This window comes from Rothia uropygioeca, assembly GCF_004136585.1.
Classification (GTDB): domain Bacteria; phylum Actinomycetota; class Actinomycetes; order Actinomycetales; family Micrococcaceae; genus Rothia.
Genome location: NZ_NOIR01000002.1, coordinates 57672 through 115342 on the forward strand (window position 1 = coordinate 57672; position 57671 = coordinate 115342).

General features: G+C 62.0%; 49 protein-coding genes (2 of these 49 cut by a window edge). 23 read left to right on the forward strand and 26 right to left on the reverse strand.

Features of this window, described 5'->3' with window-relative positions:
• Positions 1–2071 carry the 3' portion of a DNA polymerase III subunit alpha gene (gene dnaE / locus EWR20_RS04610; RefSeq protein WP_129359482.1) on the forward strand. Its footprint begins 1403 nt before the window's first position, so only the last 2071 of its 3474 coding nucleotides appear in the window; its start codon lies beyond the left edge, outside the window; the stop codon is at positions 2069–2071.
• Between the two features lie 99 nt (positions 2072–2170).
• Here the strand turns inward: dnaE and EWR20_RS04615 are convergent, their stop codons facing one another.
• The 3 genes from EWR20_RS04615 to EWR20_RS04625 form a co-directional block, all read right to left on the reverse strand.
• Positions 2171–2527 carry a GNAT family N-acetyltransferase gene (locus tag EWR20_RS04615; protein WP_202864776.1) on the reverse strand — a complete coding sequence of 119 codons (357 nt, stop codon included), beginning with the start codon at positions 2525–2527 and terminating at the stop codon, positions 2171–2173.
• Positions 2528–2570: 43 nt separating this feature from the next.
• Positions 2571–3692, reverse strand: a complete 1122-nt coding sequence (locus EWR20_RS04620) for a pirin family protein (RefSeq protein ID WP_129359483.1) — start codon at positions 3690–3692, stop codon at positions 2571–2573.
• A gap of 140 nt (positions 3693–3832) precedes the next feature.
• On the reverse strand, positions 3833–5575 hold the full coding sequence (locus tag EWR20_RS04625; RefSeq protein ID WP_129359484.1) for a cytochrome c biogenesis protein DipZ: 1743 nt from the start codon (positions 5573–5575) through the stop codon (positions 3833–3835).
• A gap of 304 nt (positions 5576–5879) precedes the next feature.
• Here EWR20_RS04625 and thrS point away from each other — a divergent pair, with 304 nt between their 5' ends.
• The 5 genes from thrS (at position 5880) to bioD (ending at position 13856) form a co-directional block, all read left to right on the forward strand.
• Complete coding sequence (thrS, locus tag EWR20_RS04630) at positions 5880–7940, forward strand: threonine--tRNA ligase (protein WP_394342273.1); 2061 nt, start codon at positions 5880–5882, stop codon at positions 7938–7940.
• A 549-nt stretch (positions 7941–8489) separates the two neighbouring features.
• The gene (locus EWR20_RS04635) at positions 8490–9218 is read left to right on the forward strand and encodes a TenA family protein (RefSeq protein WP_238147587.1); all 729 of its coding nucleotides are present in this window, start codon (positions 8490–8492) and stop codon (positions 9216–9218) included.
• A gap of 254 nt (positions 9219–9472) precedes the next feature.
• Positions 9473–10816, forward strand: coding sequence for an adenosylmethionine--8-amino-7-oxononanoate transaminase (bioA, locus tag EWR20_RS04640; RefSeq protein ID WP_129359486.1), 1344 nt, complete (start codon positions 9473–9475; stop codon positions 10814–10816).
• Complete coding sequence (locus EWR20_RS04645) at positions 10813–13110, forward strand: aminotransferase class I/II-fold pyridoxal phosphate-dependent enzyme (RefSeq protein WP_129359487.1); 2298 nt, start codon at positions 10813–10815, stop codon at positions 13108–13110. Before bioA ends, EWR20_RS04645 begins: the two co-directional genes overlap by 4 nt.
• Entirely contained in the window at positions 13107–13856 is a 750-nt protein-coding gene (gene bioD / locus EWR20_RS04650) for an ATP-dependent dethiobiotin synthetase BioD (RefSeq protein WP_165000954.1), read from the forward strand. The genes EWR20_RS04645 and bioD overlap by 4 nt, the downstream gene beginning before the upstream one ends.
• A gap of 25 nt (positions 13857–13881) precedes the next feature.
• On the opposite strand, the gene EWR20_RS04655 is transcribed toward bioD, so the two are convergent.
• A complete protein-coding gene (locus EWR20_RS04655) occupies positions 13882–14385 on the reverse strand; it encodes an FBP domain-containing protein (RefSeq protein WP_129359489.1) in 504 nt (167 codons plus the stop codon).
• A 106-nt stretch (positions 14386–14491) separates the two neighbouring features.
• Between EWR20_RS04655 and EWR20_RS04660 the strand changes: the two genes are divergently transcribed.
• Positions 14492–15070 (forward strand): HIT family protein, encoded by a 579-nt coding sequence (locus tag EWR20_RS04660; RefSeq protein WP_129359490.1) that lies wholly within the window; start codon positions 14492–14494, stop codon positions 15068–15070.
• A 3-nt stretch (positions 15071–15073) separates the two neighbouring features.
• Here the strand turns inward: EWR20_RS04660 and EWR20_RS04665 are convergent, their stop codons facing one another.
• Together EWR20_RS04665 and EWR20_RS04670 are read right to left on the reverse strand one after the other, a co-directional pair.
• Positions 15074–15688 carry an LOG family protein gene (locus EWR20_RS04665; protein ID WP_238147588.1) on the reverse strand — a complete coding sequence of 205 codons (615 nt, stop codon included), beginning with the start codon at positions 15686–15688 and terminating at the stop codon, positions 15074–15076.
• A gap of 95 nt (positions 15689–15783) precedes the next feature.
• Positions 15784–16791 carry a hypothetical protein gene (locus EWR20_RS04670; RefSeq protein ID WP_129359491.1) on the reverse strand — a complete coding sequence of 336 codons (1008 nt, stop codon included), beginning with the start codon at positions 16789–16791 and terminating at the stop codon, positions 15784–15786.
• 50 nt (positions 16792–16841) lie between these two features.
• Here EWR20_RS04670 and EWR20_RS04675 point away from each other — a divergent pair, with 50 nt between their 5' ends.
• The 10 genes from EWR20_RS04675 (at position 16842) to EWR20_RS04720 (ending at position 28575) form a co-directional block, all read left to right on the forward strand.
• Positions 16842–18137 carry a MurT ligase domain-containing protein gene (locus EWR20_RS04675; protein WP_394342275.1) on the forward strand — a complete coding sequence of 432 codons (1296 nt, stop codon included), beginning with the start codon at positions 16842–16844 and terminating at the stop codon, positions 18135–18137.
• The gene (locus EWR20_RS04680) at positions 18134–18853 is read left to right on the forward strand and encodes a type 1 glutamine amidotransferase (protein ID WP_129359493.1); all 720 of its coding nucleotides are present in this window, start codon (positions 18134–18136) and stop codon (positions 18851–18853) included. The genes EWR20_RS04675 and EWR20_RS04680 overlap by 4 nt, the downstream gene beginning before the upstream one ends.
• A 219-nt stretch (positions 18854–19072) precedes the next feature.
• The gene (locus tag EWR20_RS04685; protein WP_129359494.1) at positions 19073–19834 is read left to right on the forward strand and encodes a YebC/PmpR family DNA-binding transcriptional regulator; all 762 of its coding nucleotides are present in this window, start codon (positions 19073–19075) and stop codon (positions 19832–19834) included.
• A gap of 19 nt (positions 19835–19853) precedes the next feature.
• Positions 19854–20525 carry a crossover junction endodeoxyribonuclease RuvC gene (gene ruvC, locus EWR20_RS04690; RefSeq protein ID WP_129359495.1) on the forward strand — a complete coding sequence of 224 codons (672 nt, stop codon included), beginning with the start codon at positions 19854–19856 and terminating at the stop codon, positions 20523–20525.
• Positions 20526–20614: 89 nt separating this feature from the next.
• The gene (gene ruvA / locus EWR20_RS04695; protein ID WP_129359496.1) at positions 20615–21262 is read left to right on the forward strand and encodes a Holliday junction branch migration protein RuvA; all 648 of its coding nucleotides are present in this window, start codon (positions 20615–20617) and stop codon (positions 21260–21262) included.
• Positions 21263–21280: 18 nt separating this feature from the next.
• Positions 21281–22339 carry a Holliday junction branch migration DNA helicase RuvB gene (gene ruvB, locus EWR20_RS04700; RefSeq protein ID WP_129359497.1) on the forward strand — a complete coding sequence of 353 codons (1059 nt, stop codon included), beginning with the start codon at positions 21281–21283 and terminating at the stop codon, positions 22337–22339.
• Positions 22340–22455: 116 nt separating this feature from the next.
• A complete protein-coding gene (gene yajC / locus EWR20_RS04705) occupies positions 22456–23055 on the forward strand; it encodes a preprotein translocase subunit YajC (protein ID WP_129359498.1) in 600 nt (199 codons plus the stop codon).
• A 67-nt stretch (positions 23056–23122) separates the two neighbouring features.
• Positions 23123–24880: a protein translocase subunit SecD gene (secD, locus tag EWR20_RS04710; protein ID WP_129359499.1), complete on the forward strand. Its 1758-nt coding sequence runs from the start codon at positions 23123–23125 to the stop codon at positions 24878–24880.
• Positions 24873–26039 carry a protein translocase subunit SecF gene (gene secF, locus EWR20_RS04715; RefSeq protein WP_129359500.1) on the forward strand — a complete coding sequence of 389 codons (1167 nt, stop codon included), beginning with the start codon at positions 24873–24875 and terminating at the stop codon, positions 26037–26039. The genes secD and secF overlap by 8 nt, the downstream gene beginning before the upstream one ends.
• Before the next feature lie 148 nt (positions 26040–26187).
• On the forward strand, positions 26188–28575 hold the full coding sequence (locus EWR20_RS04720) for a RelA/SpoT family protein (RefSeq protein ID WP_129359501.1): 2388 nt from the start codon (positions 26188–26190) through the stop codon (positions 28573–28575).
• A gap of 18 nt (positions 28576–28593) precedes the next feature.
• Here EWR20_RS04720 and EWR20_RS04725 read toward each other — a convergent pair whose 3' ends face one another.
• Complete coding sequence (locus EWR20_RS04725; protein WP_129359502.1) at positions 28594–29238, reverse strand: hypothetical protein; 645 nt, start codon at positions 29236–29238, stop codon at positions 28594–28596.
• Between the two features lie 106 nt (positions 29239–29344).
• The gene (locus tag EWR20_RS04730; protein WP_238147589.1) at positions 29345–30676 is read right to left on the reverse strand and encodes a DUF349 domain-containing protein; all 1332 of its coding nucleotides are present in this window, start codon (positions 30674–30676) and stop codon (positions 29345–29347) included.
• 269 nt (positions 30677–30945) lie between these two features.
• Between EWR20_RS04730 and hisS the strand changes: the two genes are divergently transcribed.
• The 4 genes from hisS to EWR20_RS04750 all read left to right on the forward strand — a co-directional run bounded on the left by hisS (position 30946) and on the right by EWR20_RS04750 (position 36481).
• Complete coding sequence (gene hisS, locus EWR20_RS04735) at positions 30946–32292, forward strand: histidine--tRNA ligase (protein WP_129359504.1); 1347 nt, start codon at positions 30946–30948, stop codon at positions 32290–32292.
• A 114-nt stretch (positions 32293–32406) separates the two neighbouring features.
• Positions 32407–34182, forward strand: a complete 1776-nt coding sequence (gene aspS, locus EWR20_RS04740) for an aspartate--tRNA ligase (protein WP_129359505.1) — start codon at positions 32407–32409, stop codon at positions 34180–34182.
• Between the two features lie 278 nt (positions 34183–34460).
• Positions 34461–35177, forward strand: coding sequence for an ABC transporter ATP-binding protein (locus EWR20_RS04745; protein WP_129359506.1), 717 nt, complete (start codon positions 34461–34463; stop codon positions 35175–35177).
• Positions 35174–36481 carry an FtsX-like permease family protein gene (locus EWR20_RS04750; RefSeq protein WP_165000955.1) on the forward strand — a complete coding sequence of 436 codons (1308 nt, stop codon included), beginning with the start codon at positions 35174–35176 and terminating at the stop codon, positions 36479–36481. Before EWR20_RS04745 ends, EWR20_RS04750 begins: the two co-directional genes overlap by 4 nt.
• 157 nt (positions 36482–36638) lie before the next feature.
• On the opposite strand, the gene EWR20_RS04755 is transcribed toward EWR20_RS04750, so the two are convergent.
• The 14 genes from EWR20_RS04755 to EWR20_RS04820 form a co-directional block, all read right to left on the reverse strand.
• Positions 36639–37001, reverse strand: coding sequence for a hypothetical protein (locus EWR20_RS04755; RefSeq protein WP_129359508.1), 363 nt, complete (start codon positions 36999–37001; stop codon positions 36639–36641).
• A gap of 150 nt (positions 37002–37151) precedes the next feature.
• Positions 37152–37355 carry a hypothetical protein gene (locus tag EWR20_RS04760; RefSeq protein WP_129359509.1) on the reverse strand — a complete coding sequence of 68 codons (204 nt, stop codon included), beginning with the start codon at positions 37353–37355 and terminating at the stop codon, positions 37152–37154.
• Positions 37356–37937: 582 nt separating this feature from the next.
• Positions 37938–38498, reverse strand: coding sequence for a cysteine hydrolase family protein (locus EWR20_RS04765; RefSeq protein ID WP_129359510.1), 561 nt, complete (start codon positions 38496–38498; stop codon positions 37938–37940).
• Positions 38499–38627: 129 nt separating this feature from the next.
• The gene (locus tag EWR20_RS04770) at positions 38628–39485 is read right to left on the reverse strand and encodes an arylamine N-acetyltransferase family protein (RefSeq protein WP_165000957.1); all 858 of its coding nucleotides are present in this window, start codon (positions 39483–39485) and stop codon (positions 38628–38630) included.
• A 332-nt stretch (positions 39486–39817) separates the two neighbouring features.
• A complete protein-coding gene (locus EWR20_RS04775) occupies positions 39818–40276 on the reverse strand; it encodes a peroxiredoxin (RefSeq protein WP_129359512.1) in 459 nt (152 codons plus the stop codon).
• A gap of 76 nt (positions 40277–40352) precedes the next feature.
• The gene (gene allB / locus EWR20_RS04780; protein WP_129360111.1) at positions 40353–41720 is read right to left on the reverse strand and encodes an allantoinase AllB; all 1368 of its coding nucleotides are present in this window, start codon (positions 41718–41720) and stop codon (positions 40353–40355) included.
• Positions 41721–42139: 419 nt separating this feature from the next.
• Positions 42140–43315, reverse strand: coding sequence for a glycerate kinase (locus tag EWR20_RS04785; protein WP_129359513.1), 1176 nt, complete (start codon positions 43313–43315; stop codon positions 42140–42142).
• 91 nt (positions 43316–43406) lie between these two features.
• Complete coding sequence (gene gcl / locus EWR20_RS04790) at positions 43407–45182, reverse strand: glyoxylate carboligase (RefSeq protein ID WP_129359514.1); 1776 nt, start codon at positions 45180–45182, stop codon at positions 43407–43409.
• A gap of 51 nt (positions 45183–45233) precedes the next feature.
• Entirely contained in the window at positions 45234–46169 is a 936-nt protein-coding gene (locus EWR20_RS04795; RefSeq protein ID WP_255411257.1) for a 2-hydroxy-3-oxopropionate reductase, read from the reverse strand.
• Positions 46166–46951 (reverse strand): hydroxypyruvate isomerase family protein, encoded by a 786-nt coding sequence (locus EWR20_RS04800; RefSeq protein WP_129359516.1) that lies wholly within the window; start codon positions 46949–46951, stop codon positions 46166–46168. The genes EWR20_RS04795 and EWR20_RS04800 overlap by 4 nt, the downstream gene beginning before the upstream one ends.
• 263 nt (positions 46952–47214) lie before the next feature.
• On the reverse strand, positions 47215–48057 hold the full coding sequence (locus EWR20_RS04805; RefSeq protein WP_129359517.1) for a bifunctional allantoicase/(S)-ureidoglycine aminohydrolase: 843 nt from the start codon (positions 48055–48057) through the stop codon (positions 47215–47217).
• Entirely contained in the window at positions 48054–49415 is a 1362-nt protein-coding gene (locus EWR20_RS04810; protein WP_129360112.1) for a DUF6986 family protein, read from the reverse strand. The genes EWR20_RS04805 and EWR20_RS04810 overlap by 4 nt, the downstream gene beginning before the upstream one ends.
• 14 nt (positions 49416–49429) lie before the next feature.
• Positions 49430–51037, reverse strand: a complete 1608-nt coding sequence (gene aceB, locus EWR20_RS04815) for a malate synthase A (protein WP_129359518.1) — start codon at positions 51035–51037, stop codon at positions 49430–49432.
• A 52-nt stretch (positions 51038–51089) separates the two neighbouring features.
• On the reverse strand, positions 51090–52484 hold the full coding sequence (locus EWR20_RS04820) for an NAD-dependent malic enzyme (protein ID WP_129359519.1): 1395 nt from the start codon (positions 52482–52484) through the stop codon (positions 51090–51092).
• Positions 52485–52749: 265 nt separating this feature from the next.
• Between EWR20_RS04820 and EWR20_RS04825 the strand changes: the two genes are divergently transcribed.
• On the forward strand, positions 52750–53511 hold the full coding sequence (locus EWR20_RS04825) for an IclR family transcriptional regulator (protein ID WP_129359520.1): 762 nt from the start codon (positions 52750–52752) through the stop codon (positions 53509–53511).
• 128 nt (positions 53512–53639) lie between these two features.
• Here EWR20_RS04825 and EWR20_RS04830 read toward each other — a convergent pair whose 3' ends face one another.
• The 4 genes from EWR20_RS04830 to uraD form a co-directional block, all read right to left on the reverse strand.
• Complete coding sequence (locus tag EWR20_RS04830; protein WP_129359521.1) at positions 53640–55193, reverse strand: nucleobase:cation symporter-2 family protein; 1554 nt, start codon at positions 55191–55193, stop codon at positions 53640–53642.
• A gap of 94 nt (positions 55194–55287) precedes the next feature.
• Positions 55288–56172, reverse strand: a complete 885-nt coding sequence (gene pucL, locus EWR20_RS04835) for a factor-independent urate hydroxylase (RefSeq protein ID WP_193553879.1) — start codon at positions 56170–56172, stop codon at positions 55288–55290.
• Positions 56173–56245: 73 nt separating this feature from the next.
• Positions 56246–56572, reverse strand: coding sequence for a hydroxyisourate hydrolase (gene uraH, locus EWR20_RS04840; RefSeq protein WP_129359523.1), 327 nt, complete (start codon positions 56570–56572; stop codon positions 56246–56248).
• Entirely contained in the window at positions 56569–57063 is a 495-nt protein-coding gene (uraD, locus tag EWR20_RS04845) for a 2-oxo-4-hydroxy-4-carboxy-5-ureidoimidazoline decarboxylase (RefSeq protein WP_129359524.1), read from the reverse strand. Before uraD ends, uraH begins: the two co-directional genes overlap by 4 nt.
• Before the next feature lie 509 nt (positions 57064–57572).
• Here uraD and EWR20_RS13125 point away from each other — a divergent pair.
• A protein-coding gene (locus tag EWR20_RS13125; protein ID WP_129359525.1) for a lactococcin 972 family bacteriocin crosses the window boundary here: on the forward strand, positions 57573–57671 show its 5' portion. Its footprint extends 183 nt past the window's final position; 99 of the gene's 282 nt are visible here — the first part of the coding sequence; it begins with the start codon at positions 57573–57575; its stop codon lies off the right edge, out of view.

The following is a 57671-nucleotide window of genomic DNA, read 5'->3' on the forward strand; positions in this document are numbered from 1 at the left end:
CGCCCGCGGAGCAGTCCGAGACGCAGCCCGCGCCATCGGCCTCACCCCGGAACAGACGGACCGCATCGCCAAAACCATCTGGCGCGTTCCCGCCGGAGAACTGCGCGAACTCCTCGACATCAAACCCGAACTGGCCGAACTGCGTCGGGAAGCCCGCGAAGACCCCAAGGTCAACTTGCTCATCGACCTCACCGAAAGGCTCGACCGCCTCCCGCGCCACCTCTCGATGCACCCGTGCGGCGTGATCCTCTCCAACGCCTCGCTCCTCCGGCGCACCCCGGTGCAACCCTCCGGAATGGGGTTGCCCATGAGCCAATTCGACAAGCACGACATGGACCCCATGGGCCTACTCAAACTCGACATCCTCGGGGTCCGCATGCAGTCCTCGATGGCATACACGCTCCAGGAGATCAAACGCACCGAAGGGCACAAACCCGATCTCGAAACCATCGACACCCGCGACCCAAAAACCTTCGACCTCATCCAATCCACCCAGACCCTCGGCTGCTTCCAGATCGAATCCCCAGGTCAGCGCGAGCTCATCGGCAAGATGCAGCCCTCGAGCGTCGGCGACCTCATCATCGACATCTCCCTCTTCCGCCCCGGCCCCATGCAATCCGACATGGTCCGGCCATACCTCGAATCCCGCCACGGATTCGCAACCCCCAACTACATCGAGGAAGACCTCGTGCCCTACCTGGAAGAAACCGCCGGGGTCATGGTCTTCCACGAACAGATCCTCAACGTCTTCAGCACCATGACAGGATGCGACCTCGCCTCCTCGGACGAATTCCGCAGGAAACTGGGGAGCACGGCCCAGGACGACGTCGAAGAACACTTCCGCCTCCACTCCGCCCGCAGAGGCTACTCCCGAGAAGTCATCGACAAGACCTGGACGGCGCTCGCGGCCTTCGGATCCTTCGGATTCTGCAAGGCCCATGGTGCCGCCTTCGCGATCCCGACCTACCAATCGGCCTGGCTCAAGACCCACTATCCGGCGCACTTCATGACGGGGCTGCTCGAACACGACCCCGGGATGTACCCCCAGCGTCTGATCCTCGCCGAGGCTAGGCGCCTGGGTATAGAGTTGCTGCCCCTGGACGTCAATCGATCCGGTCGGAACTACCGTGTGGAACGCGTCGTGGATTCTGGGGCGGATTCGGATCTGGGCGTGGGTGCGGGTGTTGGTCGGGGTCTCGGCCGGGGAGTCGCGAGTGGCCGCGGGGCCGAGACCGGGAGGAGCCCCGGCGCCGAGAGGTGGGGGATCCGGCTTCCCCTCACCCAGCTGTCCGGAATCAGTGGGGCCGAAATCGACAGAATCACGGCCCGGGCACCGTACGTCTCCGTGGCGGATCTGAAAGCGCGCGCTCGCCCCCACAAGCCCACGCTCGACCGGCTCGCCGCGGTCGGCGCTCTCGATGTCGAGGTCTTCCGCGGCGTCTGGCAACAGGGGGTCGGGGGCGGCGGCGTCGTACGTGCTGCCGGCGGTGGGTACGATGAAGTCGTTCCCCGGCCGACCGAGACCGGGGCGCGTTCAGGGGAAGCCGGTGCCGTGCCGGTACAGCTTTCCCTGCCTCTGGGCGCCCACCTCGAAACCCCGTACGAGAGCAGGGACACCAGCGACGTGACCTCGACCGTGCGCACCGAACTGGACCTGTTGGCACTGGACGTCTCTGCGCACTTGATGGTCGGGTACCGCGATAAGACCAGGACGTGGCCGTTGACCCGCGCGGCCGACCTGATCAGGATGCGCAACAAGTCCGAGGTATGGGTTGCGGGCGTGCGGGTTTCGACCATGACGCCGCCGATGAAGAACGGCAAGCGCGTGGTCTTCATTTCCCTCGACGACGGAACCGGGTGTGTGGACACGGCGTTCTTCGACGAAGCGCAGAAGCTCTCGGGGCCCGACCTGTTCGGAACTCCGATGATCCTGATCCGCGGAACCACCCGACGCACGGGCCCCCGCGGAATCTCGCTGACGGCGCTTCAAGCGTGGGACCTGACCGCGCTGGTCGAGGGGGAGACGCCGCTGCCTTTTCCGCCGTCGGCCCTCAGGAAGCAAGCAGGCTGATTCGGGAGGTGATGGGGCAGGGACGCAGAGGAGTGAAACGGGCCGGTCGGTCAGGCCACCTCGTGCGGCCATCCCGCCCACCGGGCCGAGCAGGAAACGTCAGTCGAGGGCCTGAAGGTGCTCGGAGGTCGGCGCAGTCGAGAATTCCTCGTACGCGGGGTGTCTGCGGATCCAGGTCTTGACGTAGGGGCAGACGGCAACGATCGTGAATCCCTCCTCGATGCTCTCGTCCAGGGCCCGGCGGACCAGGGCGGAGGCGAGGCCTTGGCCCGAGAACTTCTCGTCGACGAAGGTGTGCGGAAAAATACGGGCGCGTTCGCCGTTCGGTCCCGAATGATCCACGAATTGTGTGAATCCGGCGGCCTTCCCGGAATCGTCGACGTGAATTTCGAAGGCCTCCCGGCCTTCCTGCCGGCCACGAACCATATGCGGATCGTCTGACGTAGGTTGTGTCATGGCTGCTCCTCCTTCTGTGCTTCCCTCAGCGGCCGACGCCGTGTCAGCCGCGGAGCTTCAAACGTGTATGCGGAACCTCCGGGGCGGGCAGGGGTGCGGGAGTGTCCGGGGGAAAATGGCCGAATTGGAGCCGGGGTTGTTCCTCTGCGGGATCGGAGCCGGCCTCGTCCATGGACGCGGAGGCCGAGGTGAAGGAGCCGGGAGCGCCCCGCTCGCTCTCATCCTCGCCCCCATTTTCGAAGCCCATTTCACGCATGTACCGGTTGCGCCATCGGACGATCTCCTCGTGGCTGCGTCCCACGAAGTTCCACCACATCACGATCTGCTCGTTGAGGGGCTCGCCACCGATGAGCAAGGCGAGCGCGGGTTCCGCCCCCGCGCTGATCCTGATGGACCGGTGACCGGTGGGGACGAACCCGATTGCGTTCTGCGTCACGGGAACGTCGTTGACCCACACGGGCCCGCTGACCTGGACCAGACCGTGTTCGTGGTCTTCCGGAACGGTGATCTGGATTTCGGTGTGGGGTTCGAGACGCAGCTCGGCGCCCGTCAGGGGGAGAGCCGTGCGGACGGGGGAGCTCTGCCCGAGCAGAGACCCCAGAAACACCAACGCCTCGTAGCCTTGACCTCGGATGGTGTCCGGGCGGAATGAATCGAGGTCCGGCTCGGAGAAACGGGCTGCCTCCGGAAGCGCATACCAGAGCTGGAGCCCGTGCAAGGTCGTGGTCTGCGCCGAGGAGAATTCCGAGTGGGTGATTCCCCGGCCCGCATTCATCAGATTAACCTCACCCGGCCTGACCGTGGCCCAGTGGCCCGCGGAATCGAGGTGGTCGATGCTGCCTTCGAACAACCACGAGACCGTGGCCAGGCCGGTGTGCGGATGCCGGGCCACTTTCATGCCACCCGTGCGGGCGACGTCGTCCGGGCCGAAGGAGTCCACGAAGCACCAGGCGCCGATGAGCGACCGGGCCCTCTGAGGCAGGGTGCGCAGCACCGTCATCGCTCGCGGCCCGCCCAGGGGCACTTTGCGGGGCTCGAGGATTTCGACGATGCCAGCCTCGCACCGTTCCACCGTGACCCCGTCGCGCAATCCTGCCGAGAACCGACCGCGCTCCGGATTCGAGGCGCACACGGTCTCCTGGGGGTCTGCTTCGACATTGCTCACCGCGGCCTCATAACTCTCTTCCGGACTGCCGCGCCCGGACGGGATGCCGCACGGGCGCGATCGGCAGAAACGATCGTGCACATCACAACCGTATCGATGCCGGGATCATTCCGCTCCTGGTCCACCCGGATCATTGATCTCTACCCGAAGGTGAAGGAGTACAGCTTTACTCCCGGTGCTACCGTGACCTTGATCTGCCCGGACTCCTGCTTGGCCTCGTTGATCAGGTCATAGGAGTTGGCTTGGTCATCCAGGCGCACTTGCCGGTGGCCGTTCGGGGTCTCGACGTCGATGGTTCCGGTCCCCGAAGCAACAACCTGCACGATTTTCGCGGTGAAGTTGAGGCTCAGGGAGGCTGCTTCATCACGGGGTCGGATGCTTTCCCCGGAAAGATTCCAGTTTCCATACAGTGTGAAGGAATCGTCGCGCGTGGGGTCGCCGTCGGAGAATGCCCGATTTCCCGCCGAGTAGGTTCCTTCGCCGACATAGGACTGTGCGCGGTCCGTGCCGAGATAGGTTTCTGGGGTGCGGTGCGACTCGTCGTCGTTGTCGTGGTTGGCACCTGACTCGACGGGTGCGGGAAGCTGGATCCCGGGATGCGCTTCCTTCAGCAGGGTGCGGATCTGGGATTCGGTGACGTCGTAGCCGCCTTCTCCCGTTCTGGACGCACGCAACCTGCCGGAAGCGTCGACCAGGTAGTGCGCGGGCCAGTAGTGATTGTCGTAAGCCTTCCAAGTCGCGTAGTCGTTGTCCTGGGCCACGGGGTAGGCGATCTTCTGCTCGCGAATGCCCGCGGCAACGTTGTCGGTCTCGTGCTCGAAGGCATACTCCGGGGTGTGGACGCCCACGATCTCCAATCCGGCGTCCTTGTACCTGCTGTACAGCGCATTCAGGTGCGGGATCGTGCGTTGGCAGTTGATGCACGAGTAGGCCCAGAAATCGACCAGCACGACCTTGCCGCGCTGGGATTCGAGGGAAACGGGCTTCCCGCCCTCGGTGTTCAGCCACCCCGTGATGCCTCGCAGTTCGGGAGCGGGCGAGCAGCCGTCCCTGGCGCCGGAGTTCTGCTGGCAGCTGGCCAGATGGTCGACGTCGCCGGACCCTCCCGGTTTCCCGGAAACTTCCGATCCGCTGGCGGCCCCGCTGTGGCGTTGGGTTCCGTGATCGATCAGTTCTTGTGCCGACGCGGTGTAGTCCGGCACGCTGCGTTGGACGGCGGCCGGAAAATCGAGGGCCAGGCCCACGGCCAAAGCGATCACCAGAATGCCCGCGGTGGTCCGAACCATTCGTTGCCGACGCCGAAAGGCCTTCAATCGCTCGGCAAGTCCGCGTCCGGCGAGTGCGAAGAAGAGCAGCGGGACGGCGGTACCGACGGCAAAGGACAGAGTCAGCGCGAGGGTGTCGGGACCGATGCGTCCCGTGGCGCCCGCGACGGTGATCGCGGCCAGCACGGGTCCGGCGCAGGGGACGTAGACGGCGCCCAGGGCCAGGCCCATGAGGAATCCGCCGCGTCGGGTGTTGACTTGGCGTTGGGGGACCCAGGAGAACGGTCGTTCGATCAGCTGCTCGAGGCGGGGAACGATCATTCCGAGGCCGACAAGAATCAGGAAGCCGATGCCGAACCAGCGGATGAGGTCATGTGGCAGGTGCAGGGCACCGAGCAGGAGCGAGCCGAGCAGTGTGACGGCGGAGAAACTCAGGACGAGACCGCCGACAACCTGGTACGGGCGCCACCGTGAAGTGCGAGGCCGCGAGGGGTCGTCGTCGAACCTGGCGGAATCCGCGCCCCCGGTCCAGAAGATAACAGGCAGGACGGGCAGGATACACGGGGAGATTCCGGTGACCAGACCGCCCAGAAGGCCCAGCAGAATCAGCGCGAGCATGATGTTGTCTCTCCAAGAGGCTTGTCGTTTCTACATGCACTGTTGATTCGGAGCGGACGCCCCTACGGATTGCCCGATGCCCGGCATCGCGGCCGAGAAATCCGACGCCGGCGCCCCGACCGAGCGACCCGCAATGCCCCACGTCACGAGTTGGTGCGAGCCTCAGCGGCGGGAAGCACGAGCAAGTCCCTTGTGGGTAGAATCGTCACGACCCGCCGTGTTCCCATCGACCGCCGGGTGCCTATTTCCACTGCGCGTGTCCCAGGTATCGCCGCGCGCCGACCACCACAAGGAGTGAGTGTCCATGGCCGAGAACCCGGCCGAAAACCTGCAGATCACCGTCCACGGCGAGCCCCAGCAGGTGACCACGGGCACCACCGCCGCGGACCTGTTCGCCGACAACGCCACGGTCGTGGTCGCCCGGATCAACGACGTCCTCAAGGACCTGAGCACCGAGGTGGCGGACGGCGACGTCGTCGTCCCCGTGACCATCAACCAGCCCGAGGGGCTCGAGGTCCTGCGCCACTCGGCCGCTCACGTCATGGCACAGGCAGTGCAGAGCATGCGTCCCGACGCCAAGCTCGGCATCGGCCCGTACATCACGGACGGCTTCTACTTCGACTTCGACGTCGAGGACCCTTTCACGCCCGAGGACCTCAAGAAGCTCGAGAAGTCGATGATGAAGATCATCAAGTCGGGCCAAACCTTCCGGCGTCGTTCCGTATCCCACGACGAAGCCGTCGAGGAGATGAAGGACGAGCCGTACAAGCTCGAGCTCCTCGGACTCTCGCAGGGCCCCGGTTCAGGAGCCGACGCCGCCGAGGGCGCCTCGGTCGAGGTCGGCGAGGGCGAGATCACGATCTACGACAACGTGGACCGCAAGGGGGAGACGGTCTGGAAGGATCTCTGCCGCGGCCCCCACCTGCCCAACACCAAGCTGATCGCCAACGGATACGCCTTGACCCGTTCGGGCGGAGCCTACTGGCGGGGTTCCGAGAAGAACCCCATGCTGCAGCGCATTTACGGAACCGCATGGCCTACCAAGGAAGAGCTCACCGAGTACAAGGAGCGCATCGCCGAGGCCGAACGCCGCGATCACCGTCGCCTGGGCGAGGAACTCGACCTGTTCTCGTTCCCGAAGAACATCGGCCCGGGCCTGCCCGTGTTCCACCCGAAGGGCGGTGTCATCAAGCGCGAGATGGAGAATTACGTCCGCGACCGGCACCTCGCGGAAGGCTTCCAGTACGTCGGGACGCCGCACATCACCAAGGAGGACCTGTTCTACACCTCCGGGCACCTTCCGTACTACGCTGACGGTATGTTCCCGGCGATGGAACTGGACAACGGCAACTACCGCCTCAAGGCCATGAACTGCCCGATGCATAACGAGATCTTCAAGGCACGTGGGCGGTCCTACCGCGAGCTGCCCCTGAGGTTCTTCGAATTCGGCACGGTCTACCGTGACGAGAAATCCGGTGTGCTCCAAGGGCTGACCCGCGTCCGGATGATCACGCAGGACGACTCGCACAGCTACGTGACCAAGGAACAGGCCCCGGGCGAGGTGCGCCACCTCCTGAACTTCATGCTCTCGCTGCTCACGGACTTCGGCCTGACCGATTTCTACCTCGAGCTCTCGACCCGCGAGACCGAGGGGGAGAAAAAGGACAAGTTCATCGGCACGGACGAACAATGGGAAGAAGCCACGGCCGTTTTGGAGGACGTCGCGCGCGAAACAGGTCTGGAACTCGTTCCGGACCCGGGCGGAGCTGCGTTCTACGGCCCCAAGATCTCCGTCCAGGCCAAGGACGCGATCGGCCGCACGTGGCAGATGTCCACGGTGCAGTACGACTTCAACCAACCAGCCCGGTTCGGCCTCGAATACCAGGCGGCGGACGGCAGCCGTCAAGAGCCGGTCATGATCCACTCGGCCAAGTTCGGTTCGATCGAGCGGTTCATGGGTGTGCTGACCGAGCACTATGCGGGGGCATTCCCCGCCTGGCTCTCCCCGGTTCAGGTCATCGGTATCCCGGTGGCCGAAGCGTTCAACGATTACATGTCCGAGATCGCCCAGAAGCTCCAGGCAGAGGGCATTCGCGTCGAGGTCGACTACGGAACCGATCGTTTCCCCAAGAAGATTCGCAACGCATCGAAGGAGAAGGTTCCCTTCGTGCTCATTGCGGGCGGGGAGGACGCCGAGAACGGTGCCGTGTCCTTCCGGTTCCGTGACGGTTCGCAGGACAACGGCGTCGCGGTCGAGGCCGCCGTCGCACGCATCGTCGAGCACGTGCAGAATCGGGTCAACACGGATCCGGTGTCCGAGGCCGCGGTCGGAGAGGCGGAGGACGCTAAGGCCGAGGACGCCTAGAAACACGCGCCGACTACGAGCGGCCGATGTCGAAGGGTCGGGCCGGAATCTTACGGTGGGTTCCCGCCCGGCCCTTCGCACACGCCGGCTACCCCACGCCGCTCCGCGGCCCGAGGTCTTTCTGCAACAAGCGGGTACTCGCGCTGAGCACCAGAGTCCGGGGCAGGGGATGAAGTCGAGACCGGGCACTGCTGAGAGGTCGAAAGCAAGCATTCCCGCAGCCAGCAGGAGGCCGCCGTGTTTGAGCACACGAATTGCATCACCAACTCTCCTAATGCGTCGTGACACCTCAGCTGGATTACTCGCTAAGTATCGGGGACTGAATACGGCTTCGCCAATGGGTGAAGATACGATTCGAACTCGATAGATGTCGGAAGGGGTCATGCCAAACCCCACTGCGGTTCGTTCTGGTCCTGGACTCACGTGGCGCATTGTGGATGCCCGAGGTAGGTTGTGTTCGACACAACACATGCTTAGGCATGGTGGCTCGCGATAGGCGGTCTGTCACCGTCAATCAGGCCCCAATCGACCCGACAATGAGGTGACCTCATGAACCCGCATAGGAACTCAGCCGGCCGACCCCACATCCAGGCCGTGGAATCCGTCATCCCGATGCCGGAGGACACCCCGGTCGGCCGCCTGCGACACGGACCGTCGGCGGGGTTTTGGGAGGCCGCCGTCGATCACCGGTTCGTGCGAGAGCTCTTCTCGGGGACCATCGCTGACGAGGTTCTTGCCGAGTACCTCAAGCAGGACTACCAGTTTTTCGACGAGTTCATCTCCATGGTGGGGGCCTGCGTCGCCCACGCGGACACTATCGGTGCCAAGCTGCGTTTCTCACGTCAGCTCGGAATGCTCGCCAGTGACGAGGATGGCTACTTCATCCGCTCCTTCGACGAGCTGGGCGTGCCCGAGAAGGAACGCCTCGACCCGGAGCTGAACGCCCCGGCGTCGAGCTTCAAGGATCTTATGCGCGGCGCCGTGCGTAGCGCGTCCTACGCCGAACTCCTGGTCATGCTCGTCGTTGCCGAATGCCTCTATCTGGACTGGGGAGAACGGGATCTGACCATGCCGGAGAGCCAGCTGCATCGTGGGTGGATTGAATTGCATCGGGGCCAGGCCTTCCGCGAGTGGTGCCAGTTCCTCGTCGACGAGCTGAATCGTGCGGCGTCGCAGACCTCCGTGGACACCGTGGCCCTCAATGAGCGCTGGACGGCGGCCGTCCGCTTGGAAAAGGAGTTCTTCGATGCCGCCTACACCGAGACCGCAACCGGGTAAGGGCGCCTTTTACTGGTTACACGAAATCCTGGGAACGTTGGCCTCCAAGGGATAATGGGCCAAAATATCTTGACCAGGCCGAGATGCGACAGAATTCGGAATGGTATTTGAACACCGTTCAAAAACTGGTTACCGTACTTTCATGCCATCACCGCAACACAGCCCGAGGAACCCGCAGACCGTGTGTCGCCACCAGTCCCGGCGTCGTCTGATGAATCCCGGACCATGCGCATCCCTCATAGCGGAGCGCGGCCGTGGTTGATGCCCAGGACCTGATCTCCCGGGACGCTCGCCGCGTGTGGCACCCGTATTCGCCGGTCGGGGAGGAACAACTGTACTCGGTTCGATCCGCCGAGGGCGCCCTGCTTCACCTGAACGATGCCGACGGGCGGGAACATAACGCGATCGACGCAATGGGCTCGTGGTGGGCCATGGTCCACGGGCACTCGCACCCGAAGCTGATCGACGCTCTACGACGACAATCAGAAATCATGCCTCACGTGATGTTCGGGGGTCTCACCCACGAACCGGCCGTCCGATTGGCCGAGAGCCTCGTCGCGAATACGCCCTCAGGCCTGCAACACGTCTTCTTCTCGGACTCCGGATCGATAGCGGTGGAGATCGCACTCAAGATGGTCATCCAGTACCAAGCCGCCGTCGGCCGACCCGAAAGGAACCGGATGCTGACGGTTCGCGGCGGATACCACGGAGACACCTTCGCGACCATGAGCCTGTGCGACCCTGTCGACGGAATGCACCACGCGTTCAGTCCACTGGCGCCACAACATATCTTCGCCCCGAGGCCGCCCGGAGGCCACTACGATGTCGACCACGGTTCATGGAACTGGGACGACCAAGCCCTGGACACGTGGGCCGAGGAATTCGAGAGAACCCTGGCCGACCACCGGGACCGTATCGGCGGCGTCATCCTCGAACCCGTGCTTCAAGGGGCCGGAGGCATGTACGTGTACGACCCACGAGCCCTCGCCGTCGCTCGCCGCGCGTGCGACACCCATGAATGCCTGCTCGTCCTCGACGAGATCGCCACCGGATTCGGCAGAACCGGTCGATGGACGGCATCGGAGTGGGCCGGAATCGAGCCGGACATCATGTGCTTGGGCAAGGCCCTGACCGGCGGGACCATGACGGGCGCAGCCACTCTCACGACCGTACGGGTCGCGAAAGAAGTCTCCGAAGGGAGAAACGGAATGCCGGCCGCGTTGCTGCACGGCCCAACCTTCATGGGCAATCCAATGTTCTGCGCTGTGTCCCTGGCCTCCCTGAAACTTTTGACAGACGAGGAGTCCGGTTGGGCACGGCAAGTGCCCCGCCTGGAACGATCACTTGCCCACGGTCTGGCACCGGCCACGAATCTGGACTCGGTCGCGGACGTGAGAGTTCTGGGTGCCGTAGGCATCATCGAGCTGAACTGTGACGTGGATGTACGAGCCGTGACCCGGGCCGCGGTGCAACGGGGAGTCTGGATCAGACCGTTCCGGCGGCTGGTCTACGTGATGCCGCCCTACATCACCACCGACCCCCAGACGCGGCAGATCTGCCACGGGATCATCGAAGCGATTGACGAGGTCCACGGATGAACACCGATTGGAACGAATGGGCCGAGAACCGGCAACGCGTACGGAAACGGCGCAATCTGAACCGAACGGCCGACGCGCCCCCTGCGACAAAATCGAGTGCGACGCTGATGGATTTCCGCTCCAATGATTATCTGGGTCTGGGTTCACGCGGCTTACCCGGTCGTCGGGACCCCGCACCCGTAGGCGCGGGGTCCTCCCGCGTCGTCGCCGGCACGTACCCGGCACACCGGAAGCTCGAATTGGCGCTCTCGCGCCTGGCGGGAGCGACGGACGCGCTCGTCTTCTCGTCGGGATACCTGGCCAACCTGGGCGTCATCGGTGCCCTTGACTCCCCGGGAACCACACTACTGATGGACGAGCACGTGCACGCGAGCCTGCGCGACGCAGCGCGAGCAGCGACGTCCCGCCACGAACTCTTCCCTCATCAAAACCTTGCCGAGCTGGCGCATGCGCTGGAGAACGCACGGCAAGCACAACCGGGCGGTCGCATCGCCGTCGTCGTGGAGTCGGTGTATTCCGTTCTGGGGGACGCGACCGACCTGGACGCGCTTGCAAGACTCTGCGCGGCCCACCGGGCTCTTCTGGTCGTCGATGAGGCCCATAGCTTCGCCACCGTTCCGGACGGAACCCTCACCGGAGGACACGGGCTATGGAGTCGGGAGCGAGATGTGACGGTACCGGTCATCGTCACGGCTTCCCTCTCCAAAGCGCTCGCGGGACAAGGCGGCGTGATCCTCTTCGGAGGCTCGGAGACCCGAGCCGCCCTGTGGCGCGACCACATGGTCAACACCGCCCGTCCCTTTGTCTTCGATACCGGCTTGTCGCCGCTTGTGGCTGCGGCCACCCTCGACGCCTGCACCGCCGCCGCCGAACAGAATCTCGCGGGCAGGCTCGAGGAGCGGCGCCGCCTCGCCCGGACGGTGCTCGGACGACGCTCCGCCGTCGAACGCGTGCTGGACGGCGGAGACGGGCCCATCCTGTCCCTCCGCATGCCTTCCGCGGCATCCGCACTCGCGGTAGCCCGGGAACTGGACGAGGCCGGAATCCGAGTGGGAGTCTTCCGGCCCCCGAGCGTTCCCGACAACATCTCCCGTATCAGGTTGTCCGTTCATGCCGACCACCGGCCGGACAAGCTCGTCATCGCGCTCGAACACGTCGCTTCCTCGGTCGAACGGGCATGGGGGATCACGGACAGTTGTCCCTTCGCCGCGCGGGACGCTCGTCCGCCCGAACACCGTCACCGGCAGATCCTGGTCGAGGACCCGAACGTGGTGCGAGAAGTCATGGGCGATCCCCGGTCATTCCTCCCGGACAACGCGCTGACGAGCAACGTCCCTCTGGACCCGGCCGCTCGACGGATCCTGGCCAAGGTCGGATTCCAACTGCCTCCGGTCCTCGCTTCCGCGACAGGCGAATTGCATCGAAGGGTGCGAAGGGTCACGACCCCGTACTTCTCGGCGGCCACGGTCAGACGCAGACTTCCCGACATCCGTCGAATCTGCCGAGAAAGCATCAAAGAACTGGAAGCCGACCTCGGCTCGGGGCCGGTGGACCTTTCCCGCACTATTTCCTTCGCCGTCCCCGCCCGGAGCCTGCAGATGCTCTCCGGAATGCCCGCTCCCGGGTCCCCCGAATTGCAACGGTGGAGTGCGGACTCCCTCGAATTGTTCTGGGGATGGCCCGAGCGGTCCCGACAGATACGTTTGGCTCGCTCGGCTGCGGAGTTCTACGTCTGGCTCAGGAGCGCTGTCCAAGAATCGCGCGGCGGCGAGAACCTCTTCGCGAGCCTGCTCGATGCCGGAATCAGCGTCGAACGTGTTGTCTCCCTGGGATACTTCCTGGTCATCGCCGGGCAGGAGACCACCAGAATGCTGATCAGCACGGCTCTCCACCGGGCACTCGGTGATCGCTCTCTTTGGACGGAACTCGGGAACCCCAAATCCGGACCGGGCGCGGCCGAGGAACTCATCCGCGAGACCCTCCGCAGGAGTTCATCGGTTCCCACCTGGCGGCGGGAATCAGCGGTTCCGACCGACCGGCCCGGACTGCACACGGAACCCGGCGATCACCTGCTCCTCCGTCTTTCAGGCGACGCACTGCCGGACCACCGGCTGGCCTTCGGACACGGAATCCACCGTTGCCTCGGTGCGGCGCTCGCCGAACAGGAGTCCTCGCTCGTGATCCACGAGTTGGCCCGCAGCCTGCCCGGCCTGCGTCCGAGCGGTGTCGCACCCTCGTGGCTGACGCTTCTGTCTTTCCAATCCCCACAACACGTCATTGCGGAGAATTCGTGATCACACCTTCTGATCCCTGCGCCACGAGCTCCCTTCCACAAACCTCGATCTGGGTGGTCACGGGGACCGACACAGAGGTCGGCAAAACGTGGACCACGGCGGTATTCGCGGGAGAAATCTTGAGAGGAACGGGACAAGTCCACATCGACAAACCAGTCCAGACGGGTCTGCAGCCAGGGGAGCCCGGAGACGTCGAGGAGTGCTTCGACCTGATGGGACATCCGAAAGGGTTGACCGGTTCGGAAGGAGCAAGGCTCGGCCCCGCGATGGCGCCTCGAGACGCGCTGGACTGGTCCGATTCGACGGATGTCGAATTGCCTTCGATGGAATCCCACCTGGCACGCTGGAACTCGCACCTGAGCACTTCGACAACGCTGGTGATCGAAGGGTCCGGGGGAGTCACGGTGGCCTTGACCCCTGAAGGCGAGACAGTGGTCGAGGTCGTCGAGACCCTGCGTCGGCGCGCCGATAGAGTAGCCGCGGGGAACCTAAGGGTACGTCTTGCTCTCGTCTGCCGACCTGGCCTGGGGACCCAGAATCACACTCAATTGGCCATGGAACATTTGGACCGTCGTGGCGTGCTTCCCTCATGCCTCGTTGTTTCGGGAACCTCGTCTCGGCCAGACGCCGTCGAGAGGGCCAACCTGAGATTTCTGATGCATCGTGCCGCAGAGTATCGGGCGAGAATGTTCACAATCCAGAGAGGGTCTCTGTGTCTCGAGGAATTCCGTGGGGGCTGGCTCTAGGCACCAAGAGATCCGGCACCGAGCGTCACGGCATGGATCGCTCTTTGAGCCGGTTGATGAAACGCTCCACGTTGTTGGCGGTGCGATCCTTACGGTCCTCGATGGTCATGGTTTCTTCCATCTGCCGAATGCCGAGGGGCCGTTTTCTGTTCACGGCGTACTCTGAGCACCCCAAATCGGAGCACAAGTACGTGCCCAGGGAGGAATAGCGTTCCTTCTTCGTAGCGGGACGTTGAGCGGAATACATCGACACGCCACTGCCGCCATGCAGCGTCATGCAGAACTGGCACATTTGGGCTGTGGGTCGACCGTGCTGCGGCGTCCTGTGGAGAACTATGCCTTTGGGCCCATCGTCGGTCTCCGCGACCACGTAGCCGCGTTGCGGGCTCTTGGGATCGATCCATCCGAGGAATGCCTGTGACTCCCACTCAATGTGGGAAAGGCCGGTGGGAAGGTGGAGCCGTTGAGCCTCACCCTGGCTGCAATTGATGAAGCTGTTTCTGATCTCGGTCTCGGAGAGGGATCGCATGATTTCCAACTTATACCCGTGCTCACCTGAATAAATGCGTCGATGTCATGAAGGCTCAATACGTACGGAACCGCATCGTGGCGTGCGGACGACCTAAGCTGGAGACATGACGGAGGAACCTGACTACTCGACCGACGATTTCGTGTTGCCCGGCGTGCCCGATGCGTTCCAGCGCATGTGGACACCGCACCGCCGGGCCTACGTCAGCGGGGGCCAGAAGGACTACACGGAGAATTCGTGTCCGTTCTGTGTCGCCCCGGAACGCAGCGATGAGGAATCGCTGATCGTGTACAGGGGAGAACACGTGTACGTGGTCCTGAACCTTTATCCCTACAATCCGGGGCATCTGTTGGTCTGCCCGTACCGTCACGTGGCTCAATTCGACCAAATCGATTCGGCTGAGACCGCAGAAATGTCAGCCTGCGTGCAGGCAGCCATGAGGGTTCTCCGCGAAACCTCCAACGCAGCCGGGTTCAACATGGGCATGAATCAGGGCAAAGTCGGTGGGGCCGGAATCGCGGCGCATCTCCATCAGCACGTGGTTCCCCGGTGGAACGGTGATACCAATTTCTTGCCGATCGTCGCCGGAACCAAAACCGTCACTCAGACTCTGGACCAGATCCGTCGCATCGTCGCGGAAGCATGGCCGAAAGACCTGATTAACCCCAATGACCCCACGAGCTGATTGCTAGCTCGCCCATTTGGGTTCGAGAGGCTGCCAAGTACTCAGGGCCTCAAGTAGAAGCTCAGGTTCAGATTCGACAATGAGCGAGTGCCGCAGATTCTCCCGCAGAAACCCTTCTTCGACCATGTGGTCGAGAAGGTCGAGAAGGGGGTCCCAAAAGCCATTGACGTTGTAGAGCGCAACGGGTTTCGAATGCAGTCCAAGGTGCTGCCAGGTCCATGTCTCGAAGAGTTCCTCGAGTGTTCCGGCTCCACCGGGCAAGGCCACAAAAGCATCACCGAGCTCGGCCATCCTGTTCTTCCGTTGGTGCATGTCTCCGACGACGTCGAGGGTCGTCAGCCCTGCGTGCGCAATTTCACCTTCGACTAAAGATTGAGGCATAACCCCGTGAACTGTGCCTCCGACATGGAGGGCGGAGTCCGCGAGAATCCCCATGAGCCCGACCTTGCCTCCGCCATAGACGACGCCGATGCCTCGCTGAGCTAATACAACGGCCAGCCGGCGAACCGCCTCGGTGTACACGGCGTCGTTACCGGTCGCGGAACCGGTATAGGCCGTGATCATACGGATAGGAAGCCCAGGCATGGAATGGGTGGAAGCTGACTCATTGATACTCATGTTTTCCACCATAGGCATTACGGACATGCCAAGAAGCGGCATGACACCCACGGTTCACGAGGATTGCGAATCGTGGGATTCCATCGCGGTGCCTCCTAGAACAGCGAATCCTGAAAGCTCACCGGTCCGTCGTCGCCGAGGAAGACGGCACACATCCTGTTTTTCAGTACGGCCGTATTGAGCAACCATCCGGCCGTGTCGGGATCGTTTTCGGCACATCCAGAAAGAAACGGGCCGGTACCGGAATCCACCAGGAAACGCCGAGGTGCGGAGGTCCACGCCTCGTATCCTTGCAGCGGCCGGGATTGCGTCGTGCCCAGCTGCTCGTAAGCTCGCAGCATCGCGCCGCCTGGCGTCCACCGCTCTGTGACCACGCGGTAGCTCGAATCGTCCCATGCAGACAACTCCTCGCGGACCGTGGCTGCGATCTGGTCGTGGATTCTTGTCAGCTCCTCCGGGTCCTCGGGGTTCAGCCATGCCTTGTACTTTGCCGAGACTCTCTTGAGCTGAGTGAGCTTGACGGTCTTCGTCACTGCGTCTTCGAGTCGCCGGACCTCCAAGCCATCACCGGCGAGGGCGACGTAGCTGGCTCGGGCGACCGCTTGTTGATCGAGGCGTGTGACCTTGGATCTTTCGTGCGCGGTGCCGACTTTTGACGTGCCATCGGGAAACGTCGCGACGTACAACCAATGCGGACGGCCGATGTAGGCGCGCGCGACCTCTGACAGTTCCGCTCCTCTGTGAGCGCGGTGAATGGGCCGAAATTTGTCCAAGTGCATGCACAACCGGCACTGCTGTCCCTTCGTAATGCGGTTCCCCTGTGGGCAGGGGACGGTCCGGAAAGACGGCCGTGCGTCGACGTCGAACTCACCATGGGCGAAGCCGCTGCACCATAGACCCGCGTTGTCCTCGTCTTCTGCGAGCAACCGGATATTGAGGACGCTGCCGGGAGGTAATGGTATCGATACGATCTCGCCGCTCGGTGAATTGTCGACGTACGGCTCGACTCTGACCACGGGCTGTCGCTCGGGCCATGAAAGATCGCGCCAGATGAAAGGCGAATCGGGAAAGCAGTGAGGCGCCGTCGTATGCGTCGAATTCATCACCCCATCATGGCAAATATTGCGGAAAGGCACGGGTTAGGATTGATTCCATGCCAAGACCTGTCATCTTCAGACCCGCCACCCGCCTGATCGGCCAAGGCATTCGATACGCATCCAAGCTTCGTGGGGGAGGATCTGCTTTCCCCGGGCTGGTCATGGAGAAGTTCGATCCCGGATTCGTCGCTCGTGAACTATCCAAGCTCCCGCGCGGCGTTGTGGTCGTGTCAGGCACCAACGGCAAGACCACGACCACCAAAATGGCCGTCCAGCTCCTCGAGTCCCAAGGGCTCAAGGTCTTCACGAACCGTACGGGGTCGAACTTCGTCCGCGGCGTCGCGGCAGCTCTTCTGGGCGAAATGAACCTGAAGGGCAAACTGGACGCCGATATTGCCGTGCTCGAACTGGACGAGGCGCATGCGGTTCACTTCGTCAAGCTGATTCAGCCGAGGTACGCCTTGCTCCTCAACGTGATGCGCGATCAATTGGATCGTTTTGGCGAAATCGACACGACCCGCAAGATGCTGACCAAGGTCGCCCAGGCAACCACCGGAACCGTGGTACTGAACCGCGAGGACCCGCGTATCCGCCGCATTTCGCAGGATGTCGGAAAGGGGACCGACGTGGCCTATTACGGCCTTTCCCCCTCCTTGCGATCCCGGTTCCCGTCCGACGACGAAATGCGGGACAACAGGCCTGCGCAACAGGCAGAGAATCTGCCGGATGCGTCGGTGACCCTCACATCCTTCGAGGGCACCAGCACACATGTGCTGATCGGCGACCGTGAAGTCACCACGGACATCAACCTCTACGGTATCTACAACATCTACAACGCTGCCGGCGCGTTGGCGCTGACCCTCGAGGTCATGGGCGAGGAAGCCGATGAGAATGCTTTGCTGTCCGAACTGTCCAAAGTGACTCCGGCATTCGGACGCGGAGAGTCGGTTCGTATCGGTGACCGCACGCTTCAGCTCCTACTCGTCAAGAACCCGGCGGGGTTCCGTCTCTCCCTAGCCTCCGCCACCGGCGGCGATTACGCGACCATGATCACGATCAACGACGAGTACGCCGATGGTCGGGACGTGTCCTGGCTTTGGGACGTCGACTTCGAGTCGCTGCAATCCAGCGGGGTCGACGTCGTCTCCGGAACGCGGGCGTACGATATGGCGCTGCGCCTCGAGCACGACGACGTACCCGTGCGCGCCGTCAACACCGATCTCTCGAGCGCGCTTGACGAATTCGTCCGCGGCTCGGGGGATCAGCCGATGCGCGTTTTCTGTACCTACACGTCCATGCTCGCCCTGCGCCGCGAGCTGGCCAAGACGACCGAGGTTGCTGATATCGGATGACCGAGACCTTGAAAATCCTTCAACTGTATCCGCGGGATATGAACATCTACGGGGACTGGGGCAACGTGCTGTCGCTGGCCAGGCGAGCTCGTCAGCATGGCCTGGCCGCCGAGATCATCGACTACAACCCCGGGGATGTTTTCCCGGAGGACTTCGACATCCTCGTCGGCGGCGGAGGCCAGGATTCGGGCCAGACCGTGATTCAGGACGACCTTCATCGGATTGCCCCAGTGCTTCGCTCCAAGGCCGAGGCCGGGACCCCGATGCTTGTCATTTGCGGTCTCTATCAACTGTTCGGCAAGGAGTTCCGGACCGTCGGGGGCGAGGTCCTGGACGGAATCGGACTCTTCGACGCACACACCGTCGGAGGAGAGGAACGCTTGATTGGGAACATCGTGATCGAGTCGGAAGAGTTCGGCACGATCGTCGGTTATGAGAACCACTCCGGACTCACGTTCCTGGGTCATAGTGTCGAGCGTTTGGGAACGGTGACCAAGGGGGAGGGGAACAACCTGGACGACGATGGCGAAGGCGCACGCGTCCATCACGTCATCGGCAGCTATCTGCACGGGTCTCTGCTTCCCAAGAATCCCCGGATCTCCGACTATTTGATCCGCCATGCGGCTGAGGCGAAATTCGGTTCCTTCCATCCCGTTGAGATCGACGATTCTTTGGCAACCCGGGCACGCGAAGTCGCCGCATCCAGACCCCGCTGAGCATTGAAGCGGCATCGTCCCGAGCTCGGTCGTTAGGGATCAGCAAGTCCCGGCGGGAGAGGTTTGCGCGCGTCGTTACAATGGGACCAGGTTTATTCGCGGCCTGATGCCCTGGTTCCGTCCTGGCGCGCGAGCTCACAGGAAACCGTGCCAGGGTCGACTCGGGGGAGAAGCTCTCCGGCCGCGCAACGAAATTGTCTACATCCGAGGAGCACATCTATGTCGGGTCACTCCAAGTGGGCCACCACCAAACACAAGAAGGCGGCGATCGACGCCAAGCGCGCCAAAGCCTTCGCCAAGTACATCAAGGGGATTGAGGTTGCCGCTCGCATGGGCGGCGCGGATATTTCCGGTAACCCCGCTCTGGACCTGGCCATTTCCAAGGCCAAGAAGAACTCGGTTCCCAATGACAACATTGACCGCGCGGTCAAGCGCGGTGCGGGCCTCACCGGTGAAGTCGTTGAATATTCCGAGATTCTCTATGAGGCACGCGGTCCTCAGGGATCCGCTCTCTACATCGAGTGCTTGACCGACAACAAGAACCGGGCAGCGTCGGATGTTCGCGTGGCCGTGACGCGCAACGGCGGAACCATGGCGGACCCCGGTTCGGTGTCGTTCCTCTTCGAGCGCAAGGGAGTCGTGGAGGTCGCCAAGAGCGATGGCTTGACCGAGGATGACGTCCTCATGGCAGTGCTCGATGCTGGTGCCGACGAGGTCAAGGAAGAAGACGAATTCTTCGAAGTCATCTCGGAGGCCACCGACCTTCCCGAGATTCGCAAGGCGCTGGACGATGCCGAACTCGAATACAACAACGATGACCCTCAGTGGCGCCCAACCATGACGGTGGACCTGGACGCAGAGGGCGCCCGTAAGTTCTTGCGCCTTGCCGATGCGGTGGAAGCCCTGGACGACGTCCAGAACGTCTACTCGAATGCGGACATCTCTGCCGAGGTCATGGAAGAACTCGAAGCCGACGACTAGTCGAATCGGGAACTAGCATATGACGCACGAGAAAAAGGGACCGGTGGGGGCCATCGAATCGACGTCCTCTGCCGGTCCTCTGCGCATTCTCGGCGTGGACCCCGGCCTGACCCGATGCGGTTTCGGCGTCGTCGAGATGTCAGGGAACCGGAAAGCCCACTACATCGATGCCGGCGTCGCGGGCACTCAGGCGGCCGATTCTCTCGACACCCGAGTACTGCATATCCAACGAGCGATGCAAGGGTGGATCGATACGTACCGGCCCGATGTGATGGCGATCGAACGGGTATTCGCCCAGGAATCCGTCAACACCGTGATCGGGACGGCCCACGCTTCCGGGGTGGTGATCGCGACGGCCGCGGCGGCAGGCATTCCGGTTGCGTGGCACACCCCCTCAGAGGTCAAAGCGGCGGTCACCGGCAGTGGTCGAGCCGACAAAAAATCCGTCGGTCGTATGGTCGCCCGGATTCTGGAACTCGAAGAAGTCCCCAAACCGGCCGACGCCGCGGACGCTTTGGCCCTGGCCATCTGTCACGGATGGCGGTCAGGGATCATCGGCACCGGAATCAACATGGGTACTGGTGTTCAGACCCATCAGGGCTCGATTCCAGCAGGTGCCACAAGCGGTGCCATGACCCCCGCTCAGCGTGCCTGGAAAATGGCCGAAGAACGGTCACGGCGCAGTCGATGAGGTCGGAATCGGGCCCGAGGACGGGCGTTCGCCGTCCACAGACTCGCCGCTGAATGTTTTTCGTAACTTTGTTCGAATAAGATGGAAGTATGATTTCTTCTCTGACCGGCACAGTGACCCACCTCGGCCTCCACGAGGCCGTGATCGAGGTCGGAGGTGTCGGAATGCTGGTTCAGGCGACTCCGGGAACCCTTGCGACCTTGAGTCTCGGTGAGCGTGCGCATGTGGAGACTTCCCTGATCGTCAAGGAAGACTCGTTGACGCTCTTCGGCTTCCGGGACGACAGCGAGAGGGAGGTCTTCACGACCATGCTTTCGGTCTCCGGAATCGGCCCACGGATCGCATTGGCGGTGTTGTCCGTGTACACACCCGTCGAGGTCTCGCGAGCCGTCGCATCCGGCGACGACAAGGCCTTCAGCAAAGTTTCCGGAATCGGGCCCAAGGGGGCCAGGCGGATTGTTCTGGAGCTGGCGGGCAAACTCGTCCTGCCTGATGCCGAGGAGGATCAGAATTCGGGAAACACACCCCAGGGGGCCTCGACCCCAGGACCGGCATGGCGGCCCCAAGTTCTGGATGCCTTGATCGGTCTCGGCTGGCATGAGAAAGACGCCACTGGAGCCGTTGATTCGTTCGCCGAAGCAGAACCGGAGGCGGATTCCATGAATGTTGCCGAGGCGCTTCGGGCGGTTCTCGCAAGTCTCGGCAGGGTCAACGGCATGGGCCACCGCTCCAAATAGCTCCGTGGAAAGGAACTTATGACACAGCAATTCCCGGAGAACGACGCGCAGAATTTACCCGGTCAGCAGCGTGCGGGCCAGGAGCGATTGGTAGACGCGGAAATCGAACCTGAGGACAAAGCCATCGAGGCGGCTTTGCGGCCCAAAGCTCTTGACGATTTCGTCGGACAGAAACGGGTCCGCCAGCAGCTCTCGCTCGTCCTGGAAGCGTCGAAGCTTCGTGGCAAGAGTGCGGACCATGTTCTGCTCTCAGGGCCTCCTGGCCTCGGCAAAACGACCCTTGCCATGATCATCGCGGAAGAGATGGGCTCGCCGCTTCGGATCAGCTCCGGACCGGCAATCCAGCATTCGGGCGATCTCGCCGCCATACTCTCCTCCCTGACTCCGGGCGAAGTCCTCTTCCTCGATGAAATCCATCGGATGTCTCGTCCCGCGGAAGAAATGCTGTACATGGCCATGGAGGACTTCCGGGTGGACATTGTGGTGGGGAAAGGCGCTGGCGCGACCTCGATTCCGCTGGAATTGCCCAGTTTCACGCTCGTCGGCGCGACTACACGGGCGGGGCTGCTGCCCGGTCCTCTCCGGGATCGCTTCGGGTTCACCGGTCATCTGGAGTTCTACGACGTTGCGGAACTGGAACTCGTGCTCCGTCGGTCGGCTTCTTTGCTGGACCTCAAGATCACCACGGAAGGATTCCACGAAATTGCCTCGCGCTCCCGGGGAACCCCGCGTATAGCCAACCGCTTGTTGCGGCGAGTTCGCGACTGGGCTCTGGTGCACGCGGTCGAGGACATCGACGCGCGCACCGCGGCGACTGCATTGAACATGTACGAGGTCGACTCGAGGGGTTTGGACCGTCTTGACCGATCGGTTCTCGATTCTCTGATTCACAAATTCGGCGGGGGACCGGTGGGGCTCTCGACCTTGGCCATCGCGGTCGGAGAAGAAACGGAAACCGTGGAGACCGTGGCGGAGCCTTACCTCGTGCGGGAAGGCCTCATGGGGCGGACGCCCCGAGGCCGAGTGGCGTTGCCGTCTGCCTGGGAGCACTTGGACCTGGAGCCACCCGAAAAATGAGCCGAGAAGTCTTGACGGGATATTCAGACTCTTCAATTAGACTTGCCTAAGTCTGCCCTCCCGTCCTCATCGGGCGCCTGCACGGGGGCGGTCACGATCAATTACGTGAGGAACACATGTTACTTTCCACCATCAATCCATCAGGAAGCCTTCAGGCCGCCGAGCAAGGCGGAGCCGGTGGCTCCAACTTCCTCCTACTGGGGCTCATGCTGGTGGTGGTCATCGTATTCCTCGTCCTGCCGATGCGCCGCCAGAAGAAGGCACGTCAGCAGATGCAAGAGCGTCAGCAAGCCATGACGCCGGGCACACGCGTCATGACACAGTTCGGCGTGTTCGGAACCATCGTGTCGATCGACCGTGAGGCCAATCGCGCGGTCATCGAAGTTGCTCCCAAGACCGAAATCACGGTTCACTTGGGTGCCGTCACCACGGTCCTGGATCAGAACGGTCAGGTCCCGGGAACCCCTGAGGCCGCTCGTGCCGCAGCCGCGCAGGGCGTGACCGACCAGCCCCAGCAGGGAACCGGAGAATTCCAGGGTGAGGCGTCGCAGTCCGGCCCCGGATTCGGCTCTTCGGCTCCTGCTGCAGAAAACGATCCGCGCTTGAACGGTGAGCCGATTCAGGACGAGCGCTCACAGGGCTTCCGCGATGAGAGCCAGAGCGGTTACCGCGAGGACCGCCCTGAAGGCGACGACAACTTCGGTTCGTCCCGTTAAGTTCAACCCACTTCTCGAGGTGTCCGCCGGCGGCGGGCACCTCGACTTATGATCCTCAGGAATCCTTATGGCTCGGAATAAACGAATGTCAGGTGCCCGAAAGGCCCTGCTCCTGTTGACCGCCATCGTGGTGGTCCTCGGTGGGGTCGTCGGTCTGTCGGCCACCAAGCTCGGTGGTTCCGCCGCACCCAAGCTCGCCCTGGATTTGTCCGGTGGCACGGAGATGATCCTGTCTCCCAAGGCCACCAACGGGGGCGGCGACATCAGCAAGGACCAGCTCGACCAGGCCGTGGACATTATTCGTCAGCGCGTCGACGGTGCCGGCGTCTCGGAGGCAGAGGTCAGCACCCAATCAGGCAAGAACGTTGTCGTTTCGATGCCTGATACGCCGAGTCAGGAAACCCGGGATCTCATTCAGGCCTCGGCCCAGATGTCCTTCCGATCGGTTCTGGCCGAGGGGGACGGGGCGGCCGTGCCGCAGGACAAACGCACGGAAGAGTCCAAACTCCCTCACCCGGACGCTCAACCGACCAACGGATCCGATTCCAATTGGATCACCCCCGAGTTACAGAAGCAGTACGAGCAACGCGACTGCACCGCGAATCCGGGTAAAGACGACCAACTCGATCCCAAGAAAGCCGTCGTTGCCTGCTCCCAGGACGGCAAACAGAAATACATTCTGGGTCCTGTCGAGCTCAATGGCTCTGACATCAAGGATGCCAGCCATTCACAGGTCGAGTCCGGCGGCGGCGTGAGCACGGGTCAGTGGGGCGTGAACATCACGTTCAACGATCACGCGAAGAACGTCTTCAAAGACGTGACCCAGCGTCTCTACGGCTTCTACGGCCAGGACCAAAACGACCCCAAGGCGTCCTTCGCGATCATGCTCGACGGTGGAGTACTGCAGGCTCCCCGAGCGCAGAACGTGATTTCCGACGGTCAGGCTCAGATCACCGGCAACTTCACCGAGGATGACGCCAAGGGCCTTTCCGAACAGCTGAAATACGGGGCGCTGCCGATCAGCTTCAAGATCGAGTCCGAGCAACAGATATCGGCGACCTTGGGTACCGACCAGTTGCAGATGGGCATTATCGCCGGAATCATCGGTCTGCTGCTCGTCTGCGTCTACTCGCTGTTCCAATACCGACTACTCGGATTCGTGACGATTGCCTCCCTGCTCGTCGCGGGAGTGGTCACCTACGAGGCCATTACACTGCTCGGCTGGGGGGTCAACTACAGACTCTCCCTCGCGGGCGTCGCGGGTCTCATTGTCGCGATCGGGCAGACGGCGGACTCGTTCATCGTCTACTTTGAACGCATCAGAGACGGTTTGAGGGACGGGCGAAGTGTGCCCTCTGCGGTGGACCACGGGTGGATGCGAGCGCGCAGGACCATATGGGCGTCCAAGGGCGTCAACCTCCTGGCCGCCGTCGTGCTGTACTTCGTGGCCGTGGGTAACGTGCGAGGCTTCGCGTTCACACTGGGCCTCACGGCGATTGCCGATCTCATGGTGATCTTCTGGTTCACCCATCCGATGATGGTTCTGCTTTCCAGGACCAAGTTCTTCGGGGAAGGACACAGACTCTCCGGGCTGGATGCTCACGCCCTCGGGTACGTCCCGTTGTACCGGGGAGCGGGCCGGCTCCGCGACCCTGAAGATTCACCGCGTCGGAAGCGCCGCCGGGACGAAGCCGGGGAAGAACCGGACCGTCCCCTCACCATCGCCGAAAGACGCCGTGCCGAGGCTCTGAAGTCGAAGGAGCACCAGGCCGAATCCCCTGAAGAGAACCCCGGCCAAAATCCTGAAGGAGCCGACAATGCCTAAGTTCGCAGAGTTCGGTAGCAATCTTTATACGGGCAAGACTTCCCTGCCGTTTATTCCGAAGAAGAAGCTTTGGCTTGGAATTTCCGCGGTACTGGTCATCATCGCTCTTCTGATCCCCGTCCTCACGGGTGGGTTCAAAATGGGCATCGACTTCCGGGGCGGTTCCGAGTTCACGGTTTCCGATACCAAGGACACGGATATCCAGACCGGGAAGGACGCCGTTTCGAAGCACGCGGGCGCGGCCGAGACCGAGGTGACTCGCATTGCCGCCGGAACCGTTCGCGTGCAAACCGAACAGTTGAGCGATGACGACACGCTCGCCGTCAAGGAAGCCCTGCAGAAGGCCTACGACGTCAAACCCGACGACGTGACCTCCTCGTACGTCGGTCCGACATGGGGCGCCGGCGTCACCCGTCAAGCCACCTGGGGGCTGATCGTCTTCGTCGTGCTGGCAACCATCGGCATGGCGCTGTATTTCCGCACCGTCAAGATGTCTCTGTCGGCCATCGCCGGCCTGCTCTTCACCGTCATCACCACGGCAGGCGTCTACGCGTTGGTGGGCTTCGAAGTGACTCCGTCGGCAATTATCGGATTCCTCACGATCCTTTCCTACTCGCTCTACGACTCGGTCGTGGTCTTCGACAAGATTCGCGAGAACACCAAGGGATACCGGAGCAACAGGAAGCGGACCTTCGCCGACGAGGTCAACCTGGCGGTCAACCAGACCCTGGTGAGGTCGATCAATACGTCGGTCGTCGGAATCCTGCCCGTCGGCTCGATCCTGTTCATTGGGGCCTTCCTGCTCGGTGCGGGAACACTGCAGGATCTGTCCCTTGCCTTGTTCATCGGCATCATCATGGGCACCTTGGGAACCTTGTTCGTCTCCGCCCCCCTCTATGCCGTTTTGCGTCAGGGGGAGAAGCCGATCAAGGAACAGGCGAGGCTCGTCGAGGGTGTCGCCTCCTCGGAGGACACAGCTGCCGCATCCGAGACCGGCCGCGAAACCCGATCTTCCGGGTCCTCGAGCGCGAGCCGGTCCGGCTCCTCGGCAGCGGGCCGTTCCCCGCAGAGTCACGGCGATGTCACCACGGATACCAATCCGGTACCCCGTTTGGACCCGGGCGGTGACGACAAACCGGATAACGGTGCGGTCGTCTGAGAACGCCACCGCCGAAGTGCGACGCCGGTGCGGCTGTGAAGCCGCGCCGGCGTTTTTGCGTTCGCTCAGAGAGGCCCCGGCTGCTTCGAATCGGCTCAGCGCTCGGGGAGGACTAAACTAAGTCCATTACACGGTCAGGAGGTTCATCATGGCATCATCCGATGATCAACAAAGCCACGGGACTCATAGGGTTATGTCGGCGTCGACGAGGACACCCGAACGCCGGGCATTCCCCAAAGCTTCCGTCATCCCGGCCGAAAACGGGAACCAGCCAACGGAAGGCGTCAGCGACTCGACCGCGGCCAGCAGAAGCAAACCGGTCTCGCCGGTTCTGGTTCCCTTGCTGAGAACGGTCAAGGCCAACAATCCGCAGGAGGACTTCTCCACGATCGAGCGAGCCTTCGCCGTCGCGGACAAGCACCACACCGGGCAGAAGCGCAAGAGCGGCGATCCGTACATCACTCACCCGGTTGCCGTCACTACGATTCTGGCGGAATTGGGTGCTTCCGGGGCCACGCTCATTGCCGGGTTGTTGCATGACACGGTTGAGGACACGGAGTACTCGCTGGAGGAGCTCACGGCAGACTTCGGTGAAGAAGTCGCCGAACTCGTCGATGGCGTGACCAAACTCGACAAGGTCACCTACGGGGAACACGCCCAAGCCGAGACGGTCCGCAAAATGGTCATCGCCATGGCCAAGGACATCCGTGTTCTCGTCATCAAATTGGCCGACCGTCTCCACAACGCACGAACGTGGCGTTTCGTGTCCCCGCAGTCGAGTGCCCGCAAAGCGAAAGAAACGCTGGAAATCTTCGCCCCATTGGCACACCGGTTGGGAATCAACACCATTAAATGGGAGCTTGAAGATCTCTCCTTCGCGGCCCTTGAACCTCGCATCTACGACGAGATCGTGCGGATGGTCGGGGACCGTACCCCGGAGCGCGAACGGCAGCTCCAGGAAATCCGCACAGGGGTGATGGACGAGCTCAGGGCGTCCAACATCTCGTGCGAGGTCACGGGGCGACCGAAGCATTATTACTCGATCTACCAAAAAATGATCCTTCGGGACAAAGAGTTCGACGAGATCTACGATCTCCTTGCGATCCGGATCCTCGTGGATTCCGTGCGCGACTGTTATGCAGCGCTCGGTGCGATCCATGAGGTGTGGAAACCTCTCCCGGGCAGATTCAAGGACTACATTGCGGTTCCCAAATTCAACACGTACCAGTCATTGCATACCGCAGTGATCGGCCCATCCGGGCGCCCCGTTGAGGTGCAGATCCGTACGCACGAGATGCACCAGAAAGCCGAATACGGCATTGCTGCCCACTGGAAGTACAAAGCCGCCGCCCGTGGAGAAGCTTCCTCCTCAGGGCAACGCACCGAAGACTCCGCCGACGCGCTGAAGTGGTTGCAGTCGTTGATGTCCTGGCAATCCGAGACCAGTGACTCGTCAGAATTCCTGGACTCGCTGCGCTATGAGGTCAACGCCCAGGAAGTTTTTGTGTTCACACCTGCGGGGGACGTTCTTTCCCTTCCGGCCGGCTCGACACCGGTCGATTTTGCGTACGCGATACACACCCAGGTCGGCGAGCACACCATCGGCGCGAGGGTGAATGGCAAGCTTGTGCCCCTGTCCTCGAAGCTCAACCACGGTGACCGTATTGAGATTCTGACGACAAAGGCCGAGGACGCCGGCCCCAGCGAGGACTGGCTCAAATTCGTCGCGAGTCCACGGGCGCGGACCAAAATCCGGCATTATCTGACCAAGGAACGCCGCGAAGAGGCCATCGAGAAAGGTAAGGACAACCTCACGCGGTCAATGCGCCGCCATAGCCTGCCTTTGCAGAGGCTTCTGACGAGCAAACTCCTCTTGTCGGTCGCAGAGGAACAACACAAGGACGACGTCGCCGCCCTGTACGAGGCCGTCGGGGAAGGCCAGATCAAGGCCCAGGACGTCATCGACCGACTTGTCGATCTCTTGGGCGGTCCTTCTGGAACCGAGGAAGAAGACCTCGAGGAAGAAACCTCCATTACGACGCATGCGCGTCCCAAGTTCGCGGATTCGGGCGTAGTGGTCCAAGGTGCAGATGGCGTCTACACCAAATTGGCACGTTGCTGCACGCCCGTGCCTCCGGACGAGATCATGGGAATTGTGACCCGCGGCAATGGCATCTCGGTGCACCGTGTGGATTGTCCCAATATGCGGCAGGCACAGGATGACCCCCGGCGCATCGAGGTGCAGTGGGCACCAACCAAATCCTCGGTGTTTCTGGTCGAAATCCAGGTCGAGGCTTTGGACCGCAAGTCTTTGCTCTCGGATGTGACCAGGGTGCTGTCGGAAAGCCACGTCAATATTCTCTCGGCGAATGTTCACACCAACGTGTCACGGCTTGCTATTTCCCGGTTCTCCTTCGAAATGGGCGATCCCAGATACCTTGACCATGTGCTTAATACTGTCCGCGGCATCGACGGCGTGTACGACGTCTACCGGATCACGGGTTCTCGTCCGACACCCACCCAACCTGCGTCCTGAACGAGGCTGTGGCGGGGATCAGGAGACTTTGGGCGCTAGCTGATGTACACGCTCGATCGCTTGCCTTCGGAACTTGAGCCGTGGGACCGCAGCCAGAGCCGCGCACAGGACACGCGGTGAACAGCCGAGTGAGGGCGCTCGTATGAAGGTCGCCAAGGCGGAGTCCCCAGCGGGTGTGGCGTCGAAAGCCGCAAGGTCCACGCAGGTCCGCAGGGGAGTGGTTACCAGTACGGGCCCGACTCGGTTTACCTCGAACCGCGAATAGCTCAGGTAACGGTGACGAACGTAGCGCAGTTCCTGAGCGCCGAACTTGTGGCCATCGTTCCCGTTGACTGTGCACTCGAGATAGCGGGGCGGAGCCGCACAACCGTAGATCCAAGCCGCGGTGAGTCGGTGGAGTACGGACCGGCGCCGGCTCAAGGCTCTCAGATGAAGGCCGGCCGCGTATCCTCGCAACTGCGGTGATGGTGCGGAACTGCTGTAAACACGGTGGAGAATAGGCGCAAGGAGTCCTCGTGCCGCCAACGCCTGCGCCTCGGCTTCGGTCAGATGTACTCCGGCGAGGAGGATGTCCGGTGGGCACCCCAATTCCGCAAAGTGAACTTCCCACAGAGTCTCAGGTCGGGGTGACACGGTACATTCGGTCGGGGAATCGTTGTGCATACGACCCATCTCACCGTACGAAAAGCGCAAAAAGCACGGGTTTCGGAAATTTGTGGATAAATTCCCGAACCCGTGCTTCATGAGGCACAGAACGCCTCAACTGCGGCTAGGAGGCTGACTCGACCTGGTCGAGCCACTTGCGGCGTGCGTCCAGGGCTTCCTCTGCCTTGGCGATCGCCCTGGAGTCTCCCTTTGCTCGCGCCGTTGCCAGTTCGTCTTCCAACCCAGTGATGGCTTCCCGGAGCTGAGCCACCATCGAGTTGGCTCTGGCCTGGGTCTCCGGGTTGCTTCTTTCCCACTCGGCCTGTTCGGCCTCGGAAATAGCGTCCTGGACCTTCTTGAGCTCGTTCTCGACGCGGCGGAGGTCATTGCGAGGAACCATGCCGGCCCGATCCCACTCATCGAGGATGGGAGCGAGCTTGGCCTTGGCGACATCCGGATCCTTGACCGGCAGAATAGCGCGCGCCTTTTCGAGCAGGGCTTCCTTGACCTTCAAATTCTCGGCGAATTCCCGATCGGTTTCCTCGTTGGCGGCGGCGCGGGCGTTGAAGAAGACGTCCTGGGCCGCGCGGAAACGGGCCCACAGGGCGTCGTCTTCCTTGCGGGACGCGCGTGGTGCCTTCTTCCAACGATCCATGAGCTCGCGGTACTTGATGGAAGTTTCGCCCCAGTCGGTCGACCCGGAAAGAGCTTCGGCCTCCGCGATCAGGCCTTCTTTGGCTTTCTTGGCCTTCGCGTTGTCTTGATCCAATTGGGAGAAGTAGGCGCGGCGATGTTTGTCGAAGGTCGTCCGTGCGTTGCGGAAGCGCTTCCAGAGTTCGTCTTCGACCGACTTATGGAGTCTGTTCTCCTTCTGAGCGGTCTTCCAGGCATTGAAAAGGTCGTTCATCCGGGCGCTGGAATTCTTCCAGTGAGTCTGAGCAGGGTCTTGCTCGGCGACGTCTTCGGCCGCCTTGACGATAGCTTCCCGTTCGGTGCGAGCACGCTCCTTCGCGGCCGCTGCCTCCCGTTCCTGCTCCTCCGTAAGACGGCTCGCTGCTTGTTCCAGAGCGTCGAGACGGTCCTCCAGATCGGTTATGTCGCCTACCATTCCCCGTGCAGCGACCTGTTCCCGAAGGCTACCAATGGTTCGGGAGACCGATGTCGCGTCGGTGCCCTGGGAGACTCGATTCTCCAACAAGGAAATCTGGGTCTCGGCTTCGGCAAACTTCCTCGCGAAGTAGGCGAGGGCCTCGTCTTCGGTGGCGTCCGGGAACGCCCCTACCGGTATGTTCTCTCCGCGCACTTCCACGTAGACGTGTCCGTCCTCGCCGACGGATCCAAACTTCTTCGCCTCCTCCAGGGACGGCCGCGTAAGAGGAGCGGCAGGTTTGGGCGCGGTCGGGGCTCCGGGCAGGTTAGCCGGAGTGGGCTTGTCGTCGGGCTTCTTCTCGGTCACCGCTGAAACTCTTTTCGTGGGAGGGCCTGTACGACCCTGGTGTATCGATGTGCGACGGCGCCCTGACATTTCATGGGCACTGGACACCAATATATATGGGGCGCGCGTCACGTGAATGGGGTGTTTCGCGACAAGATGAGGCAATTATGCCTCGTCGGGGCCTTTGGGCCCCGTTTTTCGGTTCGCTTGGGTCCTCGCCAAGGTTTAGTCTTAATGATGATTGTGCGCGATGTGCGCGCCTGCATGCTCAAAAACTCGAGGAGAGGCACATGGCCCGTAAGGCGTCCCTGTCAGGTTTTCCGGAATTGCTACCCCAAGAGAGGGTCGTGGAGAACCACGTGCTGGACGTCTTGCGGCATACGTTCGAACTCCACGGATTCTCCTCCGTCGAAACCCGGTCTGTGGAAACGATCGATCAGCTCCTCCAAAAGGGCGAGATCGACAAAGAGGTTTACGCGGTGTCTCGCCTCCAGGAAGACCCGGATACCAAGAAAGCGGAGAAACTCGCACTCCACTTCGACCTGACCGTCCCATTCGCCCGGTATGTCGTGGAGAACGCGGGATACCTGAATTTCCCGTTCATGCGGTACCAGATCCAGAAGTCCTGGCGGGGGGAGCGGCCACAGGAAGGTCGAGCCCGCGAGTTCACGCAAGCGGATATCGACGTCGTCGGAGAGGAATCTCTGCCGTTCCGATACGACGTGGAGCTCGCACTGATCGTCGTGGATGCCCTGACTCGGTTGCCCATTCCGGAATTCAAATTGCGCGTCAACAACCGCAAGCTTTCCGAAGGCTTCTATCGCGGCATCGGACTGTCCGACACTGCGGGGGTCCTGCGTTCGATCGACAAATTGGACAAGATCGGCCCCGACGCCGTGGGCCAGCTTCTCAAGGACGAGCTCGGGGCCACGGACGAGCAGGTTCGTGCCGCGTTGAATTTGGCGTCCATCACCGCAGAAGACACCTCTTTTGCGGAGAAGGTCCGCGCTTTTGGTGTGGAGGACGAACTCCTCGACCAGGGTTTGGCCGAATTGACCGAGGTCATCGAGGAAGCGTCCAAACGTGCGCCGGGCAAGGTCATCGCAGATCTGTCGATCGCCCGCGGCCTGGACTACTACACCGGGACCGTCTACGAGACCGTCCTGGTGGGGCACGAACAATTGGGCTCCATCTGCTCCGGCGGACGTTACGAATCCCTTGCCTCGACGGGGAAGAAAACCTACCCCGGCGTAGGACTCTCGATCGGCGTGACTCGCTTGGTTTCCCGAATCCTCTCCCAGGATCTGGCTCGCCCCACCCGCAAGGTGCCTTCCGCGGTGCTGGTTGCTCTGACCAACGAAGAAGCCTGGTCGGCTGCCCAGGATGTCGCCGAGCACCTCCGGTCCCGAGGGATCGCCTGTGAGGTCTCGGCCAACGCCGCGAAATTCGGCAAGCAGATCAAGTACGCGGACCGCCGAGGCATACCATTCGTCTGGTTCCTGGGTACTGACGATGCAGGCAACACGACCCACGAGGTCAAGGACATTCGTTCCGGTGAGCAGGTGGCCGTGGACCCGAGCACCTGGAATCCGCCCGAGAAAGATCTTCATCCGCGCGTCGTCGCCGGCGAAGACTGAAATCACCCCATTCTTTATGGTGCAGGGTCCGGCTCTGAGCTCGGAGAGGGCCGGGTAGACTCTGCACAGAACTAGTCCGGCGGAGAACCCGCCGACACGTCGAAAGGACCGTGAGTGCTACGCACGCATACGCTCGGTGAACTGACCGCCGAGAACATCGGAGAGACCGTAACGCTGGCCGGCTGGGTAGCCCGCCGTCGTGACCACGGGGGCGTGGCTTTCGTGGATCTGCGCGACCGGGAAGGCGTTACCCAGTGCGTGTTCCACAATGAAGCGGACTTCGATGCGTTGCGCAATGAGTACGTTCTGAAGGTCACGGGTGTGGTCTCTCGCCGTCCGGAGGGAAATGACAACCCGAATCTGGTGACCGGCCAAATTGAGGTCGAGGTCAACGAGGTCGAAGTGCTGAATACCGCGGCGCCTTTGCCGTTCCAGATCGACGAGCACGTCGAAGTGGGCGAGGAAGCTCGCCTGCGCCACCGGTATCTGGACCTACGCCGTCCTGCCCCTGCGGCGGCCATGCGCCTGCGTTCGGACGCGAGCCGGGTCGTCCGTGAATTGCTGCATCAGGACGGTTACCTCGAGGTAGAGACGCCCACCATGACCCGGTCCACCCCGGAAGGTGCCCGTGACTTCGTCGTGCCTGCACGCCTGGTTCCCGGCTCGTGGTACGCGCTGCCCCAGTCTCCGCAGTTGTTCAAACAGCTTCTGCAGGTCGGCGGAATCGAAAAGTACTTCCAGATTGCGCGCTGTTACCGTGACGAGGATTTCCGGGCCGACCGTCAGCCGGAATTCACCCAGCTGGATATCGAGGCTTCTTTCGTTGAGGAAGACGACATCATCGACTTGGGAGAGCAGGTCGTGTCCGCTCTGTGGAAGTTGATCGACGTCGAGATCCCTCGTCCCATTCGCCGTATGACATATCGCGAAGCGATGGAGAAGTACGGGTCGGATAAACCAGACCTGCGCTTCGGCCTGGAGCTCACGGAGCTGACGGAATACTTCCAGGACACGACGTTCCGCGTCTTCAAGGCACCGTATGTCGGAGCCGTCGTGATGCCCGGTGGTGCTTCGCAGCCGCGCCGTACCCTCGATGCTTGGCAGGAATGGGCAAAGCAGCGCGGCGCTAAGGGCCTCGCATATGTCCTCGTCCAGGAAGACGGCACCCTGACCGGCCCCGTCGCCAAGAACATCACCGAAGCCGAGCGCGAGGGTCTGGCTGCGGCAACGGGCGCGGAACCCGGTGACTGCATCTTCTTCGCTGCCGGTGAGGCCAAGCCTTCTCGGGCCCTTCTGGGCGCTGCTCGCGTCGAAATCGGTCACCGCACCGGCCTCATCAAAGACGGCGACTGGGCATTCGTGTGGGTCGTGGATGCTCCGATGTTCGAATCCGCGAAAGAGGCCGAGGACTCCGGCGACGTCGCCCTGGGCAACTCGGCATGGACCGCTGTGCACCACGCCTTCACCTCCCCAAAGCCCGAGTTCCTGGATACGTTCGATCAGGATCCGGGCTCGGCTCTGGCGTACGCCTATGACATCGTGTGCAACGGCAACGAGATCGGTGGCGGTTCCATCCGTATCCATCGCCGCGACGTCCAGGAACGCGTTTTCAAAGTCATGGGCATCTCGGAGGAGGAAGCCAATGAGAAGTTCGGGTTCCTGCTCGAGGCCTTCAAATACGGAGCGCCCCCGCACGGTGGAATCGCCTTCGGCTGGGACCGTATGGTCGCATTGTTGGCCGGCACCGACTCCATTCGCGATGTCATCGCTTTTCCGAAGACAGGCAATGGCTTCGACCCGTTGACTGCGGCTCCCGCACCGATCACGCCGCAGCAGCGTAAAGAAACGGGCGTGGACGCCAAGCTGGAGAAGAAGGGCTCCGAGAAGTAGCCAACGGCTGGCTTTGACAGCTGTGGTGATGTTGTAGCCCCCGGCCTTGGGCCGGGGGCTTTTCGCGACCTACGGCCGGGTGCCGACGCCCGTCGCGCAAGGGGCAAAGGGCCTCCTCACGGGATGAACGGCCTGATCCGGAGGCTCCGTAAGCCACGTATGCGCCGACCGCGCGGTCGCTTAGAGCTGGGTATACCGAGAAGTGATGGGCCGCGGTACCCCCGAAATCAGCCCTGTCTCACCTCACGTGAGTTCTTCTGCGGACTAGCGTTCAGAACATGACCTCAAACGCACCACCACGAATTCAAGCTCAAGGCCTCAGCAAGTCTTACGCGTCGGCGACCGCATTGGACAACGCGTCCGTCTCCATCGGTGCGGGCGAGTCCGTCGCCATTATGGGCCCGTCGGGATCAGGAAAGTCCACGTTGATGCACGTCCTGTCGGGAATCATCTCGCCCGACCGCGGTTCTGCCTTTCTGAACAGTGTTGGGGGCGGACCAGGCATTGAGATCACGAGCCTTTCCGCCAGGCAGAGAGCGCGGCTGCGTCGGGAGAGGATCGGCTTCGTGTTTCAGGAAGGGCTCCTCCTGCCAGAGCTCACGGCCGCGGAAAATGTGGCCGTGGCACTGATGACCTCGGGCGTCTCAAGAGCGCGGGCCGAACGGTCGGCCGGTCAGCGGCTCTCCGCTCTCGGCCTCCACGGCCTGGAGAGCCGACGGCCCGGACAATTGTCCGGAGGTCAGGCGCAACGTGTCGCGATTGCCCGTGCCCAAGTCACCGACCCGGAGGTCGTCTTTGCCGATGAACCCACGGGCGCCCTGGACTCCGAGACGTCGCAACATGTCCTGAATGCATTGCTCGAGTCGACGATCTCCCGTGGAGCATCACTGATCATTGTGACCCACGATCCGGCGGTGGCTGCCGGATGCTCCCGCACCATCCGTCTTCGGGACGGTCACATCGTCGACGACGGTACGGGGGTGTGGGGTCAATGAACCTTCTTTTCCTCAGAAAAACGTTCTCAGATAAGGGCACATGGGGCCTTCCGGTCGTCGCATTCATGCTGACCAGCACCGTGGCATTCATCGTTATCGGCGGTGCCAAGTTCTTGATGGGCGACACGGGGCCCAACGGCTTGCTCTATCAATTCTGTGCCTTCCTGGCCGTGCTATTGCTTCTGGTACCGATGAGCACTTTGATGTCTTCAGCGGGTCGGCTCATGGCTCGTCAACGCGACCAAAGACTTTCAACGCTTCGTCTTCTCGGAGCGACGGGGGCCCAACTCCGTCTGGTCTCAGTAACGGAATCCGGACTTCTGGCTCTGGCCGGAATCGTCCTGGGAGCCGTTGCTTATGCAGCACTCATGCCGCTCATCGGTCTCATCCACCTGACTGGGCATGAGATTGGTGCATCCGGCTTGTGGATGGGCTACGGATGGCTGCTCCCGGCCGCGGCACTGGTGCTGGCACTAGCTGTAGGAAGCTCGATTTCCGGCATGAGGCGTGTGGAGATAACGCCGTTGAGCATCCGCACGCGTTCCGTACCTCGCCGTGTGCGCTGGTTGCGGTTTGTCGCAGCCAGTATTTTGTTCCTGGTTGCCATGGCGGTCTTCGCCGGAGCCAAGCAAGGTATCGGAGGAGCCCTCATCATGGTTTTCATCGCTCTGGCATTGTCGATTCCCCTCCTCGCTGTCCATCTGATGGGACCGCTTGTTCTGAAGGGCATAGGCACGATTCACGCGAAGACGGCTCGGACCGCAGACCAACTCATCGCTGCACGGAACGTTCTCGAATCCCCTCAAGAAATGTGGCGTCAGGTCGGCAGCATTGGATTCAGTGTCTATGTAGCAGTGATTCTGGGATCGGGGGCTTCCCTGACGGCGTCGGCCGACAGCCCCCACGCCGATGCACAGGAAGTGCAACTGACGCAAGACATCCAGACCGGAGTCACCGTGACTCTGGTGATTTCCTTCATCATGGTTGCTTGCTCCGTCGGCATCAACCAAACGGCTCAGGTTCTGGACCGTAGGGACCTATACATCGCTCTGTCACGGATGGGGATGCCGATCTCGCAACTCGGTCGCATCCGCCGGAAGTCAGTGATGAGGCCTTTGCTGGCAGTCGTGGTGATCTCAGGTCTGATATCGATGGTGACGTTGTTTCAGCTCATAGGCACCGAATTCATGACCCAGCCCACGTCGATGGTGGTCATTCTTGCCACCGTTGTCTTCGGCGTCTGCTCCGTCTGGGCCGCATGCGCTGTGACGACACCAACGCTCAGGAGAGTAGTCACGGAATAGGCCGTATCCATGGGGTCTTGGCTAACCACGGATTTCGGCCCCGATGGACAAACGAAGGCTCGGCTCAAACCAGGCGTCCGGCCTAGCCGATCATCGTTCCCGCCCATTCATCAAACATAGGATGTCTGTACTCGCTCAGTCGGTGCCTGACCGGTTGTCATTCGGCTTCGCGGCTGGCGGCCGCATCTGGCCTGGGCTGAGGAATTTTGTTTGTCGCGGCCTTCCTGAGTTCTTCGGTCGCGGCTTCGGCTTCATCCGGAATCAGATGCCAAGCAATACCGGCGCTCAGCTCGCCCTCTTCCTTGGGGACAATCCACCCGAGACCGACCAAGGCCGCGGTCAGGGTGTTTAGCCCATCGGCCAGAATCTTTCCGTCACTGTCGCAGATCTCTCCTGTTTCGGCACACAACCGCCACCGATGTCTCACGCAGATTTGCCGAGCCCACTGAGACTCGTTCTGTATGTATTTGGGTGGGATCGTCAGGATTGTCTCTGTGACTGGTTGGGTTTCATATTGCATGGTGAGCTCCTTTGCTCTGCCGGATACAACGGCTTGACCGTATCCGACTTCTTAGCAGGCGGGCCAGACCTCAAAGCGGTGGGCCCGACGGATGCTGTGCAAGAACTCTGAGCGCAGAACCTCGTCGGGCCACATGTCAGCTAGCGAAGTTTAGCTGGACTGCTTGCCGCTATGGCGGCCGCCTTTGGCCTTGTCCTCCCTGGACTGGGCCTCAGCGCCTTCCCTCCCGGCCTTATGCGGGTCAGCAGAGTTCTTGTCACCGAAGCTGCCGGTGCTCTCCTCGCCGCCCTTATGGGCTTGTTCTTCGGTGTCCTTGCGGTTTCCGAACTGTCCGGGGTTGTTCTTGTCAGCCATAATCATGCCCTTTCCAATATGGGAGCTTTCTTCTTACAGCTGTGCGCCTCACTAACTATATAACTCCGACCGGACCGAGTTTGCAAGCATTTTCCCTGATTTTTGGTTTAAATATCCTTCAAGGAAAATGAGTGGTGGAAAACTGGCTCGTCTGAAAGCGTTTGTGCCTTACTGGTGAAATACTGAAGAATTCCGTGAAATACCGTGACGCCCGCCCGTTGTCGGCGTCATGTTACCGGCAATTCGCCGATTGTGCCTCTCGATGATATCGCGGATTCCGCTGTTCAGGCCCGTGAAATACCACGTAGTGAGCCAATTCTGATTTCATCTGCTGAGTACACAATAGAAACAGAATGTGCCTGGGTGCAGGGTTAGATCCACTTTGGTTACTATACGGTTCACGCCGGAAACCAGAGGGGAAAATAATGCTGCTCACAGTGATTTGTCGCGGCCTCGGAGATCCTCAATACAGTAAAGTGCTGTAGTACGTGATCATCGGGTTCTCGAAACCATCTTGGATGACGAGGCCAGAGGCACGGGGCCATCGTTCGCTCTGTAAGTTTCAGGGCCGCTGATGTCCGCTCAGTGATCGGACGCCCACATCTGTATGACCTCGTCCACGGCGTGCAACTGGGTCTGCCGGTCATCGACGAGTTGCTCCAGCATGATGTCCTGGTAGCTTTCACGATCATCCGCTATGGCATCGCTGGCAATTGCCGTCCGAATATTTCGTGCGTACGCGTCCCGCACCGTTTGAGCTATGCATCCATGGGTGGAAACCCCCGCGACCACCACGCGATCAACATCAAGGTTCCTTATCCTCAAGTCCAAGTCGGTGCCGAACCAGGCGCTGTCACGGGTCTTCTCGACCCGGGTCACGTCCTTAGTGTCGAGTCCCTCGACCAGCTCTGCCGAGGGGTCGTTGTGGAAGAGATAACCCTGGTCGTCGTCGAGCATGTTGAGGGTCCATGTGGACCGATCTCGGCTGTGTTCGGTCGTGATGAGGAAAACAGGGACTCCGTTGTCCCTAGCTGCTGCTATGAGTTTGTTGGAAGCTTCGACAAGATTCTTTCGAGCCAATTTCAGGGTCTCGGACGTAAAGAATCCGGCTTGGAGATCGATCAGCAACAGTGCGTCTTTCATAGAACTTCGATTCATCGTGAGGACAGGTCGTCCCACCATTCTCACCGAGAGTTCACCTGATTGAAATCGTCGAGGGTACGGGGCGCGAGTGCCTTGGCCGATTCGGGAGGCATCTGCCGTCTGCGCGCTCTAGATCTCCTTCCGAGTCGAGGGCGCCCCCGGTCGGTGTTGCATGTCTGTGATCCTCTCCGCCAGTCTTTCCTTCTCGTAAGAGGTCATGTGCACGCCCAGTGCTTCCACAGCGGAGGCGGTATCCACCGGGTCCAGTTTTTCTCTCCGCGTGCTTTGCCCGGCAGATCGGATGGTTCGAGCCTCTTCGGTGACGGTGACGTGGCCTTCGGCGGTATGTCGCATCACCATAAGATGATCAGTGAACGGCCCGAAGCCAGCGGTGGATGTGACCAAGTGGCCTGAGCGGACATCAACGGGTAGCACCGGCAGCCGATCCGTGAAATGCTGAGGCTCGCCATCGCGCCGGAGTTCCCCAACCTCAGACGCGGCCGAGCCATGTTTGATCAGAGTGAAGGTACGGTCGCCTTCGATGTGCTCGTTGTTCTCGGAAATGAGCATCGGCTCGCGCAGACTGAAACCGAAGCCTGGGTCGCACAGGTAGCTATGATCGTCCAAAGTGACGACAACGCTCAGATGCGTTCGCGAGTTATCGGGTGCATGCACGCGTCCAAGAAAGAGCTCCACCGAGAAACCCAATCGCTGCAGGACACCCGCGAAAAGCTGCGAATGTTCGAAGCAATAACCGCCACGTTGATGCTCCACCATGGACTGCTGCACTGCATGTGCCGTCACGCCGGGATGATCACCCAGGAGCACTTGGACATTGGAAAACGGATACGTCCGAACGTGACCGCTGTGGACTCGACTCACTAGTTCCAGGTTGAGAGGCGCTCGGTATGCACCGGCCACGCCGATCTGGTCCAAATATGTCTCGACGTCGTAGGCCTCGATGTCCCATGGTGTTCCTGAAGTCATCTCGATGCCATCCTTGGTGCCGGTTGTTTCTCTCGCAATAGGCGTGAAGTCCTGCGCGGTGTTTGGCTCGTGCCGATATTCTCGTTCCGGCCCACCTGTTTGTACAGCCATTGCCTCACCGTTCCGTCCCACGAATACTTGGATTCATAAAATGCTCCAGGAGAACCGGACTGGATATTGCGGCGGTGATCGGTTGCATTCACAGCGTATTCAGCCTCTCCTGGCCCGCGGGCAGAGACTGGCAACCACGTCGTGCTGCAGAACCGTCGCGGACACAGGAATCCATAGAGACGCTACGAACCAGGTAGCCTCCCGTAGACCTACGTGCCCGGTTACCCTTGCAGCTCGGACACCAACCGGGCCACGTGACCTTCCGCATCGACACGGTATTCGGCCCGCACGATCTTCCCGGCCGCGTCGATCACGAAGGTCGATCGCAAGGGACCAACGGAAGTCTCACCATTGATAGTGCGCTCACCCCACGCGCCCCATTCCTGGGCAGCTGCGTGATCCGGGTCGGACAGAAGCGTGTACGGCAGGCTGTACTCCTCGGCAAAGCGCGCCAATTCTTCGGGGCTGTCCCCGGAGACCCCGTAGACCCGACCCTTGAGGGCAGCCAGGTTGTCCCGGAAATCACAGGCCTCGCTGGTGCACCCGGGGGTGAAAGCCTTGGGAAAGAAATACACCACCACGTCGCTTCCGCCTTGGGCACCGAGGTTCACGGTACTTCCATCGTGGGCTGAAAGTTCGAGGGCGGGGGCGGGATCGCCGGGAACGAGTTCGCGTGACATGCTTTCTCCTGATGATTGATGGTTTGTCTGTTTCGGTAGCTAGCCGGCGTCGATGCCTAGCGTTCGCAGCGCAGACTCACGCGGATCCGCGGTTGATCAGTCTGCCGGTCGGGGTTTTGTAGTCTACGAGCTTGCCCCCGACGAACGTCTTGCGGACCTTCCCCGAGACTACCTTGCCTTGATAGGGGGTGATCGGGTTCTTGTGATTGAGCCTGGCGGCATCCACGACGTAACTCTCGTCCGCCGCAAAAACCGCGAAGTCTGCATCGTAGCCCAGGGACAGACGACCTTTGGACCGAAGACCCACACGCTCGGCCGGCCTCCGGGACATCCACTCGAGGACCTTCGCCAACGGGATCCCGCGCCGCCGCGCCTCGGTCCAGATCAGGGACAGACCCAACTGCAGGGACGAAACTCCGCCCCATGCGACGCCGAAGTCGCCATTGCCGAGGTCCTTGAGCGCCAGCGTCGAGGGCGAATGGTCCGAGACGATGAAGTCGATGGTCCCGTCCACGAGGCCTTCCCACAGCTTCTCCCGGTTGTCCACCTCACGCACCGGTGGACAGCACTTGAAGGCGGTGGCGCCGTTCGGAATCTCCTCGGAGAGCAAAGTCAGATAGTGAGGGCAGGTCTCTACGGTGATATCCAGGCCATCGCGCTTGGCAGAAGCGATCATAGGCAACGTGTCGGAGGAGGAGACGTGCAGGATGTGCGAGCGGGCACCGGTCCAGCGGGTGCGCTCGATGACCTCGGCGATCGCGATGTTCTCCGCACCACGAGGCCGGGACTTCAGAAACCTGTCGTAGACGTCCCCATTCGGACTCGGAGCCCTGTCGATGGTCCGGGAGTCTTCGGCATGAACGATCATCAACGAGTCAAACGTCTTGACCTCGGCCATGTCCTCTTCCATCTCATCCGCATCGAGGTGAGGAAACTCGTCCACACCTGAATGCAGCAGAAAACACTTGAAACCGAATACGCCCTCGTCGTGAAGGGTGCGCAAATCCTTTTTATTTCCGGGAACGGCCCCTCCCCAGAACCCGACATCCACGAATACGTTGCGCTGGGCGAACAACCTCTTGTATTCGAGTGCCGCAGCGTTGACCGTGGCGGGCACGGAATTCAGCGGCATGTCCACGATTGTGGTCACGCCACCGGCGGCGGCCGCCCGCGTAGCGCTCGCGAACCCTTCCCAATCGGTGCGACCAGGCTCGTTGACGTGAACGTGAGTGTCCACCAGGCCTGGGATGAGGGTTTCGTCCTCCTCCAGCTCGACCACACGCGTCCCGTTGAGGTTCGCCCCCAGCGGCTCGATCGCCACGATCTTTCCGTCCTTGACCGCGATCTCTCGAGGGGCGAAATGATCGCCGCACGAGACCTGGCGGCCGCGTACCACAAGGTCGTACCGGGACTGCCGGTCCGCTGTGGCGGCGCCCCGGTTCATGTCTTCCGATTCGACGTCATCGAAGTTGTGCTCGGACTTGTACGCGCGTATCAGCTCCCGCACTCGCTCAGGGTTATTGGCCCTGTTGGCAAGTTTGATCTGTTCCGCGCGCGCGGAACCGAAATCGGACTGACGACCGTCGGTCACCGAACGCTGGGAATTCTCCTGGGCGACGTCGTGCGGTGAGTTCTGCGGTTCTGGCTCTGAGGCGGAATTCTCGATCTTGCTCCGAACGGTCTGGGCGGCCTTTTTGGCGTTCTCTTCAGGCGTTACCGCCCACCGCTCACGATCGGACTCTGTATCTGTGCGTTCATCGGCTCGATCCGGACCGCGTGGCGTGGAGCGCTTGGGATGTGCGTTCATGATGGAATCCTTCCGTGAGAGGGGACGTCGGACGTCGTCCCGACTAAAACTACTTGTCAGGGCCGATTATTGGGGGACGGTTCGGCCCGAGCCATGCCATGTTCCGTGACGACCGTTCTCCCTACCTTGTGGAGAAACCGGGGTGCCTCGCGGATCGAGGTCGGGGCATCCGGTGCAAGCCCGGCCAAGGCATAAACCGCGTGGAATCCTGTCTCGTGCAGAATGCGCCACGGCAAAGTGGTGCGACCGCATACCGCCACCACGGGGACCCCGTGGTCCTGCCCGACCTTCAGTACGCCAAGGGGTGTCTTTCCGGCGAGACTCTGTTCGTCCAAGCTTCCCTCTCCGGTGATCAGGAAGTCTGCCTCGGCGACAGCGTCGTGGAGGGAAACCAAATCGAGGACGACGTCGATGCCGGGCCTTCGTGTGGCTTTGAGTACTGTCAGGGCGGCGTAGCCCACGCCGCCTGCCGCACCGGCCCCTTCCGAGCCCGCGGCCCGTCGAGCGGACTTGCCCAAGGCTTCCGCGAGCCTGTCCCGGAAGACGCCGAGGGCGGAGTCGAGGTCCGCGACGTCCTTCTTGGTCGCGCCTTTCTGCGGACCGAAGACTGCCGCGGCCCCACGGTTGCCGGTCAGCGGGTTGTCCACGTCCGCTGCCAGTACGAACTCGGTTTCCTTGATTCGCGGGTGCAGGCCGGCGAGATCTATCGTCGCCAGATTCGCGAGGAATGAACCGCCGTCTGGCAGTTCATTGCCGGAAGCGTCCAGTAACCGGGCACCCAGTCCCGCGATCATGCCCGCACCGCCATCTGTGGTGGCGCTGCCGCCCACAGCCAGGATGACTCTTGTGCATCCGGAATCCAGCGCTGCGGCGATCAATTCACCGGTGCCCCGGCTCGTGGCCTCGCGTGGCGCCAGAATCGGTTCGCCCGTGGCGTTGTGCGGCAGCACGGCCAATCCCGAGGCCAGGGACATCTCGACCACCGCCTCGTCATCACGGCGCGCCCACGCCGCGGACACGCGGCTGCCCACCGGCCCGGTCACCGTCGCCTCGTGGAGCGTGTAGCCGGACTCCACGGCGGCGTCGAGGGTTCCTTCTCCGCCATCGGCCACGGGGAGCAGGACGAGGTCTGCATCCGGCCTGGCCTCGCGGATTCCCGCTGCGATGTGCTCGGCCGCCTCACGGGCCGTCACACACCCCTTGAACTTGTCAGGTGCCACCACGATTCGCACCGTTACCTCCCTGAGAATTCTGGGGCGAGCCGCGGATCTGCGTGGAATCCGACAGACACGCGGCTCACCCGATGGTGTTGGTATCGGACGGTCAGTCCATGACCGAAATGGCCGTGGGCGCGTCCGTTCCGTTCTCGGCCAGCTCCTCGAACTCCGTCACATTGTCCAGCTCGGTGCCCATGGAGATATTGGTGATCTTCTCCAGGATGGCTTCCACGACCACCGGGACCTGGTGCTCTTGGGCCAGCGACTTCGCCGATGTGAAGGCATCATGGAGCTTCTCGGGGTCCGTGACGCGTATGGCCTTGCACCCAAGTCCCTCGACGACTTTGAGATGGTCCACGCCGTAGCCCTGGGTCTCCGGAGAATTGATGTTCTCGAAGGCGAGGGACACATTCTGTTCCATCTTGAATCCGCGCTGGGATTGGCGGATAAGACCAAGATAGGAATTGTTGACGACCACGTGGACGTACGGCAGGTTGAACTGCGCGCCCACCGCAAGCTCCTCGATCATGAACTGGAAGTCGTAGTCACCGGACAGGGCGACAACGGTCTGACCGGGTTGGCCGCGCACCACTCCGAGTGCCGCGGGGCAGGTCCAGCCCAAGGGGCCGGCCTGACCGGCATTGATCCAACGTCGCGGTCCGTAGACGTGCATGAACTGGCCCCCGGCGATTTGTGAGAGCCCGATCGTCGAAACGTAGGTGACGTCCGTGCCGAAGGCCGAATTCATCTCCTGATAGACCCGCTGGGGCTTGATGGGAGTTTCGGTGAAGTGGGTCTTGCGTTGCATCTGCCCTTTTCGATGTGCGCACTCCTTGGCCCACACCTCGTAGTCGGGCACGGAGAACTGCTCCTTGCGGTCGCGGGCGACCTCGACGAGGACGTCCAAGGCGGCCCCGGCATCCGAGGCAATGCCGAGGTCCGGGGCGAAGACGCGACCGATCTGGGTCGGGTCGATGTCCACGTGCACGAAAGTGCGGCCGTCGGTGTATTTGTCGATGGATCCTGTGTGTCGGTTGGCCCAGCGATTGCCAATTCCCAGAACGAAGTCGGACTCGAGAAAGGTCGCGTTGGCGTAGCGGTGCGACGTCTGTATCCCGACCATGCCGGCCATCAGGGGATGGTCGTCCGGCATGGTTCCCCAGCCCATGAGGGTGGGGACCACCGGCACGCTCAACAGCTCGGCGAGCTCCACGAGCTTGTCAGAGGCATTGGCGTTGATGATCCCGCCACCTGCGACAATCAGAGGATGCTCGGAAGCGAAGAGCATGTCCAGGGCCTTTTCGGCCTGGGCGCGGGTTGCCGCCGGACGGCTGGCCTGCATCGGTTCGTACAGGTCGATGTCGAATTCGATTTCCGCCTGCTGAACGTCCAGAGGAAGATCGAGCAGAACCGGACCGGGCCGGCCCGAACGCATCAGATAGAAAGCTTTTTGGAACGCGCCAGGGATCTGCCCGGGCTCCAAGACGGTCATGGCCATCTTGGTGACCGGTTCGGCGATGGACGAAATGTCGACCGCCTGGAAGTCCTCCTTGTGCAGCTTGGCGACCGGAGCCTGCCCGGTGATGCACAGAATCGGAATCGAGTCGGCCGATGCCGAATACATCCCCGTGATCATGTCCGTTCCTGCCGGCCCGGAGGTGCCGATGCAGACGCCGATGTTGCCCGCAGCCGCGCGAGTGTAACCCTCGGCCATGTGGGAGGCACCCTCGACGTGGCGGGCCAGGGTGTGGCGGATACCGCCGTGGGCGCGCATCGCTGAATAAAGAGGGTTGATCGCCGCGCCGGGCAGACCGAACGCTTCGGTCGCGTTCTCCTTCTCGAGGATCAAGACGATGGCGTCCACCGTACGCATCTTGCTCATGATGTTCTCCTTGAATTCTGTTCAGTTCCCCGCAGCCCGCAGGCGTCGGGACTACTTCTTGTCGCGGCCTGATAATTCGTTGGCGAGTCGGAACAGCCCCGAGTGGTCCAGGCTTCCGTCGCCGCGCGCGACCAGGGCGGTGACCAATTGGGCCACGAGACCGCCGAGGGGAATGGTCACGCCAGCCTCTCGAGCCGCGGCCGTGACGATGCCCATGTCCTTGTTGTGGAGGGCCAGACGGAATCCGGGATCGAAGTTGCGGTCCAGCATTTTCTGGCCCTTCTGGTCCAAGACCTTCGAGCCCGCCAGACCGCCGCCGAGTACCTTCAGTGCGGCGTCCGTGTCCACGCCGTAGGCCTCGAGGAAGACCACAGCTTCGGCCAGCAGCTCGATGTTGCCGGCCACGATCAGCTGATTGGCGGCCTTGACGGTCTGTCCTGAACCCGAGGGACCAACATGCACGATCGTTTTGCCGACCACATTGAGGACCTCTTGGGCAGCCTCGAAGTCGGTCTCCTCGCCGCCGACCATGATGGACAGAACCCCGTCGACCGCGCCCTGTTCACCTCCGGAGACCGGGGCATCCAACGGGCGCAGGCCGGCCTCGCGGGCCGCGTGGGCCAGGTAGCCGGCCACATCCGGACGGATCGTCGAGGCGTCAATCCACAGCGCGCCCTGAGCCGCGTGGGCGAACACACCGTCATCGCCCTCGACGACGCTCTGGACGTCGGGGGAGTCCGGGACCATGGTGATGACCACCTCGGCTCCCGTAACCGCCTTGGCTACGGAATCTGCGGCGGCTCCTCCGGCCTGGGCCAATTTCTCGGCTTTCTCGGGGGAGCGGTTGTAGCCGACGACGTCGTGCCCAGCGTTCACGAGGTTCTTCGCCATGGGGAGGCCCATGATGCCCAATCCGATGACTGCAATCTTGGTCATATCGTTCTCCTTAAAGGTTCTGCGGTGTCGGTTGAGGGTTCGAAGGTTCAGGCCCGGCTTTCGCGCGGCAACCACGCAAACGGGTCGTTGTGGGATGCCTTGTACTCCAGGCCGACGACGCCGTCGTAGCCGAGCTCGGCGGAGCGCTCGAGCCACTTTTCAAGGGGCAGCTTCCCCGTGCCCGGCTCATTGCGGCCCGGGTGGTCCGCGATCTGGATGTGACCGAAGTCCGCGGCGTGCTCCTCGACGACCTTCGCGACGTCGTCGCCGTTGGCGGCCAGGTGGTAGAAGTCCGCGAGCAGCCTGATGTTGTCTCGTCCGGCCTTCTCGATGATGGACAGCGCATCCGCCGCTGTCTTGAGCGGGTACGCCTCGGTGCCGGAGACCGGTTCGAGCAGGACAACACCGTCGATCTGGGCCACGGCGTCCGCCGCCTGCCGCAGATTCTCGACGCCCAAGCGATCCTGGGCGGCCGGATTCTCGCCGTCCACGCGGTTGCCGTACAGCGCGTTGAACGCTGTGCACCCGGTTGCTCGAGCAATCTTCAGGACAGGTTCGATATTGGCGCGGAACTCTTCGGCCCGTGCGGGCTGGGACAGGACGCCGCGCTCGCCTCCGGGCATGTCGCCCGCGTAGAAGTTCAGGCCGGTCAGCTGAACCCCTGCGGCTTCGAGGGAATTCACGAACTCGTCGATCTCGGAATTCGAGGGCGTCGGTGTCGGGAATGGCCACCAGAACTCGGCGCGGGTGAATCCGGCGTCGGCTACGGCCTGCGGGCGATCCTTGAGGGGTAGGTCGGTCAGCAAGATCGACGCGTTGACGGTGTAGTTCACGGTGTTCCTCCTGTGCGGTAGGGATCTCCGTCGAATCCAAACTTTCGGGATACGGAATCTAACTTCTGTTGTATGAAAACCCTAGGTTACGATGTGACGTGCGTCAACCGAATAATCTCGACCGTCCTTGTGGATTTTCTTCAGTGCGGGATCACTGAGGACGGAGCCTCTTAAAGCACGACGCCGCCGTGGGGCAGCGACGTGTGCTGCCCGACGACGGCGTTGGAGTGGTGCGTGGGCTGTCCGGGATGACCATCGTGAGCTCAGCGGCCCGTGTGGCCTCCCAGGGTGAGGGGCGCGTGACGGTTGACGTCTTTGTACAGGAGGTAACGGAAAGGCTTGGGGCCACCGGCATAACAGGCCTGCGGACAGAACGCCCGCAACCACATGAAATCACCCTCTTGAACCTCGACCCAGTCTTCGTTGAGTCGGTAGACGGCTTGTCCCTCGAGCACGTAGAGACCGTGTTCCATCACATGGGTTTCCGCGAACGGGATGATTCCGCCTGGTTGGAACGTCACGATGGTTACATGCATGTCATGTCGCATATCCTTTGGGTCCACGAAACGGGTCGTGGCCCAGCGTCCCTCTGTGCCCGGCATCGGTGTGGGGTCAATGTCCTGCTCGTTGGTCACGAACGACGTCGGCCTCTCGATCCCTGGAACCTCTTGATACCGTTTGCGGATCCACATGAAGCGCGCCGCATCGGTGCCGCGATTGTGAGCCGCCCATGTTTCGCCCGGAGAGATGAATGCGTAACCGCCCGAGTTCAGCGCGTGGCGTCCGTCTGCAAGTGACAGCTCGAGATTGCCTTCCATGAGGAACAAGACGGCTTCGGCATCAACGTCTTCTTCTGGCCGGTCCGATCCGCCCCCGGGAGAGACCTCCACTAGGTATTGGGAGAACGTCTCGGCAAATCCCGTGAGTGGTCGCGCAAGAACCCACAGGCGTGTCTTGTCCCAGAACGGCAGGACGGAGGCGACGATATCGCGTTGGGTACCGCGGGGGATGACAGCATAGGATTCCCGGAACATGGCCCGGTCGGTCAGGAGATCGGTTTGGGGAGGATGGCCTCCTCGGGTTGCCCAGTAATTGCGATCGGTCATCGTGCTACTCCTGTCTGTGGTGCCTCTTCGGAACCCGGGGAGGCGGCGGAACGGAGCGTCTCTGAATCAAGTCCGACCTCACGCAGCTCGTCCTCGCTCACCGCGCCGCAGAGGAGCCCCCGCCGTACATAGACAGCAAGTGCTCGCGCGGTCGCCGGTTCATCGGCGACGTCTGCCGCCTGGATGCCGGGGACGGACCGTCCGGCATAGGCCACGAGGCGTCGGAGGGCGTCGGCGAATGCTTCCCGATAGAACCCGTAGTTGGCGAGGAAGCGCGTGGGCAATTGATGGGCGTGCAAGTCCCAGCCTTGGTAATAGCCGCGCTCGAGTGAGCGGCGGACCAGGCGCGCGTGCAGGGCCCAGGCCTGCCTGCGTTGGTCGGCCTCGCCCACCGGCAATTGGTTGGTCGAGCCGTCCGAAAGATGTACACCGGTTCCGGCCACGGCCACTTGCATGACTGCTTTGGCGTAGTCGGCGGCCGGGTGATCCAGGGACTGGAATTCGCCGGATATGCCGAGCGAGGCGGAATAGTCGTACGTGCCGTAGTGCAAGGAGGTCACGCGTCCTTCGGCCGCATGGAGCATGTCCGGTATTGGGCACCTTCCGTCCAGACCCAAGATCATGGGTGCGGTCTCCATCTGGATCTCGAAGTGCAGGCGGCCAGCGGGCAGTCCCAAGGCATCCTCGAGTGCTTGGCACGCTTCGACCATGACCTGCACCTGCTCCACGCTCGATACTTTGGGCAACGTCAGCACCAGGCCGGGCGGGAGCCCGTCCGCGCTCACGCCGGCCTCCTCGAGCCCACCCGACTGCACCAACGTGGTCAGGAACAGGTCCAGGGACCTCAGTCCTCGTGCCCGGGTGGTCGACTCGAAACTCTTGAAGCGGATGCCTGTGAATGCTGGGGCCGGGGCCGAACCGTGGTGACGGTTGAACGCGAATCGTGCGACGGTCCGAGCCGCTTCTGCGGCCGCGGCATCTTCTTGCGCATCCGGTCGGTCGCCGAACCCGTCCTCCAGGTCCAGACGAAGGTCCTCGATCGGTTCAGCCCGTAGTTTCGCGGCCACCCGGTCGACGACGTCGCGCGCGTGGGTCCTGTCGATTCCCGCGAGTTCGGCCAGGGATTCGAGTCCGCCGGCTTCCTCCGCAGCTCGTAGAGCTGCGCGCCCCCACTCGGCGGGGGTTCGTTCGGTGACCAGGTCGGCGGGAACATAGCACGTGTGGACGGGCTGGCGGGCGCCGGAATCGCCCGGGAAGAAACGGGCCAGATCGGAGTCCGTGCCCGCGAGCAAATGGTCGGCCCGTGTTGTGAAGTCCCCTGAGAGGCTGCCTACCTCGTCCGACTCCGAATCTGCCATGGCGGTGCGGCGACTCACTTGATCCCTTCCATCAGCTCATAGGCGGGAAGGGTCAGGAAGTCCGGGTAGTCCTCGCGCAGGACCATGTCCTGGATCAGCTTGCCCGCTGGCACGAACCATTTCTCGTATTTCTCGGAATCGATCTCGCCGCGCAGCACTTCGAGCTGTCGGTCCAGCGCCGTCGAGACCAGGTCCTGAGTCGCGGTGTTGCCTGTGTCGTGATACACTACGCCGTTCTTGATCTGCTGCCAGACCTGGGAGCGTGAGATTTCCGCGGTGGCGGCATCCTCCATGAGGTTGTGGATTGCCACGGCGCCGTTACCGGAAAGCCACACCGCGATGTACCGGATCGCGACGTACAGGTTGTCGTTCAGCTCGGCCTCGGTGCGCTGGTTCCCTGCGGATGGGACGTCCAACAGTTGCTCGGCGGTCACCTTAACATCGGGCCGCTGCCGGTCCACCTGATTGGGCTTCTCGCCCAAGACGTCGTCGAATACTTCCTGACACACCGGAACCAGGTCAGGGTGCGCGACCCATGAGCCATCGAAACCGTCGTGGGCCTCCCTGGTCTTGTCGTTGCGGACTTTCTCGAAGGCTGCTCGGTTGACCTCTTCGTCCTTGCGGGACGGAATGAAAGCTGCCATCCCGCCCATTGCGAATGCGCCCCGCTTGTGGCAGGTCTGCACGAGCAGATCGGTGTACGCACGCATCAGGGGCGCAGTCATGGTGACCGAGGAACGGTCGGCCAGGATGAACTCCTGACCGGCGTCTCGAAAGTACTTGATGATCGAGAACAAGTAGTCCCAGCGTCCCGCGTTCAGCCCGGACGCGTGATCGCGCAATTCGTAGAGGATCTCGTCCATCTGGAACGCGGCGGGAATCGTCTCGATGAGAACCGTGGCTCGGATGGTGCCGTGGTCGAGGCCGAGGTATTCCTCGGCGAAGGTGAAAACGTCCTCCCAGAGTCGAGCCTCGAGATAGGACTCCATTTTGGGCAGGTAGTAGTACGGCCCGTGGCCGTTCTCCAGCAGCTGTTGCGCGGTATGGAAGAAGTGCAGCCCGAAGTCGGTCAGGGAACCGGAGCCGGTCTTTCCATTGACCGTGATGTTCTTCTCCGGGAGGTGCCAGCCGCGTGGGCGGACAACGACCACGGCTCTGGGCTGGTCCTCGCGCAACGTGTACTCTTTGCCCTTCGACGAGGTGAAGCGGAGAGTTCCCCGCGCCGCGTCGCGCAGGTTCGCGACCGAGTCGATCTGGTTGTACCAGCTGGGGCTCGCGGCATCTTCAAGATCTGCGAGCCACACTTTGGCTCCTGAGTTCAGCGCGTTGATGGCCATGTTGGGTGGACTCGCGGGCCCGGTCATCTCGACCCTGCGATCGCGCAGCGCTTCCGGTGCCGGAGCCACTTTCCACTCGCTCTCGCGGACTTGACGTGTCTCCTCGGGAAAATCCAACGAGCCCCGGGCCACGGCCCTCTCTCGATCCGTCTCTCGGGCTCCCAAGAGTTCTTCGCGACGATCCGCGAACTTCTCGTGGAGGGCTTCGACGAATGCGAGGGCCTCGTCGGTGAGGATCTCGTCCGCGACGGCCAGATTGTCCGGCGTGTTGTGAGTGATGGTCATGTTTGCCTCCTGGGCTCTCGATGTATCTGCTGGCGGCTGGGGCGGGCTAGTCTCAGCGCCCTGATTCGCCCCGTGCGGTGGTTTCGACGGCATCGGCCACGGCCTGTGCCACATTGGGGTCGAAGACGCTTGGAACGATGAAGTTCGGATTCCGTTCCTCCTCGTCCACGCAGTCGGCAATCGCCTTCGCTGCCGCAACGAGCATGTTCTGAGTGATGTCTGACGCTCCTGCATCGAGCAGGCCTCGGAACAGGCCGGGGAACGCGAGGACGTTGTTGATCTGGTTCGGGAAGTCGCTGCGGCCGGTTGCGACGACGGCGGCGTGCTCGGCGGCTTCGGTCGGGTCCACCTCGGGGTCCGGGTTGGCCATCGCGAAGACGATGGCACCGTCGGCCATGGTCGCGATGTCGTCGCCCGTCAGAAGGTTGGGCGCCGAGACGCCGATGAAGACGTCCGCGTCGGCCACAGCATCCTTGAGCGACCCGCTGAATCCGTTCTTGTTGGTGTTCTCCGCGAGCCATGTTCGGTGTGGGTCGGTGTAGTCCTCGCCGGCGTGGATGGCACCGTTGCGGGAACAGGCGATCACGTTGGCCACGCCGTTGGCGAGCAACAACTGGATGATGGCGTTTCCTGCGGCGCCAACGCCTGAGACGACGACTTTGATGTCCTCAATCTTCTTGTCGACCTCGCGCAGCGCGTTGTACAGAGCCGCCAGGGTGACGATCGCGGTGCCGTGCTGATCGTCGTGGAACACGGGAATGTCCAGTTCCTCGCGAAGACGGGCTTCGATCTCGAAACAGCGCGGGGCTGCAATGTCTTCGAGGTTCACCCCGCCGTAGACCGGCGCCAAGGCCTTGACGATACTGATGATCTCTTCGGTGTCCTTGGTGTCCAGGCATACGGGCCACGCGTCGACCTCGGCGAACGCCTTGAAGAGGGCGGCTTTGCCTTCCATGACCGGCAGGGCTGCGGCAGGACCGATGTCGCCGAGACCCAACACCGCGGTTCCGTCGGTAACCACAGCGACGGTATTGCGTTTGATCGTCAGGCTGCGCGCGTCTTCCGGATTCTCGTGGATCGCGGTGCACACCCTGGCGACGCCGGGGGTGTAGGCGCGCGACAGATCGTCACGATTGCGGAGAGAAACGCGCGGGGTCACCTCGATCTTGCCTCCCAAATGAATCAGGAAGGTGCGGTCGGAGATGTGGTGGACCGCGACGCCGTCGAGATTGTTGATAGCGTCCCGCACCTCGTCGCGGTGGGCCGCGTTGGAGACATTGCAACTGATGTCGACGATCACGTTGTCCGGACGTGACTCCACGACGTCCAGAGCGGTGACCTGGGCACCTGCAGCAGAGGCGGCGGCGGTGATCTCACTGGTGGAGTTGAACGAAGCGGGTGCTTCGAGGCGGAGAACCATGGAATATCCGGGGCTGGGAGCGGGCATATCTGAATATTTCCTTCCGTGACGTACCGGATGACGGTTCCGGCACTAAATCCGTATTGTGGAAAAACAATTCCATTAAGTGAATCCTAAATGTACGATGTGACGCATGACAAGGCTTTGTTGAAATATGATTCTTAGACTGCCGACCCGGCGCCTTCCACGCCGGAGGTTCGGCGCACCGCGACCGAGGCCGGAACCACGGCGCCAATGCGGCGCCCAGCCAGGAGAACCACACAGTGCGCGGTAACCACCACGAGGAGGCACAATGACAGAAGGAAAGAGTACGGGCGGTGTTCAGTCCGTCGAGAGAGTTTTCGACCTGCTCAACATCATCACCAGTTCCGGCGGCGAATCCTCGCTCAGCGAGCTGGCCGGCAAAGCGGAATTGCCTCTGCCGACGATCCACCGATTGCTCCGGACCTTGGTGTACCTGGGTTACGTGCGGCAACTTCCCAATCGCAGTTATGCTCTGGGCCCCGGGCTGATCCGGCTCGGATACACCGCGAGTTTGCAATTGGGCGCATACGCCCAGCCGGTCCTGAAGAAGCTCGTGGACCGCTTGGGGGAGTCCGCCAATATGGCTGTGCTGGACGGACACATGGTCGTATACGTGGGGCAGGCGCAGTCCTCGCATTCGATGCGCATGTTCACGGAGGTCGGGCGCAGAGCGCACACCCACGACACCGGCGTCGGCAAGGCCATCTTGGCAACGCTGCCCGAGTCCCAGGTGATCTCGATCGTTTCGACGATGGGGATGCCCACGCCCACCAAAAAGAGTCTCGGCACCATGGATGAACTGCTCGCGGATCTGGCCAAGATCCGCGAACGGGGTTACGCGATCGATGACGAAGAGCAGGAGATCGGGGTCCGCTGCTTTTCGATGGCGTTGCCCGAGGCGCCCACCCCCACCGCTATCTCCGTATCCGGACCCGTTTCCAGAGTCGATTGGGATTTCGGAGAGCGAGCCGTCCCGCTCCTGCGGGACGCGGCCCAGGAACTCTCTAGCCAGTTCGCACAATCTCGCTGACGGGCCCTGTCCGCCGACGCCCTGGGGGTCGGCCGGCTGGCGGACGTGCCGGCTGAGTGCGGGCACAAGAGAACGACGACGCGGTCCCGCATCCGAATGGGCCCGCGTCGTCGTTGTGTCGTTTGTGCTCAATGTTCCTCTGATGCGGCCTCGGTGATGTTGTCCATCGCGGGGGCATCGACGACCTGGCCGGAAGCTGTAATGCACGGGACTTCGTTTCCATCCGCGTCCAGGATCTTCCCGTCCTTGACGACGTCCCCCTCGTGGAGGCGGCCTCGAAGCTGTTCGAGGGCTTCGAAGGGGACGTACCTCGGAGGCGCCGAAGCGAACACGGACCCCTCACCGGCAGGTGGATTTCCGAACTTGAGTTCGTTGAACAGCAGGTTCAGCAGAACGGCGACGACGGCGGCCGAGCTGATGCCCGAGTGGAAAATGGTTTCGAACCAGCTTGGGAATCCGCTGTAGATGTCCGGCTTGACGACGGGCAGCAGGCCTACGCCGAGGGAAGCGGAAACGATGATCAGGTTCGAGGTGCCCTCGTACTTGACCGTGCTGAGCGTGCGGATGCCCGACGCGGCCACCGTACCGAACAGAACGATTCCTGCGCCGCCCAGGACGGGCGGGGGAACCGCTGAGACCACTCGCCCCAGGATGGGGAGCAGGCCGAGGACCAGCATGATCGCGCCTCCGGCTGTGACTACGAATCGCGATTTCACGCCGGTGATTGCGACCAGGCCAACGTTCTGGGCAAAGGCCGACTGCGTGAAACCATTGAAAATGGGGGCGATGAAGGATGCGCCCATATCCGCGCGCAGGCCGTCGCCGATTCGCCGACGGTCCACTTTAGAATTCACGATTTCACCCACCGCAAGAATGTCGGCGGTGGTTTCGGTCAGGATCACCAACATGACAATGGTCATAGAGACGACGGCCGCGAGGTCGAACGTCGGAAGGCCGAATGCGAAGGGTTGAGGGAAAGCAAAGATCGCGCCGTCACCTATGGCAGAGAAGTCGGCCATGCCGAGCACGACGGCCAGGACGGTGCCCAAGACGATGCCCAGAAGAATGGACAGGCGCGATATTGCTGCACTGCCCACCTTGGAGAGCAATAGAATGATCAGAAGTGTGCCGCCCGCGAGGCATACATTCTTGACGATCGTTGGTGCATCTCCTGTTGCCTCGACGTCTGCTCCGCCCATCGCCCACTGAGCCGCCGTAGGGAACAGGGACAGCCCGATGGTCGTGATCACGACGCCGGTGACTACGGGTGGGAAGAACCTGATGATGCGGGCGAAGAAGGGCGTGATCAGGAAGCCGATAAAAGCGGAGATCATGACAGCGCCGAAAACGGCCTGAATGCCTCCGTCGCCGCTCACGATCGCCGTCATGGTGGCCACGCTCGCGAACGAGGTGCCCTGAACCAGGGGCAACTGGGATCCGAAGAATTTGATGCCGAAGGACTGAAGCAGGGTTGCCAGTCCGCCGATGAAGAGGCAGCACGCGACCAGTAGGGCCTGTTCGCTTCCGGACAGTCCGGCGGCGCCGCCGACGATCAGCGGCGGGGCAATGATGCCGCCGTACATCGTCAATACGTGTTGGAATCCATAGCCGAAGCTGGGACCGAGGCCGAGGTATTTGTCCTCTGGCCGCGGGCGTTCTTCGGCGGTGACCTTGCTCGACATGGGGTTAGCCTTCCTGAGTGTCGGTCCTTGAGCGATGAGTCCCCGCCCCGTCGTTCGGGGGAGAGGGGCGGGGACTTTGCTTGGGGTCCGGGGGTCAGCAGAAGCCGGCGATGCCGAACCAGGCATTCTCGTCTTCGGGAGCGCCTTGGCGCTGCACGGTCGCCTCAATCAGCCCGTAGGGGCGATCGGCGGCGTAGTGGGTCTCGTTGTTGTTCTCTTCACCGCAGAAGCTCAGGTCGTAGACGAAATGATGCTTGTTGGGGCAGGAGAACTTGATCTCGTCGATCTCCGGGTGTGCTTCTATCACGGCCTTGCCCATGAGGTACAAGGTCTCTTGCAGGGCGCGAGAATAGTGATCGGTGAACTTGTCGAGGATGATGTTCTTGACATCCTCGTAGGTGGCATCGAAGTCCACTTCCGTGGTGTTGTAGCGCCAGCGGGTTGCGATATCCGTGGACAGAACGCGGTCGTCGGTCTCCTTGAGCGTGGTGAATTCGTCCTTGGGGTACCCGACGAAGCCCGACTCGGTCGACTTGAGCACGGTGAGGTCTTTGAACCCCGAGATCACGGTCTTCTTCTCTCCGTCGGTGACGACGACCGCGGTGCGGACCTCGTCCTTGTTCTGAACGAAGCAGTGGTCGTGATCATTGATCCGATTCCAGAGGTGCTCTTCGGCCGCCCAACGACCACCGGAAACCCAGTCGAATCCGGAAGTGAAGTGGTCCGAGAGCGTGCTCAGGAACTCCTCCGGACTCTTGATGTCGTGCTTCTGGGCTAGCGCGAATACTGTGTTTTTCTGAGTATCGGTTGCCACGCAATGGGCATTATCGCCTTCGGTGTGCACCGCTTCGAAGTCGCCCCTCAATTGGGAGGTGACCACGAGATCGCGCAGCGTGTGACGGTCCGTGGCGCGGTTGACCCGCACCACGTGGTTCTCGGCCTTGCCGTACTGGTTCTTTCCGAGGACAACGTTGGTCATGATGTTCAGCTCCTGCTGCATTTTCGTTGGGTGTGGTGGATCGGCAATCGTCGACAAGGGGTCGGCTCCTGGTTCAACTGCCGCGGTATGTGGAATACGCGTACGGACTGAGCAAGAGAGGCACGTGGTAGTGCCCCTGTTGCTTCTGTACCGTGAAATCCACCGCGACGAACGGGTAGAACGTCTCCAGGCCCTGCCCGGAGAAGTATGGTTCGGTCGCGAAAATGATCCGGTAATGGCCGGACTCCAGGGTCTCTGGGCCGAGGTCGTTGACTCGGCCGTCCTCGTTCGTGGTTGCTGTGGCGATCTTCTCGCCGGAGCCCTCGAGGAGCGTCACAGCGATACCGGCGGCCGGGCAGCCGTGGACGGAGTCGAGGACGTGGGCGGAAATGAAGCTCATGACAGTATTCCTTCGATGCGCAGGGCGGCGATATCGCGCAGTTGCTCGGCGACTTCCGTGCGCTCAGCTTTGGGGGAGTTGTTCAGGCGCCGATGGAGTTCAGAGAGGATTTCTTCGTGCGAGCGACCTGCGGCGCGAATCAGGAACACGTGGCCGAAACGATCTTCGTAGACCCGGTTGCCGGCGGCGAGGGCCTCAATGGTCGACGCCGATGCTTCACCGAGCCCGGCCTGTTCCGACCGGGAGTGCTTGGCCTCCTCAGATTCCGTTTCGTCCCGCTCACCGATTTGCGGGTGATGGGAGAGGGCGCGATCGATCTCGGCGTCGGTGAACGGGTGGGCGGCGTCGCGGGCGACGTCGATGGCCTCGGTCACCGAGCCATACGGGCGGCCCGCCGCGACCTCCTCGACCCACCGGGGGATGTCGAGGGCTGGAGCGATGGTCGCTCGCGCGGTGACGGGGTCGATCTCATTGAACTCCGCGAGTCTCATGGTCGCCTCCTACGTTTCGCATAGTGAAACTTAGTTTCCATTTCTGAACAGTGAACTGGATCACGGGCGTGAAGTCAAGGGGTGTGCGGTGGGGTTTTATGCCGTGTCGATGCGGACGGTGGCGGTGGCGAATGGTCGAAGTGGCAGTTTGGTGTGGCGTCTGGATGCGGAATCTGTTCAAAATCGCCGCTTCGGGGGTTGGTCGGGAGGGGGATTGGTTGTGGATTCGGGGAGAGTGATGGGGTTGCGGGGGCGTATCCGTGGTTAGTTGTGGCTTGGCGGCTAACCCCTGCGGGCGATTGGGCGCTTGCTCAAAGCCGGGCAGGCATATTTGTACTAATCAAAGTCGAAATAATGATTCAGGGTGAGTGAAATATAGTAAGGCGCATTAAAGCTCTTTGAAAATTTAACTCGACGTTTCATGAGTGTGCGCTTACTACCGTTGATGCGTTCGCGCGGACGTGAGTTAAGTCATTTGTATTCTAATCTTTTGTCTTCAAGGGGACATCATGAAGAGGAAGATTATTTCTGTCGCAACGGAGACCGTGCTCGCCTTCGGTGCAGTGGCTGCCGCCCAGGCCACCGATCATGTCCGCGGAGGCTATTGG

Coding starts and splice junctions, on each gene's coding strand:
- EWR20_RS04615 (WP_202864776.1), bottom strand. CDS start 2,527: ATGACACAACCTACGTCAGACGATCCGCATATGGTTCGTGGCCGGCAG.
- EWR20_RS04625 (WP_129359484.1), bottom strand. CDS start 5,575: ATGCTCGCGCTGATTCTGCTGGGCCTTCTGGGCGGTCTGGTCACCGGA.
- thrS (WP_394342273.1), top strand. CDS start 5,880: ATGGCCGAGAACCCGGCCGAAAACCTGCAGATCACCGTCCACGGCGAG.
- EWR20_RS04635 (WP_238147587.1), top strand. CDS start 8,490: ATGAACCCGCATAGGAACTCAGCCGGCCGACCCCACATCCAGGCCGTG.
- EWR20_RS04645 (WP_129359487.1), top strand. CDS start 10,813: ATGAACACCGATTGGAACGAATGGGCCGAGAACCGGCAACGCGTACGG.
- EWR20_RS04655 (WP_129359489.1), bottom strand. CDS start 14,385: ATGCGATCCCTCTCCGAGACCGAGATCAGAAACAGCTTCATCAATTGC.
- EWR20_RS04660 (WP_129359490.1), top strand. CDS start 14,492: ATGACGGAGGAACCTGACTACTCGACCGACGATTTCGTGTTGCCCGGC.
- EWR20_RS04665 (WP_238147588.1), bottom strand. CDS start 15,688: ATGAGTATCAATGAGTCAGCTTCCACCCATTCCATGCCTGGGCTTCCT.
- EWR20_RS04670 (WP_129359491.1), bottom strand. CDS start 16,791: ATGAATTCGACGCATACGACGGCGCCTCACTGCTTTCCCGATTCGCCT.
- EWR20_RS04675 (WP_394342275.1), top strand. CDS start 16,842: ATGCCAAGACCTGTCATCTTCAGACCCGCCACCCGCCTGATCGGCCAA.
- EWR20_RS04680 (WP_129359493.1), top strand. CDS start 18,134: ATGACCGAGACCTTGAAAATCCTTCAACTGTATCCGCGGGATATGAAC.
- EWR20_RS04685 (WP_129359494.1), top strand. CDS start 19,073: ATGTCGGGTCACTCCAAGTGGGCCACCACCAAACACAAGAAGGCGGCG.
- ruvC (WP_129359495.1), top strand. CDS start 19,854: ATGACGCACGAGAAAAAGGGACCGGTGGGGGCCATCGAATCGACGTCC.
- ruvA (WP_129359496.1), top strand. CDS start 20,615: ATGATTTCTTCTCTGACCGGCACAGTGACCCACCTCGGCCTCCACGAG.
- ruvB (WP_129359497.1), top strand. CDS start 21,281: ATGACACAGCAATTCCCGGAGAACGACGCGCAGAATTTACCCGGTCAG.
- yajC (WP_129359498.1), top strand. CDS start 22,456: ATGTTACTTTCCACCATCAATCCATCAGGAAGCCTTCAGGCCGCCGAG.
- secD (WP_129359499.1), top strand. CDS start 23,123: ATGGCTCGGAATAAACGAATGTCAGGTGCCCGAAAGGCCCTGCTCCTG.
- secF (WP_129359500.1), top strand. CDS start 24,873: ATGCCTAAGTTCGCAGAGTTCGGTAGCAATCTTTATACGGGCAAGACT.
- EWR20_RS04720 (WP_129359501.1), top strand. CDS start 26,188: ATGGCATCATCCGATGATCAACAAAGCCACGGGACTCATAGGGTTATG.
- EWR20_RS04725 (WP_129359502.1), bottom strand. CDS start 29,238: ATGCACAACGATTCCCCGACCGAATGTACCGTGTCACCCCGACCTGAG.
- hisS (WP_129359504.1), top strand. CDS start 30,946: ATGGCCCGTAAGGCGTCCCTGTCAGGTTTTCCGGAATTGCTACCCCAA.
- EWR20_RS04745 (WP_129359506.1), top strand. CDS start 34,461: ATGACCTCAAACGCACCACCACGAATTCAAGCTCAAGGCCTCAGCAAG.
- EWR20_RS04750 (WP_165000955.1), top strand. CDS start 35,174: ATGAACCTTCTTTTCCTCAGAAAAACGTTCTCAGATAAGGGCACATGG.
- EWR20_RS04755 (WP_129359508.1), bottom strand. CDS start 37,001: ATGCAATATGAAACCCAACCAGTCACAGAGACAATCCTGACGATCCCA.
- EWR20_RS04760 (WP_129359509.1), bottom strand. CDS start 37,355: ATGGCTGACAAGAACAACCCCGGACAGTTCGGAAACCGCAAGGACACC.
- EWR20_RS04765 (WP_129359510.1), bottom strand. CDS start 38,498: ATGAAAGACGCACTGTTGCTGATCGATCTCCAAGCCGGATTCTTTACG.
- EWR20_RS04770 (WP_165000957.1), bottom strand. CDS start 39,485: ATGACTTCAGGAACACCATGGGACATCGAGGCCTACGACGTCGAGACA.
- EWR20_RS04775 (WP_129359512.1), bottom strand. CDS start 40,276: ATGTCACGCGAACTCGTTCCCGGCGATCCCGCCCCCGCCCTCGAACTT.
- allB (WP_129360111.1), bottom strand. CDS start 41,720: ATGAACCGGGGCGCCGCCACAGCGGACCGGCAGTCCCGGTACGACCTT.
- gcl (WP_129359514.1), bottom strand. CDS start 45,182: ATGAGCAAGATGCGTACGGTGGACGCCATCGTCTTGATCCTCGAGAAG.
- EWR20_RS04805 (WP_129359517.1), bottom strand. CDS start 48,057: ATGACCGATCGCAATTACTGGGCAACCCGAGGAGGCCATCCTCCCCAA.
- EWR20_RS04810 (WP_129360112.1), bottom strand. CDS start 49,415: ATGGCAGATTCGGAGTCGGACGAGGTAGGCAGCCTCTCAGGGGACTTC.
- aceB (WP_129359518.1), bottom strand. CDS start 51,037: ATGACCATCACTCACAACACGCCGGACAATCTGGCCGTCGCGGACGAG.
- EWR20_RS04820 (WP_129359519.1), bottom strand. CDS start 52,484: ATGCCCGCTCCCAGCCCCGGATATTCCATGGTTCTCCGCCTCGAAGCA.
- EWR20_RS04825 (WP_129359520.1), top strand. CDS start 52,750: ATGACAGAAGGAAAGAGTACGGGCGGTGTTCAGTCCGTCGAGAGAGTT.
- EWR20_RS04830 (WP_129359521.1), bottom strand. CDS start 55,193: ATGTCGAGCAAGGTCACCGCCGAAGAACGCCCGCGGCCAGAGGACAAA.
- pucL (WP_193553879.1), bottom strand. CDS start 56,172: ATGACCAACGTTGTCCTCGGAAAGAACCAGTACGGCAAGGCCGAGAAC.
- uraH (WP_129359523.1), bottom strand. CDS start 56,572: ATGAGCTTCATTTCCGCCCACGTCCTCGACTCCGTCCACGGCTGCCCG.
- uraD (WP_129359524.1), bottom strand. CDS start 57,063: ATGAGACTCGCGGAGTTCAATGAGATCGACCCCGTCACCGCGCGAGCG.